Origin of the sequence: Arthrobacter alpinus, assembly GCF_001445575.1 — a bacterium.
GTDB lineage: Bacteria > Actinomycetota > Actinomycetes > Actinomycetales > Micrococcaceae > Specibacter > Specibacter alpinus_C.
Genome location: NZ_CP013200.1, coordinates 57,672 through 115,342, shown reverse-complemented (window position 1 = coordinate 115,342; position 57,671 = coordinate 57,672). Strand labels below are relative to the sequence as shown.

Here is a 57,671-nt window from a genome sequence, read left to right as displayed (position 1 = left end):
AGGTTACGTCCGTAGGAGATGACGTTGCCCCAGCTGGGAGCGGGGTCTTGAATACCGGCGCCCAAGAAGGAAAGGGAGGCTTCCAAGATGATGGCGTCGGCGACCATGACTGTTGCGAACACCAGCACGGGGGCGGCGGTGTTGCGCACAATGTGCTTGAGCATGATGTAGGTACGGCCGGCACCGATAACACGCTCGGCGCGAACATAATCCTCACCGTACTGTGAGAGCACGTTAGCGCGGACCACGCGGGCAAGCTGCGGGGTGTAAATGATGCCGATGGCCAAGATGATGGTGGGGACCGAGTTGCCAAAAGCCGTCAACAGAACCGCGGCCAGGGCGATACCGGGGAATGCCATCAAGATGTCCATGATGCGCATGATGATCTCGTTGGTGGTCTTCGAAGACGTTGCAGCGATGGCACCAAGGGTTGCGCCAACAATGATGGCCAGTGCCACGGCACCGAGGCCAATCATCAGCGAGGCCTGAGCTCCGTACATCAGACGGGACAGGATGTCACGGCCAATGCGGTCGGTACCAAACCAGTGGGCGCCGCTTGGTGCCGTCGCAGGATCGCCGGTCTCCAGAGGATCATGCGGTGCAATCCACGGAGCCAGAATGGCCACAATAACAATGAAGACCAGGAAAATCAGGGCCAGTTTGGACCCCAGAGTAAGAGCCTTGAAGCGCAGGCCAGGCGCGCTTAGCCGTTCGGCAAGTTTGCTTCGCATGACTTAGACCGTCCTGATTCGGGGGTTGATGAGCAGGTAGATAAGGTCCACCAGGATGTTCACAATCACGAACGTCACGGCGATGACCAGGACAACGCCCTGAACAAGGTTGGTGTCCGAGTTGGTGATGCCATTGAGAATCTGCTGTCCCATGCCGGGCAGGGAGAAGATCATTTCAATAACGACGGCGCCGCCGAGCAGGTAGCCAATGCGCAGACCCAGCACGGTTACGGGGGTGACAAGGGCGTTGCGCAACACGTTGCGGGAAACAACAGTGGTGTAGGGGACGCCGTTGCCGATGGCTGTACGGACGTAATCGCGGTCCAGTTCCTCAACCATGGAGGTGCGAACCACTCGGATCAGGGACGCTGACACGGGAATGGCCAGGGCCAACGCCGGTAGGGCCATGGAGCTAAGCCAGCCACCAAAGCCTTCATCAGGATCGGCCAAGCCGCCTGAGGGGAACCAAGAGTTGTCGCCGAGAGCGAACCACTGGATCAGCAAGATGCCCAACCAGAAGGACGGAGTTGCAATAGCGGCTACCGAGAACACGCGGATGACCTGGTCAACCCACTTGTCACGGTAAAGGGCCGCAAGGACACCGAAAACAAGCGAAATGATAACCGCGATGATCACGCCAACAAGGGTCAACTGCAAGGTCACGGGGAAAGCGGCGGAAATAACCTCAGTAATGGGCTTTTCCGGCGGAAGGGTCTTGCCGAAGTCGCCCGTGATGAGTCGACCTAGGTATTGAAAATACTGAATGAAGAGGGGATCGTTGAGGCCGTTGACTTGGCGGTACTGTTCCAAAGCCTCCGGAGAGGCTCCTTCACCAAGTGCGGCAACGGCACGGTCACCGGGCGCGAACTGCAACACGACGAAGACGAGCAGGGTTACACCCAAGATCATCAACGGCAGCGCTGCGAGCCTGCGTCCGAGCAGTCGCAAAAAGTTTGCCAATGTACTTTACTCCGGTTCTAATTGCAGCTTCGATTCAAGAAAACTGTGGGCTGCGTCATAGGAAATATGGTGTGAGACCTAGGGGGCCGTGGCCTAGTGGCCACAGCCCCCCGGGTGTGTCATGCAAGGTAAAACGTCAGGTGATAAAAGGTACTGAATTTACTCGGAGCGTCCAACACCAATGAAGGAAACGCCGGTGGTCGGCAGGGGCTGGAAGCCGGTCAGCTTCTTGGAGTCCCATGCGGTGGGCAGCTTACGGTGGAAGATCGGGTACAACGGCGCCTGCTCGGCGATGATGTCCACGATTTCCTTGTAGAGGCCCTTGGCGTCAGCCTCGGAAGCGGCAAGAGCTGCCGTCAGCTTGGTCTGGACTTCCTTGTACTCTGCCGAGCCGCTCCATGCGAAGCGGTTCTTGGCCCAGGTGTCACCACGGAAGAACCAGCTGAGCAAAATGTCAGCGTCGTTGCCGAAGACGGAGGGATCGCCTGGAGCTGCGACGACGTCGTAGTTCAGGCCGCCTACCTTCTCCGGTGCGTAGACAGCTGCCGAAGCCAACGGCTCCAGCGTGGTTGTTACGCCAATGGCATCCCAGTTCTTCTTGATCAGCGGGATAACATCCTTGACCCAAGCGGTGTCGGTGCTGGTCAGCGTCAGCTTCAAGCCCGAAACGCCTGCTGCGGAGAGCAGCGACTTAGCCTTCTCGGCGTCGTAGGCGTAAACCGTGGAAGCCTTGGAGTACGACGGGTGGGTGGTCTGGAAGTAGGAGGTAGCCGCTTCGCCATTACCCAACAGGGCAGTCTTGATGATGGCGTCCTTGTCCAGGGCGTAATGCAGAGCCTGGCGAACTTCCTTCTTGTCGAAGGGAGCCTTGGTCAGGTTGAACATGAGGAACATCAGACCGAAGGACTGAACGGACTCGACGTCGACCTTCGCCTTGAGCGCATCAACGTCCAAGTAGGGAACATCTTCGATGGCCTGAACGCGGCCGGACTGCATGGCCGTAACGCGGGCAGATGCATCTGAGAGCAGCAGCCAGGTCATGTCCTTGGCCAGGGCAGGCTTGGGGCCGTTGTAGTCGTCGTTGCGTGCGAAGACGATCTTGTCGTCCTTGGCTGCGGAGACGAACTTGTACGGGCCTGTGCCGATCGGCTTGGCGTCGAAGGCCTTCTGGTCTGCCGAAGCAAGAGCCTTGGGGACAATCTTGACCACGGAGATGCGGGGGCCGAAGCCGGCGAAAGCGGTGTTGAGCTTGAACTCGACAGTCTTCTCGTCAACCTTCTTGACGGAGTCGATGAAGAAGATGAACTGAGCGAACAGGGCCTTGTTGGCCGGGTCCAGAACGCGCTCGAAGGAGTAGGCAACATCGTCGGTGGTGACCGGGGTGCCGTCGTGGAACTTTGCACCGTCGCGAATGGTCACACGGTAAGTCTTGTCGTCCACCATCTTCGGGTCTTCTTTGGCGAGAGCGTTGTAGGGCTCACGCGTTGCCGGGTGAAGTTCTACAAGGCCTTCGAAGATGTGCAGGTTGGCGGCCAACGGGGTAGCGCCGGAGGAGCTCATGGGATCGAAGCCGGTGGAGAGCGAGTAAGAGATGCCAGCTTCAATGCTGAGATCCTTGTTGACCGCTCCGGTGGCCTTTTTGCTGGTATCGCTGGAGGAGCCACAAGCGGCAAGTGTGGCCGTGAACGCGGTCGCTGCACCAAGGACGCCAGCGGCCTTGAGGAATGTGCGGCGCGAAGCCGGGGTCGCAGGCAGGTTCTGAAGAGTATTGCTCATTCTGTTGACTCACCATTTCGTCTATTAGTTATCGGATGTAGGACGTCCGATGCTTATAATGAAACTGTAATAGCCATCACACGCTTTGGTCAAATGTTTTGTGATCTCATTTTGGTCTCGATGCGCCAGTAGCGGGATCTGCGCTTTTGTGGCAAGTCTTCCAGTGTGCGGCCGCGGAGTGCCGGTTTAATGGCAACATGGTCGGACATCCGATATTCTATGAGCTGTATCACGCGGTTGTGCCAATACTAAAGCGGTCTCAAATGGCAGCGTTGCCATGCATCAAGCCCGACGGCGGCAGGGGAAGCTCTCCCGAGTTTTCGCCAGCGAAGTGATAAAAGTAAGTCCCTGCAGTGTTAGTTTCTGAGGAGTTCTGTTGCCCATCTCAACTATTGTGCCAAAAGCCCGGTTCAGTGCACAGGCGCGTCTGCGCGCCCTGCAAGCGGACATCATGGAGCTCATCCTTGAGCGAGACCTGGATGCCGGCGACCCCATGCCCACAGAGAGTGAACTGTGTGAGGTGCTTGGTGTTGGCCGAAACACGCTGCGGGAATCCCTGAAGGTCCTGCAAGCCCTGGGTGTCATTGAGATCCGGCATGGATTTGGCATGTTCGTGGCTCCCAGTAATTTCGACGCCCTCGCCGATGGCCTGACCTTCCGCGGCCGGTTGTCCTTGCGCCATGAAGGGTTGGAAGCCCTGCAACTGGTTGACATTCGTCAGGCGCTGGAATCGGGTCTGATTAGTTCCGCCATCTCCCTGACTGACGCCGAGCACTTGCTGAAGATAGAAACCACCGTTGTAAAGATGGAAGGGCTGGCTGCCCGTGCCGAGCCCTTCCCGGAAGTCGATGCGGAATTCCACCGCCTACTGTTCGAACCCCTGGCCAATGACCTGCTGATGAACCTTATGGGTGTCTTTTGGAAGGTCTACCGCAAGATCCACATGGAAATTGGCACCGGCGGCTTGGACCTGGTCCATACAGCGGGCGAACACCGTGCCATTTACGATGCCGTGGTAGCTCAGGACGGACCGCGCGCCGCAGAGCTGCTCAGCCTCCATTTCGACGGTATCCGCAAGAAGATCCGGAAGTTCGTGGATCCCGAATAGTCCCCAACTGCTCCCAACTAACAGCCGCTGGCGCGTCTGTTAGTTGGGTCCCTCGCAGTTGTGGGCCCAGCCGGCTCCGCAAAAACAATCGCTGACGCGATTTGCCGGGAACTTGGCGAGCGTGGGCCCAAATTCAGATGCTCCCAACTAACAGCCGCTGGCGCGTCTGTTAGTTGGGTCCCTCGCAGTTGTGGGCCCAGCCGGCTCCGCAAAAACAATCGCTGACGCGATTTGCCGGGAACTTGGCGAGCGTGGGCCCAAATCCAGCTGCGCCGCGAAAAAACAGTGGCGGGTACATCTAGGCCATACTGTGATGCATGACTGTGCGAAAAGTTGTCCTGGGTGAGCATGAAATCATCACCACTGACACCGACAAAGGGGCCGCCCGTACTTTTCTGCTGGTCCACGGCATTGGCATGGGCATCTCCTACTTCGCCCAGCTCAGCTCCGAACTGGAATCCTACGGCCGGGTGGTTGCCATTGACCTGCCAGGCTTTGGTGACGCAGCCGAACCGGTTGAAGCGATGACCATGGCCCAGATGGGTGCCCTGCTCATCGAGTTCGTTGAGGCAGAAAATCTCGGTAGACCGGTATTGGTGGGCCATTCCATGGGTACTCAGGTAGCTGCCGAGGCGGCGGCCCAGCGCCCGGATCTGTTCCCGGAGTTGATCCTGGTAGCTCCCACGGTCAACCGCTCCGAGCGCACTATTAGGCGGCAGTCGTGGCGGATGATGCAGGATCTCTTTGGCGAGAGCCCCAGCGTCATTTCCCTTGGAGTGAAGAATTACACCAAGACCGGTCCTCGCTGGTTCGTCAAAAAGCTCCGGAACATGATGGTCCACACCATCGAGGACACCCTCCCGCAGATTCAGGCGCACACGCTGGTGATTCGGGGCAGCCGCGACCGCATCTGTCCGCGAAGCTGGGTAGAAGAAGTCACGGCACTGATCCCGGACGCCACCATGGAGGAAGTCCCCGGGCGCGGCCACGAAACAATGGTCAAGGACGGTGCCTGCGTGGCCGAATATATTGTGGCTCATGTAGGCGCTGCATGACATCCCTGAAGCGGCTGGGTTGGTGGGCGCTGGACTACATCTATGCCGGCTGGCAGCAGCTCGCATCGCTCTTCCGGTCCGCAGTCCCTGACCGCTACAGCGAGGGGAATTTGGTGCTGCCGGCGATAGTGCTCCTGCCGGGCGTGTACGAGGGCTGGCTGTTCTTGGAACCTGCTGCCTCCAGGCTGAATGCACTGGGCTTCCGCGTCTTTTCCGTCCCTGAGCTGGGATTGAACCGCCGGCCTGTGCCAGAAGCCGCAGCCTCGGTAGCCAAGTTTCTCGCCAAGCTGGGGGAGTCGCACGGTATTACCGAGTGCATTCTCTTGGCGCACAGCAAGGGTGGTCTGATTGGCAAGCGTGCCATGCTTGATGCCGTACTTTGCCCTGATATCTCGCTGAAGTACGACGCCGGAACACCAGTCCCAGCCCCACCCGCCCCAGTAGAGGTACTTGGGCTCGTGGCGGTGGCAACCCCATTTTCCGGTTCGCCCTATGCCAAGTACTTGCTGTCACGGACCTTGCGCGATTTCTCGCCCGTCGATGCCGTACTGCTGGCGTTGCAGGCGGACACCGCGCTCAACCACAAGATTGTCTCAATTTATCCGGAGTTTGACCCACACATCCCCGGTGGGAGTGCGCTGGCCGGAGCGGTCAACATTGAGCTGCCCATCGCAGGTCATTTCCGCACGCTCCACGATGAAACCCTCCTGGACGCCGTGACGCATGCGGTGCAGGGGCTCGCTGCGGAGGCCTAAATGCTTCGCCAGCGTGGTGAAACATCAGCGACCGCTGCAGGGACGGTTAAACGAGAAGAGTCCCAAGCCGAAGCTTGGGACTCTTTCATCAAGTGCGCGCGAAGGGACTCGAACCCCCAACCTCCTGATCCGTAGTCAGGTGCTCTATCCATTGAGCTACGCACGCATATTCAATTACTTTGTTGACCTTCCAGTCAACGGTAGCTCCAACCCTACTGGGTCAAGCCGGTGTTAAACGAAAGATTCCCATGCCGAAGCTTGGGAGCCTGCCGTATAAGTGCGCGCGAAGGGACTCGAACCCCCAACCTCCTGATCCGTAGTCAGGTGCTCTATCCATTGAGCTACGCACGCATATTTAGTTTCTTTGTTGGCCTTGCGACCGTGAATAACTATAACCCGACTTTGTTCCACGGCACAAATTGAGGGCGATCCAAACCTCCGTGTTCCCAGACACTGGACCGGTCTAGGTGATCTGGATCACAAATGGGTTCGATAACAAACCTGAAAAACCCCGGAAAGTCGGGAAACTTACGTGCGTCCGAAGCAATACATCCCATGTCCAATGCTCAAGACTGCCGAAAAACGAGCCATAGCATTTAGACATCACCTACCCACCCAATGAAGGGCAACACAATGGGCAACGCGCCAGTGCAGGAATCCGTTGAGCAGGCAATGACTACCCACGAGGGCCTCGCCGCCTGGGTAGCTGAGGTTGCAGCTTTGACCTTGCCGGAGAGCATCCGCTGGGTAGACGGGTCTGCGCAGGAATATGCCCTGTTGACGGACGACCTGGTGAATGAAGGTACCTTCACTCGCCTGAACCCGGAACTTTTCCCCAATTCCTTCGCAGCATTCTCGGACCCCAAAGATGTGGCCCGAGTAGAGGACCGCACCTTCATCTGCTCCGAAAAGGAGCGCGACGCCGGCTTCACCAACAACTGGATGGATCCAGCCGCCATGAAGGAGATCCTCAACGAGCGCTTCGCCGGCAGCATGCGCGGACGCACCATGTACGTCATCCCCTTCGTCATGGGACCGCTCGACGCGCAGGACCCCAAGTTCGGCGTGGAGATCACTGACTCCGCCTACGTTGTTGCCTCCATGCGCATCATGGCCACCATCGGCACCGACGTTCTCCGCAAGATCGAGGACACCAACGCCTTCTTCGTCCCGGCACTGCACTCCGTAGGAGCCCCGCTGGCTGACGGCGAAAAGGACGTTGCCTGGCCCTGCAACGATGAGAAGTGGATTGTCCACTTCCCTGAAGAGCGCTCCATCTTCTCCTTCGGCTCCGGCTACGGCGGAAACGCCTTGCTGGGCAAGAAGTGCTTTGCCCTGCGCATTGCCTCCGTCATGGCCCGGGATGAGGGATGGCTTGCAGAGCACATGCTGATCCTCAAGCTCACCAGCCCCGAGCAGAAGACCTACCATGTGGCTGCGGCGTTCCCCTCGGCCTGCGGCAAGACCAACCTGGCGCTGCTGGAACCGACCATCCCCGGATGGAAGGCCGAAACTCTGGGCGATGACATCAACTGGATGCGCTTCGGTAAGGAGGGTGAGCTGCGTGCAGTGAACCCCGAAGCTGGCTTGTTCGGCGTGGCTCCCGGTACCGGCTGGGCCACCAACCCCAACGCCATGGCCGCGATTGTCAAGGGCAACTCCATCTTCACCAATGTGGCCCTGACTGACGACGGCGGCGTGTGGTGGGAGGGCATGACCACCGAAGTGCCCGCTCACCTGACTGATTGGGAGGGTCATGACTGGACGCCGGCTGCCGGCCGCACGGCTGCGCACCCCAACTCCCGTTTCGCCACCCCGATCGACCAGGTGGACATGTTGTCCAAGGACTACTTCAACACCGAGGGTGTTGAAATCAACGCCATCCTCTTCGGTGGTCGCCGCAAGACCACCATCCCTCTCATTACCGAGGCTCGCAGCTGGACCAACGGGATCTTCATGGGCTCAACGCTTTCTTCTGAAACCACTGCTGCCGCCACGGGTGCCGTGGGCGTTGTTCGCCGCGACCCCATGGCCATGCTGCCGTTCATCGGCTACGACGCAGGAGACTACCTCAAGCACTGGATCAGCCTCTCGGCCAAGGCCAACCAGGCCCGGCTGCCCAAGATCTTCTTGGTCAACTGGTTCCGCCGCACTGAATCTGGCGGATTCGCGTGGCCCGGATTCGGCGAGAATAGCCGCGTGCTCAAGTGGGCCATCGAGCGCATCGAAGGAAAAGCCGACGCCGTAGAGACACCCATCGGATTCATTCCTACCCCGGTGCCATCGACGTCGCCGGTCTGGACGTCACAGCAGCGGACCTGGAAGACGCGCTGAAGGTGGTTCCGGCTGAATGGGATGCCGAGCTCAAGGGTATCGATGAGTGGTACGCCCGCTTCGGTGATTCCCTCCCGGCCGAGCTGTCCGAGGAGTTGCGCACCCTCAAGGAGCGCTTCGCAGCCTAGCTTTAAAGGCAACGACACCTAAGCGCTGGGGCGGCGTCACCTAACTACAGCGATGGCGCCACGGTTCCCGGAGCGGGGATGGATTTTCAAGGTCGCTCAGCGACCGAGGAAATCTTACTGCCCGCGAGGGAACTGTGGCGCCATCAGCAGTTGCGGTAAGTTAGGAGGCGGCGCCTGCGAGCCACAGGTCCGGGCCGAAGACCTCATAGTGGATTTTGGTGGACGGGATGCCCGCCTCGATGGCCTGGTTCCGAATGGCCTTCATGAACGGCAGCGGGCCGCAGACGTACATGGATGCGTTGGCTGGCAAATCCAGGCCCTCCAAGGTCATGAATCCCTTGTGGTGACCGGCGGTGGGTTCCTCCAACCAAAGCTGCAACTGTGCCCCGTCAATGGCCGCAACATCGGCCGTCATCTGGTCCCGCAGCGCCCATGCCTGAAGATTCTTCTCCGCATGCAGTACCAAAACCTCGCGGTCCAAGCCAGCCGTGGCCAGCGCACGCAGCGCCGATGCGGAGGGGGTGCAGCCGATCCCTGCCGTAGCAAAGACAACCGGGCCCTCGCCGTCGAGCGTCACATCGCCGTAAGGATTGGAAAGCTCCACCACGTCCCCTATCTGTACATCTCGGTGCAGCACGGGCGAAACCTCGCCGCCGTCGTCGCGCTTGGTGGTGAACACGCGCCGAGTGGTGGACTCCACGTCGGCGGACAGTGAGTACTGGCGGCACTGGAGAAGACCGTCAGGCAAGGCCACCTTGACGCTGACAAACTGGCCGGGGCGGGCAACGGTGACGGCGGTGTCATCGGCAGGCTCCAGCACAAAGGTCATGGAATCGGTGCCGGCCGGATTCTTCTCAACCACTGTCCATGGCATCCACATCTTGTCATTGGCCTGCAGGGCGTAAAGGCCCTTCTCAATCTTGATCAAGGCGTTGGCCATGAGCCAGTAGACCTCAGTCCAGGCCTCGGCGATTTCGGCAGTAATGACGTCTGCGAGTTCTTCGGCGATGGCCTCGAACAGGTACTTGTACACGATTTGGTACTGGTCTTCGGTGATGCCCAATGACGTGTGCTTGTGGGCGATGCGGCTGAGCAGCTGCTCGGGGATGATGTTCGGGTTGGCCACCAGAGCTGAGGCGAAGCCGGCAATGGAACCGGCCAGAGCCTTCTGCTGCTCACCGTTGTTTTGGTTTGCCCGGCTGAACAATCCGTCCAGAAGTTCCGGGTGCGCGGTGAGCATGCGGCTGTAGAAGTTCGGGGTGATGGCGCCTAAGCGTGAGCCCACCAAGGGGAGTGTGGCAACAATCAGCGGTCGCGATTTTTCCGAAAGCATCTTTACTCCTTGGGTAAAAGTCATGGTGACAATTCCAAAGTAGCATTTCAAATGCGAGTTTAAATCTACAATTTCTACCGATCGTAGAAATATGCTGATTTGGCGCGGATCACCCGGGGCGTGATGTGGTTAACATCACAGGCACGGGGCCGTCTGGTGTCTTCCGGGCGAGGCTGTAAATGCTGACATTGTCCAGGGAGGAGTAGAAGGACTCGCGGGCGTGATTCAGGGCGCCGCGCAGACCGCACTCATGAACCAAAGGGCATTCGCCCGTGTCGGTTTGGCATGCGGCAACATCGTTGTGATCATCGAGCACGCGCAGCACACGACCAACGGTGGCGTCCTTGCCGGCAGCGGAGATTCGTACGCCGCCGCTGCGGCCGCGGATGGCCTCGACTAGCCCCATTTGGCGCAATTTGAGCACGGCTTTGCTGACGTGGTTGTAGGGCGTCCCCACCATCTCAGCGAGCTCGCGGGTGGTGGGGAGCTCGGTCTCAGGGGTGGAACTTAACACCATCAAGAGCCTCAGACTGACGTCTGCGAAGGAGTTAATCCGCATGGATCATGCCCAGATCGTGGTCTCGCCAGGCTCCAGGAACGGGTTGCCGAATTCCCATCCGGTAGGTGCCTGACGGTAGGGGCGGACTGCGGAAACACTCACGCCGGTGCTGTGCTCGGCCATCACGTGGATGGCATCGGTGGCGTCGTCTGGCAAATGAATGTCACATACGACGGCGGCAGCACGGTTTTGCTCGCGCTGCTGGCTCAGTGCCTCGAACAGGTCCGCCACCATCTGGTCGGCGTCCAGCTCTTCCTCACCGGCGCCTTCTGCAGCGTTGGAGGAGACGGCCACCAAACTCAGGTCCCCGTCGTTACTCATGACCAAACCCACCGGGAGGAAGGCGCCGTGGGTTTCCAGCTGTTCACCGGCAACTCCTAGGGCGGTGCCCAGGAGCTTGTTCAGGTCATCCTGCACCAGTTGGTCGGCTTCGGACTGTTCGGGGGTGTTCGGCTCCATAGGTACTCCTGTAAAAAGTGGTGCTGGTGTTGGTGTGAAGCGGTGTTGCCGGTCCTGTGGAAGCTACTGGCGCACGAGGTCTAGGACGGCGTCGCGGATGTCCGCCATGGTCACGGCATCCACGGCTTCGGCGTTCAGACGCAGGAAAGGCTCCGTGTTGGAGGCCCGCAGGTTGAACCACCACGTGCCGTCCTTGGCCGTGAAGGTAATGCCATCGAGTTCGTCAACCGCTACATCATCACGTGTGTAGGCTGCGCGGACGCGCGCCACGGCGGCTGGGACATCGGCCAGCTGGGAGTTGATCTCGCCACTGGACACGTAGGGCTCGTATTCGCGGCCCAGATCTGACAACGGGCCATCCTGCTCGCCGAGGGCGGCCAGCACATGCATGGCGGCCAGCATCCCGGTATCGGCATTGAAGAAGTCGCGGAAGTAGTAGTGAGCGGAATGCTCGCCACCGAAAACTGCGCCTTCGGCGGCCATGGTGGCCTTGATGAAGGAGTGGCCCACGCGCGTACGGACGGGGCGGCCGCCGTCGTGCGTGATCAGTTCAGGCACCGCACGGGAGGTGATCAGGTTGTGGATCACAGTGGGATGTTCCTCGCCCAAGGCCTTCGCGCGGGCAATTTCGCGCCGAGCCACCAAGGCGGTGACGGCCGACGGCGAAAGCGGAGCCCCCAGCTCATCGATGACGAAGCAGCGGTCAGCGTCGCCGTCGAACGCCAGGCCAATGTCCGCACCATGCTTGACCACGGCTGCCTGCAGGTCCACGAGGTTGGCCGGTTCCAGCGGGTTGGCCGGGTGGTTCGGGAAGGTGCCGTCGAGCTCAAAGTAGAGCGGGATAATCTCGAAAGGCAGGCCCGGGAGCAGGGTGTCGCCCAGAACGGCGGGGGTGGTCATGCCAGCCATCCCGTTGCCGGCGTCAACCACAATTTTCAGAGGGCGCGAGTCGCTCAGGTTTACCAGCTTGCGCAGGTATTCGGAGTAGTCCTTGAGGACATCCGCTGTGCCAATGGTGCCCACAGTGCCGGGGGTGTTCGGGATGCAGTCGCTGAGGTACTGCTGGGCGAGGTCACGGATTTCCGTCAGCCCGGATTCCGAGGAAACGGGGACGGCGCCGGGCTTGGTCATCTTCATGCCGTTGTATTCGGCAGGGTTGTGGCTGGCGGTGAAAACCACGCCAGCGGCATTGAGCACCCCGGATGCGAAGTACAGCTCATCGGTGGAGATCAGGCCCAACAACTGCACATTGGCCCCGCGTCCTGCAGCACCCTCAGCAAAGGCTTGGGAGAACTCGGGGGAGGAGGGGCGCATATCGCCACCAACCAAAATATTTTGGCCTTCCAGGCCCAGCACATCGACGAAAGCAGCACCGACGGCTTTGACGGAGGCGGCGGTGATGGATTGACCCACGATCCCGCGGACGTCATACGCCTTGAAAGAGCTGGACAGGTCAACCGGCGAATTATCTTCAGTAGTCACCCGTCCATCCTACCGCTGGAGACCAAAACGGTGGAGTTATCCACAGCGTGGACTGGGGTGGGGCGTTGCGTGTTGGTGGCCGCTGGAATACTGAGGGTATGACAACACAGCCAGCCCCCGGAATGTCCGCGGCACCCGAGAGTGCCTTTTCAACCGAGAATCGGGACGCGGGCCAGACCGGGAGCCGGGGCGCGAGCCAGGCCCAGAGCCGGGACGAGAGCCAGGCCCAGAGCCGGGGCGAGACCCGGGAGCAAGCTCTGGAAGTGTTGCGCGCCCTGGTGGGCAGAGCGGACGCGGATTTTCATGACGGACAGTATGAAGCCATTGAGGCCCTGGTCGACGCCGGTCGCCGCGCCTTGGTGGTTCAGCGCACCGGCTGGGGAAAATCGGCCGTGTACTTTGTGGCGTCCCTTTTGTTGCGGGGCCGCGGGGCCGGCCCTACCCTGATCGTCTCCCCGCTCTTGGCCTTGATGCGTGATCAGGTTGCCGCTGCCGAGCGTGCCGGGGTGCGGGCCATGGCTATTAACTCCGCCAATGCCACCGAGTGGGGTGAGGTCTCTGCTGCCTTGGCGGCCGATGAGGTGGACGTGTTGCTGGTGTCCCCGGAGCGGTTGACCAACCCGTCGTTCAGGGAGAATCAGCTGCCAACGCTGATTCGCAGAACCGGGTTATTGGTAATTGACGAGGCCCACTGCATCTCTGACTGGGGCCATGACTTCCGTCCGGACTACCGCCGCATTGCGGACCTCATTGCGCAGCTGCCGGCGTCGGTGCCGGTATTGGCCACCACTGCCACGGCCAACTCCCGGGTGGTTGCCGATATTGAAGAGCAGCTGGGCAAGGGCGTGTTCACCATTCGTGGACCGCTGGCCAGGAAATCCCTGCGGTTGGGCGTGCTGCGGCTGGCTGATTCCCGTGACCGGCTCGGTTGGCTACTGACACATCTGGCCGAGCTGCCGGGCAGCGGCATCATTTACACCCTCACTGTTTCCGCCGCTGAGGACACCGCGCGGCTGTTGGCCGGGGCAGGCCACGCGGTGAAGGCTTATACGGGCCGCACCGACACCATGGAACGCGAAGCGTTGGAAGAGGCCCTGAAGAATAACCAGGTGAAGGCGCTGGTGGCCACGAGCGCTCTGGGCATGGGCTTCGACAAACCAGACTTGGGATTCGTTGTTCACTTGGGAGCGCCGTCGTCCCCGGTCGCCTACTACCAACAGGTGGGCCGTGCCGGCCGTGGGAGTGCGAACGCCGACGTGTTGCTCCTGCCCGGCAGCGAAGATGCTGACATTTGGCGCTACTTTGCCACGGCCTCCATGCCGGCCCAAGACAAGGCCATGGCGGTGCTGTCCACACTGGGCGAATCGCCCAAAGCCATGTCCACGCCCGCGCTGGAAGCCAGAGTTGATTTACGCCGGACCCCGCTGGAGCTGCTGTTGAAGGTCCTTGCCGTGGATGGCGCCGTCCGCAGGGTCTCCGGTGGCTGGGAATCCACGGGACAACCGTGGGTTTATGACGAGGAGCGGTACCGCCGCATAGCCCAGGCGCGGGTGGATGAGCAGCAGTCCATGGTGGAATACGAACGCATGTCCGGCTGCCGCATGGAGTATTTGGCAGCCGCACTCGATGACGAAACCGCAGCGCCATGCGGGCGGTGCGATAACTGTACTGGCCGTTGGTTCAGTGGCGAAGTGGTCTCCAGTGCTGCTGAGGCGGCTGGCGAGTCACTGCGTCATGCCGGGCTGCCCTTGGACCCGCGGGCCATGTGGCCCACCGGAATGGACAAGTTGGGTGTTCCCGTCAAGGGCAAACTCAAGGCCGGTGAATTGGTCTCCGGCGGACGGATACTGGCCCGGCTCAGCGATCTTGGATGGGGCAACTCCCTGCGGAGCATGTTCGCCGCCGAGGCGCCGGATGCCCCACTTGAAACGGGCATGGCCCAAGCCGTAGTGGCAGTGCTGCGCGAGTGGGGTCAGCACGGCTGGGAAGGATCGGGACGTCCGGTCGCCGTGGTTTCCATGCCCTCGCGTACCAAGCCGGTGCTGCTGCAATCATTTGCTCAGGCCATTTGTGAGATTGGCAGGCTGCCGTACCTCGGCGAGATGTCGCTGGAATTCGGTGGGCCCACTGGCCAGCGCGGCGGCAACAGTGCTTACCGTTTGGCCGGGGTGTGGGACCGTTTTGCCGTTGGTCCGGAGCTTGCTGCTGCGCTCGGCGCCCATCCGGGCCCGGTACTCCTGCTCGATGATTTGGTGGACAGCCGCTGGAGCCTCACCGTAGCCGGCCGAGCCCTGCGAAGTGCCGGAGCTGCGCAAGTTCTGCCGCTGGTCTTGGCCCAGGCCGGCTGACACCCCAACGCCGCATCACTTTCCGGCGTGTTTTCGGCAGCGCCGCATCATGTTCCGGCCAGTTTTGTGCAACGCCGCATCACTTCCTGCCCATTTTTGGCATCGCGTCTCCATCAGAGAGGGAGCGTAATGGGATTAACCCCGGAAGGTGATGCGGCGTTGGTTAAAAACGGCCGGAAGGTGATGCAGCGTTGGAGGTGTTATCCCACGGGACGTAGGCGCAGAGCCTGCATGCCGCCGTCTACAGCAATGGACGTTCCGGAAGTGGAGCCTGACAGCGGGCTGGCCAGGTAGGCCACGGCGCCGGCAACTTCATCGGCGGTGACCATGCGGCCATGCGGCTGCCGGGCGTTGAGCGCCGCGCGCTCGGCGGCGGGGTCATCGGCCTGAGAGAGCAGACGGCCAATCCAAGGGGTGTCTGCGGTGCCGGGGTTAACGGCGTTGACGCGGATGCCTTCACGGAGGTGGTCGGCGGCCATGGCCTGGGTCAGTGACAACACTGCGCCCTTGGTTGCCGAATAGAGGGCACGTGCGGGCAGGCCCGCCGTCGCCGCGATGGAGGAAATGTTCACAATGGCGGCGCTGGAGGACTGGCGCAGGTGCGGCAGTGCGGCGCGTGAAACGCGGACCATGCCCACTACGTTGATGTTCCACACGCGAGCCCATTCCTCGTCGTCGTTGTCTTCCACGGATCCGATGGCGCCGATGCCAGCGTTGTTCACAACAATGTCCACGCCGCCAAACGCCTCAACGGTGCCAGCGATGGCAGCCACCACCGAGGCGTCCTCGGAGACGTCGCAGGCAAATCCGAGCTGGCCCTCGGGGAGGTCATTCGGGTTCAGATCCAGGACGGCAATCTGTGCGCCCATGGACTGCAACTTGGCTGCAATGGCTGCGCCAATACCCGATGCGCCGCCGGTGACAACTGCTGTGAGAGTGGAAAGTTCCTGGCTCATTTATGCCTCCTGGCTGGTGGTGGCGCCGACGCGGAAGAATTCCTGACGCTGGCGACCCAGACCGTCAATTTCAACCTCGACGACGTCGCCGTCCTGGATGTAGGGGAAGCGACCCGAGAGGGCCACACCTTCGGGTGTCCCGGTCAAAATGACGTCGCCGGCCTCAAGCACCATGTACTGGCTCAGGTGGTGGATGGCAGTGGGCACATCGAAGATCAGATCTGCTGTGTTGGAATCCTGCCGGGGTTCACCATTAACCCAGCTGCGCAAACGCAGATTGTTGCCGTCAACCTCGTCGGCGGGCACAAACCACGGCCCCAGAGGGGTGGACTTGGGCAAGGACTTGCCCTTGGTCCACTGGCCAGCCGCGCCGGGAAGCTGGTATTCGCGTTCGGAAAGGTCGTTGGCAATCACGTAACCAGCCACGGCACCAGCGGCTTCTTCGAGCGATGAAAGGTAGCTGACCTCGCGGCCGATCACGACGCCCAGCTCAACTTCCCAATCGTATTTTTGGGCCAGTGGGGGAAGGGGAGCGGCGTCGTACGGGCCGGTCACGGTGTTGTTCGGTTTCAAGAAGACCACGGGAATGGTGGGCGGCTGGGCACCTGACTCGGCTGCGTGCGCGGCGTAGTTCATGCCGATGCAGATGACGTTATTGGGGCGGGCGACGGGGGAGCCGATGCGCAGTCCAGCAGCATTCGCAAGAATCGGCAGCGAGCCGTTATTCAGCGCTTTGCGCAGTGCACTCAGGCCATCGTTGGCCAGGAATGCTCCGTCGATCTCGGCTGTCAGGGAGCGTGCATCGTAGCTTTGCTCGGTTCCGTTGGAATCGGTGGCAATGACCACGGGAATTTCCTGGCCCGGATCGCCAAGGCGTGCAATCTTCATGAAATTCATATCCTCTACGTACCACCGCGATGAGTGCGGTGCCTGGTGTTGATGCGCATCCTAGGACGTTAACATCGGAACTTTGTTGCCACTTTACCCACATCTTGCCAGCATTTCAGCATTGAGTCCCATATTGACAGGCGAAACATCGGATGTTTAGCTAGAACTAACTTTTTCATCCTCTTCTAACCTCTTCTAACTTCTTTGACAGGGAGCAGCCCGTGAGCACCATCATCGCCGTGGAAACTAGTGACGTGCGTTTTCCAACCTCACGTGACTTGGATGGCTCCGACGCCATGAACCCGGATCCGGACTATTCAGCCGCCTATCTGCGAGTGGTTACTGACAGCGACGACGGCCACGAAGGCCACGGCTTTGTGTTCACCATTGGCCGCGGCAATGACGTGGAGACGGCAGCCATCAAGGCGCTGACCCCGTACTTGTTGGGTCGCAATGCCGAAGAGATCCTCGCCGACATGGGCCGGACGTGGAAGGAACTCACCCACGATTCGCAACTGCGCTGGCTGGGCCCGGAAAAGGGTGTCATGCACATGGCTATCGGTGCCGTTGTCAACGCCTTGTGGGACCTGAAGTCCAAGCGTGCCGGCCTGCCGTTATGGCAGCTGCTGGCCGCCATGAGCCCGGAAGAACTCGTTGACCTGGTTGACTTCCGCTATCTCACCGATGCCCTGACTCGGGATGAAGCGCTGGAGATCCTGAACGCAGCACTGCCCGGCCGCGCCGAGCGCACCGCGACGATGCTGGCCGAAGGCTACCCCGGCTACACCACCACCCCCGGATGGTTGGGCTACTCGGATGAGAAGCTCACTCGCCTGGCCAAGGAAGCTGTAGCCGACGGCTTCAAGCAGATCAAGCTCAAGGTGGGCGCCGATCTAGCCGATGACGTGCGCCGCCTTCGGACCGCACGCGCCGCCGTCGGGCCTGATATTAAGGTGGCTGTCGACGCCAATCAGCGCTGGGATGTCCAGGAGGCTATCGAGTGGATGAGCCATTTGGCGCCCTTCGATATTGCCTGGATTGAAGAGCCCACCAGCCCCGATGACATTTTGGGCCATGCAGCCATTGCCCGCGGCGTTGCCCCGATCCCGGTGGCCACCGGCGAGCACGTGCAGAACCGTGTGGTGTTCAAGCAGATGCTGCAGGCAGACTCCCTCCAGGTGCTGCAGATTGATGCCGCCCGCGTGGCCGGAGTCAACGAGAACGTGGCCATTTTGCTGCTGGCCGCCAAATTCGGCGTCCGCGTCTGCCCCCATGCCGGCGGCGTAGGCCTGTGCGAGGCTGTTCAGCACCTGTCCATGTTTGACTTTGTGGCCGTCTCGGGCAAAAAAGATGACCGCATGATTGAGTTCGTCGATCACCTCCACGAACACTTTGTCAACCCGATCGACGTCCACGACGGTTGCTACTGGCCGCCGCTGGCGCCCGGTGGCGGAAGCGAAATGCACGCCGCATCCGTTGCCGAATTCACGTTCCCGGACGGCGGATTCTGGGTTGCTGACGCCGCCAAGGTCGCTGCGGCCGACGCAGCCGCAGCCGCCGCGGCCGACGCAGCGAAAGCGGAATCAGCCAAGGAACTGGTCTAGACCCATGACGCCGTCGGCAGCCCCCGCCCAAGTTGTCATCGGGCATGCACCCTGGTTTACCGAGGAGCGATTCGGCATGTTTGTACACTGGGGGCTGTATTCCCTCGCGGCACGCCATGAGTGGGTCAGGTACCGGGAAAACATGAGTGCAGGGGAGTACAACAAGTACTTTGAGCACTTCGATCCGGACCTGTATGACCCTCGCGAGTGGGCTGCCGCGGCAAAGAATGCTGGCATGAAGTATGTGGTGCTGACCACCAAGCACCACGACGGTTTTGCCTTGTGGGATTCTGCTCTCACCGAGTACAAATCCACCAACACCCCGTGCGGGCAGGACCTGCTCACCCCGTACGTGGAAGCGCTGCGCGAGGCCGGGCTGAAGGTGGGTTTCTACCACTCGCTCATCGATTGGCACCACCCGGACTTCACCATTGACGGCAATCACGCTGACCGGCTCAACCCGGCGTGGCAGGAACTGAACAAGGGCCGCGACGGTGCCAGGTACCGCGCGTACCTGCACGGTCAGGTTCGCGAACTGCTCAGCAATTATGGGCAGATCGATTACTTGTTCTTTGACTTTTCCTATCCGGATCAGGCCACTGCCAACCCCGACGGCGGATCCACCTTCTGCGGTAAGGGAGCCTCTGATTGGGGCTCGGTCGAGCTGATGGAGATGATCCGCGAACTTCAGCCAGCCATCATTGTCAACGACAGGCTCGACGTGCCGGGAGACTTTGTTACACCGGAGCAGTACCAGCCGGCTGGTGTCATGGTCAGCGGTGATAAGGAAGTTCCGTGGGAGGCTTGCCAGACACTTAACGGCAGCTGGGGCTATGACCGGGACAATCTGGATTACAAGTCCGCCGATCTGCTCATCCGAATGCTCATTGACGGAGTGTCCAAGGGCGGAAATCTGCTGCTCAATGTTGGCCCCACGGCCCGCGGAGAGATTGATCCGCGGGCAGTGCAGTCGCTAGCTGGCATCGGCGAATGGATGCGCCTCCACAGCAAATCCATTTACGGGGCCGGCGCTGCAGGCCTCCCGGCTCCGCAAGACGGCCGCTTCACACGTCGCGGTAACAGACTGTACCTACATCTTTTTGCATGGCCGTTCCAGTATGTTCATCTGCCCGGATTGGCCGGAAAGGTCCGCTACGCTCAATTGCTCAACGACGCTTCAGAAATTGCCATGATGGTTCTGGACCCGGGTCAGGCCGCTGGCCATATGACCCCCGCAGGCCAAGCGCCCGGAACATTGACGTTGAAGCTGCCCGTTCAACGCCCCGGAGTCACCGTTCCCGTCATCGAACTTTTCCTCAACCCAGAACTAAACCCAGAACCCTGATCCACCCAGCCCGCAAGACCAGCGAAAGTGACTGTCGCATGAGCCAGAAAATCGCCCTCCATACCCGGTTGAAGCCCGGCAAAGAGGCTGAATATGACACCGTCCATGCCCGTATCAGCGATGATTTAGACGCCGCACTGCGCGCCGCCGGAGTCTCCAGCTGGAATATTTGGCGCAGTGGTCGGGATCTTTTCCATGTGGTGGAAGTTGCCGATTACCAGGCCATGCGCAAGGAATTAGCGCTGGACCCCGTGAACATCGCGTGGCAGGCCGTCATGGCCGAGCTGCTCGAGGTGGAAGATGACTATTCAGGCGATGACATGGGCCTGGCGAAAGTGTGGGAACTGCCGTGAATTCCAATATTCCGCCACTAGGCATGCTGGGGTTCGGTGCCGCCGGCATAGGTAACTTGTACCGAGCCATGGACGACGACGTTGCTGCCGCCGCTTTGGCGGCCGGCTGGGACGCGGGCATCCGCTACTTCGACACGGCACCGCACTACGGGTTGGGCCTGTCCGAACGCCGAGTGGGCGCTTTCCTGTCCACCAAACCGCGCGAAGATTTTGTCATTTCCACCAAGGTGGGCCGCATCCTGGAGCCCGTGGCTAACCCCACCGGAGCCAAGGACGCTGAAGGCTTCGATGTGCCTGCCGACGTAGTGCGCCGCTGGGATCCCTCGGAAGCCGGTATTCGCCGCAGCATTGAGGATTCTCTGGAACGCACCGGGCTGGCGAACATTGACATCGCCTACCTCCATGACCCCGACGTTTACGATCTTCAAGCCGGCATCAAGCAAGCACTGCCCGCTCTTGTAAGACTGCGCGAAGAAGGGCTCGTCAAGGCCATCGGCGTAGGCGCCAACTCTGCTGACGCGTTGCGCGAATGCGTACTCGGCTCGGATCTGGACATCATCATGCTGGCAGGGCGCTACTCATTGTTGGAGCAGCCGGCCGCCGCAGACCTCATGCCGCTGTGTCTGGAGCGCGGTGTCGGCGTAGCTAATGTGGGCGTCTACAACTCGGGTCTCCTGGCCCGCCCGGTGGTGCCGGACGACGCAAACTACAACTACGCCCCCGCCCCCGTCGAGATCTTGACGCGCGCAAAAGCCCTCGCTGCCTGCTGTGACGAGTTCGGCGTCGAACTTCCCGCGGCGGCACTGCAGTTCGCTGTGAGCCACCCGGCCGTCTGCACCGTGGTGGTGGGCGCCTCCAACGCCCGGCAGATCACCGAGACCGCGGCGCGCATGGCGGCGGCGATCCCTGCCGAGCTGTGGACCGCGCTGGTCTCGCGCGGGCTGTTGGACGCGGAGCTTGTCCATGCCTAGTTTGCCCACGTCCAGTATGGTTGCGCCCAACGCAACTGCGCCTCACCCGGCCGAGCCCACACTTCGGGTCGATTCCCACTTGCACCTCTGGGAACTGGCGCCGGGGCAATACTCCTGGCTCCAGCCTGAGCTTGGCGTTCTGTATGACACGTTCACGGCCGAACAAGCTCAGAGCGCACTCTTCGGCGCCGGTGTGAGTGCGGCAATCTTGGTCCAAGCCGACGACACAGCGAGCGAGAATGACGCCATGTTGGCAGCTGCGCAGGCTAACGATTGGATTATTGGTGTTGTCGGCTGGCTGCCGCTCGAGGAGCCGGCGAAGGCTGCGGCGATGTTGGAGAAGTTGCGCGAGAATCCCAAATTCTGTGGCGTCCGGACACTGCTCCATGACGATCCCAGAGCGGACGTTTTGGAGCTAGCCACCGTCCGCGAGACGGTGGCCCTCCTGTCCCGCGAAGGGATTCCCTTTGACGTGCCCAACGCCTTCCCCAGGCATCTGGGTCAGGTGTCGCAGCTGGCCAAGGACTTCCCCGAGTTAACAGTGGTTATTGACCATATGGGGAAGCCACCTCGCGCCGATGCGGCGGCCATGGCTGCTTGGGAGAAGCAGTTGCGCGCGGCGGCGGTCCTGCCCAACACGGTGGCGAAAATGTCAGGCCTGCACGCTAACGGCACTGTCTTCTGCGCCCCAGCGTTGCGCCGGGTCTGGGATGTTGCACTCGAGGCATTCGGGCCGCACCGGCTCATGTTTGGCGGGGATTGGCCTGTCAGTTTGCTCGGTGCCAGCTACGGGGAAACAGTGTCCGTGGCAGGGACCTTGATCGACTCATTGGGGCCGGCCGAGGCCCAAGCGATCTGGTCAGGAACGTGTTACCAAACGTATTATGGATAACATTTCCGTAAACATCGGATGTATTTTGAATATTGGTATCACTTTGTGTCGCAGGTAACATACCATGATGGAAGCGGATTCCCTGATGAGGCCTGTTGGCCCCAGTGAAAGGCTGAAATTACACCTTTTTGGCGATGACGCCTAGGTTCGCTCGTTGACAATAGGCTTCCCAAGAGGTTTGATGTCCGACTTATTGTTTTGAGGCTTGGAAGGGCAGCACATTGAGTAAAAAACTCCTTCGGATATCCGGAGTTAGCAAGAGCTTTCCGGGCGTCAAGGCCTTGTCGGACATGCAGCTGGACCTCGCTCACAATGAGGTCCTGGCGCTTGTGGGCGAAAACGGTGCCGGCAAGTCCACCCTCATGAAGTTGCTCTCCGGTATTTACGTCCCGGATTCCGGCGTCTTTGAAATTGATGGCGAAGAAGTCGCCATCACCGGCACCAAGCATGCTCAAGAGCTGGGTATCAGCATCATCCATCAGGAATTCAACCTGATGCAGGATCTTTCCGTAGCGCAGAATATCTACATTGGCCGCGAACCGCGGGTGGGTGGGTTGTTCCTGAGCGAACGTGCCTTGAACCGCAAGGCCCGCCTGCTCTTTGACCGAATCAACATTGATCTTGACCCTAAAGCACGCGTTGGCGACCTCACTGTAGCCAAGCAGCAGATGGTGGAAATTGCCAAGGCGCTTTCCTATAAATCACGTATCTTGATCATGGATGAGCCCACAGCAGCTCTCAATGATGCCGAAGTTGCTACTTTGCACGATCTCATCCGGACCTTCACCAACGAAGAAACGGGTGTCATCTACATTTCGCATCGCATGGATGAGCTCAAAGCCATCTCCAACCGCATCACCGTCATCCGCGACGGCGAATACATTGACACCGTAAACACAGCCGAAACCACCATGGGTGAGGTCATCAACCTCATGGTGGGCCGGGAAATCTCGGGGAACCAGCGGCCGGCGACCCATACGCCGTCGGACGAGGTGGTCCTGAAGGTCACCGGCTTGTCCACCAAGGATCTTTTGCAGGACATCAGCTTTGAACTGCATAAAGGCGAAATTCTTGGTTTTGCCGGACTCATGGGTGCCGGGCGTACCGAAGTTGCTCGTGCCATTGTTGGCGCTGACAAGATCTCCTCAGGAACCATTGAACTCAATGGCAGCCCGGTCAGCATCAGCAACCCCGCCGTTGCCGCAAGCATGGGCGTTGGTTACCTCTCCGAAGACCGCAAGCATCTGGGCTTGCTGCTGGAGCGAGACGTCAAAGACAACATTGCCCTGAGCTCCTTGAAAATGTTCAGCCGCATGGGCGTCCTCAATGACAAGGCTATGAAATCCACGGCGTCAACGTACATCGACAAACTGCGGATCAAAACTCCTTCCAGTGCGCAGGTGGCCAAGAACCTCTCCGGTGGAAACCAGCAGAAGATCGTTATTGCAAAATGGTTGGTCAAGGATTGCGACATTCTGATTTTTGACGAACCCACACGGGGGATTGACGTGGGGGCCAAGGAAGAGATCTACGCACTCTTGAACGAACTCTTGGTCCAGGGCAAGTCCATCATCATGATTTCCTCGGAACTGCCTGAAGTTCTGCGGCTCTCACACCGCATCGCGGTGATGAGCGAAGGCCGCCTGACTGGCTTCTTGAGCAATGCCGAGGCCAACCAGGAGAACATCATGGCATTGGCAACCTTGAACACTCACAGCGCCGTCCTGGCGCCCCTCCCGTCCTCCAGCGCGCAGCGCTCCACGAAGTAAGAAAGAAAAGGCACACAGATGACCTTGACAAAGGACACTGCGCAAACTGCCAAGATTGCCAGTCATAAACAATCAGAACTCAACACCCGGCTTCGGGCCAGCTTCCAGCAGTTGCTGGCTTTTGCCAGCCTCTTGGCTCTGGTGCTGTTCTTCTCGGTGGCCAGTTCCAACTTCTACCAGGCTGCCAACCTCTCCAACATTCTGCTCTCCACAGTGGTCACCGGGTTGTTGGCTTTGGGAACCACCTTCGTCATCATCACCGGTGGAATCGATCTGTCCATTGGCACGGGTATGACGCTGGCCTCCGTTATGACGGCCGTGTTCATGACACAAATGGGCATGCCCATGATTGTTGGCGTGGTTTGTGGCGTGCTGTTCGGCGCTTTGATGGGTGGCATTAACGGATTCCTGGTGGCGGTCATGAAGATCCCCTCCTTTATTGCCACGCTGGCGATGATGATGGTGGCCGCAGGCCTCGCCTTGGTCATCTCCGGCACCAAGCCGGTCTACACCAATGAGGTTGCGGGCTTCCAGAGCATCTTCGCCTTGGGTAAGTCCATCCCAGGCCTGGTCATTCCTAATGCTGTGTTTATCCTGTTTGCCGCAGCCATTGTGGCCGGACTCCTGCTCTCCAAGACCGTTTTGGGCCGCTACACCTACTCCATCGGCAGCAACGTCCAGGCCACCGCTTTGTCCGGTGTCAATGTGACCAAGTGGACCGTATTGATCTACACGGTTGCGGGGTCCTTCACCGGTCTTGCCGGTGTCATCGCTACGGCCCGCCTGAACTCGGCTCAGCCCGCAGGTGGTGCCGGGTTGGAGCTTCAGGCGATTGCCGCCGTCGTTATTGGCGGAACGTCCCTAGCCGGCGGCAAGGGCTCCATTATCGGCACGGTGATTGGTGCGCTGATCATGTCGGTGCTGACCAACGGCCTGTCCATCATGTCCATCCCGCAGGAATGGCAGCAGGTGGCTGTGGGCGTGGTGATCCTCCTCGCCGTGTACCTGGACATGATGCGCCGCAAGAAGGCCAGTAACTAAGTTTTTACCAGCAATTCCTAGCAGTTTTTCCCCTTGTCAAACGTGTTTCTTACAAAGGAGTTAGACCCCTCATGCAAAGAAGAAAATTTCTCTCCCTGGCCGCCGTCGCCGCACTGTCACTGAGCGTTGCGGCCTGTGACACGGCAGCGCAAGCTCCTGCCGGAGGGGGTGGCGGCAAGCCGTACATCGCAATTGTGTCCAAGGGATTCCAGCACCAGTTCTGGCAGTCAGTGAAGCAAGGTGCCGAGAAGGCCGCTGCGGAATTCGATGTCGAGATCTCCTTCGAGGGCCCTGACAAGGAAACCAACGTTCAGCAGCAGATGGATCAGCTGAACAACGCCATGGCGAAGAACCCGCAGGCGCTGGCTCTGGCGGCTTTGGACTCCAAGGCTGCCGAGGGTGTTCTGCAGGATGCGAAGAGCAAGAACATCCCGGTGATTGCCTTTGACTCCGGCGTCGATTCCGACATCCCCGTGGCAACTGCCTCAACCGATAACAAGGCGGCCGCGGCGGAGGCCGCAAAGCACATGGCGGAGCTGCTGGGCAAGAAGGGTGAGATTGCCATTGTGGGTCACTCCCAGACAGCCACCTCTGGCACCGATCGCCGCGACGGCTTCGTGGACTACCTGAAGGCCAACGCTCCGGACATCAAGATCGTTGACATTCAGTACGCGGATGGCGACCAGGCCAAGTCCACCGACGCAGCCAAATCCATCATGACCGCCTACCCAAATCTGGCCGGCATGTACGGCACCAACGAAGGCGCCGCAATCGGCGTCGTCAATGCAGTGAAGGAAGCAGGCAAGACCGGCAAGCTGACCATTGTTGGTTTCGACTCCGGCAAGGCTCAGATGGAGGCCATCAAGGATGGCCTCATGGCTGGTGCTGTCACGCAGAACCCCGTGGGTATTGGCTACGAGACGGTCAAGGCCGCCGTCGCCGCCATAAAGGGCGAAAAAGTCGAGAAGGTTATCGACACCGGCTTCTACTGGTATGACAAGAACAACATTGCCGACGCCGATATCGCAGCGAACCTCTACGAGTAAGAATCGCTAGAACTACCAAAGGCCCCGGCGGGCGTGGCTGCTGAATTACTTCGGCAGCCACGCCCGCCGGGGCCTTTTGCGGTTCAGAAGTTACGCCGCTGCGCTGAAAAGGGTGGTGAGGCCCAGCAGGAAGACGGCGAGGATCGGGAACAGCCACTGGGTGAGGATCTCGAACCAGCGGGCCTTCACCGTCATGGCCGGGGCGGGCTCCAGCGGGCTGACTATTAGATCTGGCTGCCCGCGCACAACATTAATGGTGCCGACCAGTGCCAGGGCCAGCATGAGGGCGGCGCTGATGAATAGAACCGGCACCGGTGAGAGCGTCAGGTAAGCGTCTGCGGCCGTCTTCGGTGTGAGTGATGCCGAGAGTATCCCGGCCGCGGCGCCAACAACAGGTACGGCTATCAATGCCCACGTGTGTCGTAAAAGATGCGTCAGATAGAGCGGCAGTGAAATGACCAGGGCGGCCAAAATGAGCATGCACACGAGCTGCCATGCGCTAATAAGCATCAGCCCTCCGTTGGGCGATGGGGTCAGGGCCGCGTTGAACGTAAGGAATGCGAGGAGACTGGTGGCGCTGAAGGCGATGGTCCCGCGCATGCCCTTGATGGCGGACCGCTGCGTTCCGCCCGCCAATTGCCCAGCGTAGTCGCGGGGTGTGCCAAAGGCCTCCACAGGGGATTGGCCGGAATCGGCAAGAAACTCCTCAACGCTTGCCAGCGCATCGCCAATAGCTGCGCCGGAGAAATCCTTCAGGCGTAGTTCCATGGCCAGCGCGTCCAGCCACTTTTTGCGGGTCCCTTTCGTCATTTCTTCCTGGCTCATTGCAAAACTCCTCGATCGGGTGCGGTGGCGAGAAATGCCGTCGTACGGGTAGTGAAGGTGTGCCATTGTTTGCGCTGGCGATCCAGCTCTGTGCGGCCTGCGGCGGTGAGCGAGAAGTATTTTCTGCCGGGACCGCTTTCGCCGGCGCGCCATTCAACCTCGACCCAGCCGGCCGTCTCGAAACGGGTCAACAGCGGGTAGAGCGTGCCGCCCTTGATGGTGCCCAGTCCTGCGTCCTCAAGAGCGGTGATGATGGCGTATCCGTAGCTGGGGCCGCCCGTCAAAGCCTCCAGTGCGCAGAGGCCCAGTGAGGCGCGGTTCCAGTCGCCCGGCCACGGTTCTTCGATTGATGAACTCATAGCTAGATAGTATGTCTAACTAGTTAGTGTGGCAAGCTTGTTAAAGAGAAATCCCGCCGGCCATGTCATCATGGCGGGCGGGCGGGCGGTTACTGCTGGGCAGGGTGGTGCAGCGCTGGATCGGGTGGTTACAGCGCCTGTCGGAGCCAGTGCTCAACACCGCTGATGTGTACTGTCAGCAGTGACTTGGCCAGATCGGCGTCGCCGCGTTCCAAGGCTTCAATGATGGCTGTGTGCTCGGCGAGCGTGCGGTCCACGGCCTTTTCCTGTGTCAGGCCGCGCCAAATGCGGGCGCGCACGGTGCTGCTGGAGAGGGCATTCAGGACGCTGGCCAGGTAGGAGTTATCGGCGGCGGCAGTGATGAGCTCATGGAACACCAGATCGTGATCAACCAGTGACTCGACGCTCGTTTCCTCGTTGATGTTCTCCATCGTGGCCCGCAAGGCTGAAATTTGCTCCGGGGTGATGCGGGTGGCAGCCATCGCGGCAGCCGCAGGTTCCAGGATGCGCCGGACGGCAAAGATGTCCAGGATTGATTTGTCCTGATGCAGGTCCACAATGAACGTCATGGCCTCGCTGAGGAGTTCGGGTTCCAAGCTGGTCACGTACGTGCCGTCACCTCGGCGTACGTCCAGGACGCGAATGATCTCTAAGGCCTTGACGGCTTCGCGGAGCGAGCTGCGGGAAAGGCCCAGTTTCTCGCTGAGTTCCTTCTCCGGGGGCAGACGATCTCCGGCCGACAGCTTCCCGGAGATGATCATGTCCTTGATCTTGGTGATTGCTTCATCAGTTACGGCCATGGTGCAAGTGTAATGGTCGGATGTTTATGATGCGGGATGCGGGATGCGAGCAGGCCTAGCAGGTGCGCCAGAACGCAAAAATGCACCCCTCGATAAATCGAGGGGTGCATTTTATGCTGCGGAGACGGGGAGATTTGAACTCCCGGTGGAGTTGTGCCCCACACTTCATTAGCAGTGAAGCCCATTCGGCCGCTCTGGCACGTCTCCAGCACTGGCTAAGGTAGAAGCCCCTAACCAGCATCCCAAACTTTACCCAGTAGAGGGCCCACAATGCAAAACGAGAGCCGGGGTAGGGGCAAAATCACTGCGCGCCGAGACGTTTTCGCATAAATTACAGCTGACCATTAAGAGCCCGCCAGAGGAATTCATGCGAGGCCGTATGCAGTCTGGCCGCCTGTTCGTTGTTTCCGGCACCGGCATGACCGCCTTCCAACGCCTCGTGGAACCAGACGGGAATTTCCATCGATTCCATCCGTGCCGCCATCTTGCGCGCCTGCACGGGCCCCACCCGGTCATCCGAAGTTGCCGTCCAAATGAACGTGGCAGGATACTTCACCCCGGCACGGAGCAGGTGGTACGGCGAAAATGTCTTGATGAATTCCCACTGCTCCGGAACATCCGGGTCGCCATACTCGGCAATCCAGGATGCACCTGCGGATAGCTTCGTGTACCGGCGCATGTCCAGCAGCGGCACCCCACAGGAAATCGCCCCGAACAATTCCGGATACTGCGTGAGCATATTGCCCACCAACAGCCCACCGTTGCTACCGCCTGCGCACCCCAGATGCGCCGGGGAGGCCACACCTCGCGCCGACAGATCGCGGGCCACGGCAGCGAAGTCCTCATAGGCGCGGTGCCGGTTTTCCTGGAGCGCGGCCGTGTGCCAGTTGGGCCCGTATTCGCCGCCGCCGCGGATGTTCGCCACCACGTAGACGCCTCCGCGCTCGAGCCAGGTGCGCCCCACCGCGCCGCTGTAAGCCGGCGTCCGCGACACCTCAAACCCGCCGTAACCACTGAGGAAGGTGGGATTGCCGCCGTCGAGCTTCAGATCTTTGGGCCCCACCTGGAAGTAGGGCACGCGGGTGCCGTCGGCGGAGGTGGCAAAGTGCTGCTCCACGCAGTAGTTCTCCGCCGTGAAGAACGACGGCGCCTCCCGGACCAGCGCCGCGGCCGCACCCGGGGTGCCGCGCGGGGTCAGGGTGCCGCGCAGCACGGTGGTGGGGGTCAGGAATCCGGACGCCACAAGCCAGTAGTCGTTGCCGGCGTCCGGATCCTCGTCGTCCACGGCAAAGGCGTCCACCGAGTGCAGTGGCGGGCAGGCGTCCAGTTCCGAGGCGGCCCAGTCCGCAGCCGGGTCCAGCACCAGGATCTTGGACGAGACATCGGAGAGCAGGTTCAGCAGCAGGAAATCGCGGGTCCGGCTCCACGACTGCAGCGACTGCGCCGCCGAGGGGGCGAATATGGTGGTCAGCGAACGGCTGCCGGCCATGAATGCGTCAAGCTCAATGGCCAGCAGGGTGCCGGCGCCGTACACACTGCCGGAAACACTCCAATCGGTGCGCGGGCGCAGGAGCAACCACTCGTGGTGGAGGGAAACGGACATGTCATCCGGGACGTCGATGTGCACCCAGTCATCGCCCACGCGCAGGTAGCTGCGGCTGTTGTAGAAATCCAAACATCGTAGGCGAGGTCCCGCTCGAATCCCGGAGTGCTGCTGTGGGAGACGCCGCCGCTGAGGTGGTCCAGCGGGACGGCGAACAACGGTTCCTTCGCGGCCAGCTGGGCCAGGGATTCGCCGCGACGAAGCACCCGTGCAGCGGCCGGATAGGAAGAAGCTGTCATGGAGCCCTCACCGGTATCGGTGCCCACATAGAGCGTGTCCGCATCCACCCAGCTCAGCCGGGTCTTGGCGGCCGGAAGCTCGAATCCGCCAGCCACAAACGTGCGCGTGGCAAGGTCGAATTCCCGGTATGCCACCGCGTCTCCGCCATCGGGCGAGAGCGCCACCATGGCATGGCGGTATTCCTTCCCGGGAGCTGGCCGTAGGAATGAGGCTCCTGCCCACAACCACTGGGCATCCTCGGTGGTGCTCAATGCATCAACATCGAGCAGCACGTCCCACTCGGGTGCATCACTGAGGTAGCTTTCCCAGCTGGTCCGTCGCCACAGCCCACGCGGGTTGGCCTCGTCGCGCCAGAAGTTGTAGTACCAATCGCCGCGCTTGGACACCATCGGGATCCTGTCCGCCGAGTCCAGTACCTGCAGCACTCGCGCCTCCAACGCCGAATATGCGGGGTTCACCAAGGCGGCGTCGGTGCTGGCATTGTGCTCACGGACCCAGGTCATGGCGTCGTCGCCGTGGATATCTTCCAACCACAGGAATTCGTCGGCGGGTTCGTGGGCAAGTGTGGGGCTCGGGGCAAGGTCAGTCATGGATCCATCCTCGTTGAAGCTGCGCGTGGTTGCGAGTTAACCATGCGCCACTCTTGGAGCTGCGCACGGTTAGCTCGCAACCATGTGCCCGTTCAGGGTTCTCCGGCTCGTCCCGGCTCGTCCCGCGGCCGCCTCTGCAGGCTCCATCAGTTAAGCTCAAGGAGTGGAATCCTTGGGCGTACAGACGGTGGCAATTGTGGGGCGGGGCCCCGCGGGACTTCCGTGGTGGAACGGCTGTTGGCGCGCCGGGCTCAAAGCGAGGGCGGAGAGCTGCACATACACCTCATTGACCCCTTCGCCCCGGGGGCTGGCCACGTCTGGCGCACGGAGCAATCGCGCCTGTACCTGATGAACACCCAGAGCTTTTTTCCAACACTGATTCCTGACCAGGGCGTGGATGCTCCGCCCGTAGCCGGTTGCACGTTCAACCAGTGGCGCGCGGCCCAGCTGGACACCCCCTGGCCCGGACTCAGCGAAGGCGATCAGCAGGAGTTGGCGGCCCTGGCTGCGAATAATTTCCCCAGCCGTGCCATCTACGGCCGGTATCTGAGCTGGTGCTTTGAGCAGCTGCGCGAAAACCTGCCAGCCGGAGTCACCCTGGTCAATCACGCCACTGAGGCGAAGCGAGTGGTGCGGGATCGCACCCAAGGCGGGTTCGACGTCGTACTCCTTGACGGTGGCACGCTGCGCGCGGATCAGGTGGTGCTGGCGCTGGGGCACGTGGAGTCGAAACTGAGTCCGGCCCAGCGCGGACTGCGCGATGACGCCCGCCAGCATGGGCTGACGTACCTGCCCCCGGCCGTGCCCAACGATGTGGATTGGGATCAGCTGCCCGCTGGCGAAACCGTCTTGGTGCGTGGCATGGGATTGAACTTTTTTGATGTGCTGGGCCAGCTGACCGAGGGCCGCGGCGGGCGTTTTGAGGACACCGGGCGTCCGGCGGGCGAGGCGCTGCGGTATGTGGCGTCAGGGCGTGAGCCGGTGATCGTTGGCGCTTCGCGGCGAGGGACGCCATACCGGGCCAAGGCCGAACTGGCCGCGTACTACCCGCAATCGATCACGCTGCGATTCCTGGGCGAGGATGCCGTGGCCGCCATTCGCGCCATGGGTGCCACAGCCGGTTTTGACCACGATATTTGGCCGCTGCTGCACCGCGATACCATCTGGGCGTACTACACCACGCTGGCCCGGACCCGCCCCGAGCTGGTCACCCCCGAGCTGTTGCCTGAGCTTGATGCCATGCTGCATACCGGGCTCGACGGCGGATCCCCGGCCTGGGAGCAGGAGCTCGCGGAGTTGCTGGGGCGGCACGTGCAGCACGGGCATGTGTTGGACTTGCCCGGGCTGGCCCGCCCTCTCGCTGGGCAAAAAGCCAGTGATGCCGGGCTCGCCGACCGTGGGGGACTCCCTAGTGCGGGCAGGCACTTTGCCACCCACGAACAGCTGGACGCCGCCGTGCTGGAGTACCTGGTGGCGGACGCTGCCGGGTCCGCGCTCGGCGAAGACGATCCGGTCAAGATGGCTATTGGTGCGCTGAATGCCGGGCGTGCCATTGTGAAATCTCTTGTGGCTGACCGCGGCATCACTCAGGCATCGTGGCTGGGGGAGTTGCGCGGCTGGTTTGAAGGCTTCGTGGAGGGGTTGGCCAGCGGTCCGCCAGCTATCCGCGTGGAACAGTTGGCCGCGCTGGTGCGGGCCGGGGTGGTTCATTTCACTGGGCCGGATCCGGTGTTCCGCGTCCAGCACGGGGTGTTCACCGCCAGCTCTCCATGGGTGGCCGATATCCCGTGGGAAGCGCGCCACCTGATCGAGGCATTGGCCCCGTCTAACAACGCGCAAAATAGTGCGTCCCCCTTGTTGCAAAACCTGTTGGCCGACGGCATTGTCCGGCCCCGCATGATGATGGCTTCCGACGGCGGACCCGTGGTCACTAGCGGTTTGGACGTCACTGCGCCGCCGTACCGTCCCGTGGATGGGATCGGTGTGCCGGTTGAGGGGCTGTATGTTTTGGGATTGCAGCTGTCCTCAACTCAATGGGGTACCGCTATCGCGGCGGAGGCCTCCGCCAAGTACCGCAGCGGTTACCGCACCGTCTTGGACGCCGACGCGATCGCCGCAGCCATCCTCGACTAAGGATTCCGGCTGGGGTTGCCTCGTTCTGTGCGCCGGGGGGTAGTTATTACCATTCGCGCGCGGTGGGCCGGCCTCCTCGGCACTCCGGGGGTAGTTACTACCATTCGCGCGCGGTAAGCCGGTGGCGAATGGTAATAACTACCCCCGTATGTCTTCTCGGCACCGCATAACGCAGCTGACCCGCAGCAAACGGCGAGAACCACAGAGAATCCTGTGAGTCTCGCCGTCCACTGCGGGTCAGTTCCTAGCGGTCGGCGCCTAGTTGCTAGTGCTTAGCTGCCTTGCGGCGGTTAGCCATGGCGACTGCAGCACCTGCTCCAAGCAGAACCAAGGCGCCCAAACCGAGCGGAAGCACGGTGGCTCCCGTGTTGGGGAGGTCACCCGAGCCGTTACCGGGGCCGTTTCCGGCACCCGCTGTTGACGGCGAGGACGGTGAGGCCCCCGGCGTCGTGCTGGTTCCAGTGGGACTCGGCGTACTTGTATCCGTCGGTGTCGGTGTGCCGGCGTCGGCCGTCACCGGGATGGTGATCGGCAGGCGGGCGTATGTTCCACCGTCGGTGGTGATGGTGAAGCGTCCGGCGTTGAGCTGTTCCGGCACCGTGAAGCTCAGCGTCGCAGCTCCGTCGGTGACGGGGAAAGTACCCAGTTCGGACGGCAGAACCGCTGCGCCGAGCACGGCGAATCCGATGCCGCCGCCGCTGCCCGAAGGTTCGTAACGGACGGCAACCTTGGTGGAGTCGGGGCTGCCCAGTGAAGTCAGATCCAGCTTGTTGAGCTTCATCGTGACCTTCTGGCCCTCCGTTACAGCAGCTGGTGCATCGACTACGTCCACGCCGCGGCGGGAGAAATCGGGTGCGATCGGGGCAGCCTTGGACTTCTCTCCGAGGTAGGTAATCCAAGCATCGCGGTCAATGAGACCGGAATCCTTGGTGTTGGTACCCTCGGTGAAGACGCGGAAGTTGTCGCCACCCGTTGCAAGGAAACTGAACGTACCTACGCGGTAGGAGCGCGCCAGATCCAAGGGTGCGCCGTTGATGACCACGGAGGTGATGTGATCGCCGAGTGCGCGGCTGGAATCGTAGGTGTAGTCCACGTTGTTGGACAGGCCCAGATTCAGGAACGGCCGGCTGGGGATAGTGCCGTCCGCGTTAGTCTGCCACTGCTGCTCCAGCAGGGTCTTGAGCTGCGCACCGGTGAGGGAGGTGGTCCATAGGTTGTTCACGAACGGCAGGACCGCATTGGCGGCGGCGTAGCTAACCACGCCATCCTCGAATCCGGTGTTCTTGTAGAGCAGGTCAGCGCGGAGGCCGCCGGGATTGACGACGCCGATCTCGGCTCCACCTGTCCGATCCGACTTGAGCGCATCCAAGAGGGCGTTGCCCACCAGGTTGCCTAGAGTGGATTCGCTGGCGCGGTCGTCACGAATGAACTTGTTCGTTGCGGCGTCGAAGGTCTGCGCCGTGGTGATGTCAGCTGCGATCTTGCCAACGGGGACGCTACCGGCAACCTTGGCATCGGCCAGAGCCTTGTCGGTGATCGTCTTGACCTCCGCCACGCGGGGGAACTTGGCCACGAGCGCGGCGTCGTCAGCGGTGGTTCGGGGCACATTGCGCTGCGTGTAGGAGACAACCTTGTTGTCGGCGTCGACCGTGAGCTTGATCTGGCCGATAAACTCGCCATAGCTTCCGGTCTGGAGCACGGGGCGGGTCTTCAAGGCCGCATCAGCGGAAATGCCAGGGATGGGTGCATCCCAGGCGTACTGCTTGTGAGTGTGCCCGGTGAAGATGGCGTTGACCGAGGCACTGGTCTTTGTCACGAGCTCCTTGAAGGCGCCGCCTGCGGCAATTTCCTGCTCGAGGGTTGCCTTTTCCGGTGTTCCGGCTCCGGCTCCCTCATGGTATTCGGCCACGATGACATCGGCCAGATTGCCGTCGGTGATCTTCTTCGCCACGCGGTTGACTGCTTCAACGGGATCACCGAAGTCCAGCATGGAGATGCCGGACGGAGTGACGAGGGTTGGGGTCTCCTGAGTGATGGCGCCGATGATGGCCACCTTCACGCCATTGACCGTGACGATCTTGTACTCATCGAGCGCCGGGGTGGTGGTGCCCTTCTTGTACACGTTGGCACCGAGGTAGTCCCAGTTGGCTGCGTCAACCACACGGCCTTCCAGATCAGCGAAGCCCTTGTCGAACTCATGATTTCCGACGGCGGACGCCTGCAGATCCAGCGCGTTCAGCACATTAATGGTGGGCAAGTCGTCTTGCGATGACGAGGCAAACACACTTGCACCGATGTTATCGCCAGCGGACAGGAACGCCGTATTGGCATCGCCTGAGGCTGCACGCAGCTGCTCCACCGTGCCGGCAAACTTCACCGTGTTGGCGTCAATGCGGCCGTGGAAATCATTGATGTTTAGAAGGTTGATTTCCTTAGTCGTTACCGGAGCAGTAGCGAGGTTCAAGCCCACCACCACGGGATCATGGTCTGAAGCAGAGAACATGGACGGGGTGTAGAAGTCCGTTGCGTTGTACTTGTAACGGCTGTAGCCCATGGCAATGGACTCAGCGGAGTTGATGTTCCAAATGTCGGCGCCTGTGATGATGTTTTCGGCAGCCGGGGAAGCAAGAACATGGTCCAGTGAGCCAACCATCCCGCCAAAGCTGTACGAGTGCTTACCCGTCTTGGGATCCTGGTCAACGTAACCGGCGGCAGTCATGACGGTGATGGGATCCTCAAAGCCATAGGCGTTGAAGTCACCCATCAGGAGGACCTTATTGGTACCTTGCGCGGTCTGCTGCTCAGTGGAGAACTTCACCAGAGCCTTAGCTTGCGCTACGCGGGCCAGGTTGGAGTTGCCCTGCCCCTGATCGGTGTCGTTTCCGATCGCTGAACCCTTGGACTTGAAGTGGTTGACTATCAGCAGCACCTTGGAAGAATCGGCGGCACCAACCAACTTGAAGGACTGGGCCAGCGGCTGCCGGGCAATGCCGGTGAAAGCGGCATCATCAAGGATGACCGATTCGCCAACGGGCACGGCGACGGCCTTCTTGTAAATGTAGGCCGTACGGATCACGTCCTCTACAGAAACGGCGGGACGCTTATCTGCAGCAGGTGAGCGGACATAGTCCCAGACTCCCGGGGCCGCTACGTTGAGGGCATCAACGAGCGTGGACAGAGCCGCGTCGCGGTCCTTGCCAAACTTTGCAGAGTTCTCAATCTCTTCCAACGAAAGCACATCTGCCGTGGAGGCGTTGATGCCAGAGACGATCTTGTCCTGTTGACGCAAGAGATTCGCGGCATCGGCGGCTCCGCGCTGGTCGCAGCCACCCTTAACGCTGATCTTGTTGCCGCTGTAGTCGGTGTAGAACTGGCAGCTGGGGTTCTTATCACCGGTCTCGGTGAAGTAGTTCTGGACGTTAAAGGACGCAACCTTGAGGTTGCCCTTGACGTCATTGGGTGCATCTGCCCGGGTGTTTCCGAAAGCGATGGGCTGCACATTTCCCGCGTTGTCTGGGGTCAGTGCTTCTAGAGGCTGGAACTTGTAGGCGCTGTTACGGTCATCGAAAATCACCGGAGCAATGAACTCGGAGACGGATCCAACGCGCATCGGCGTACCCTGGCTCAGCCAAGGCAAGGGAACAACAGAGCCGGCGGCGCTGAGGAAGTTGGTGCTGGCGCCGTCGTCGAGCTTGATGGCACGGGCAGCATTCTGCTCAACCTGTGCCTTGTATGCATCGGATCCATACGGAGCCACGGCGGTGGGCTGGACCAACGGGGCGGTCCCGGTCGCCAGGCCGACTTCGCCATAGTTGCTCAGTGAGTAGTTGTCCGTGATGGTGAATTTACCTTGGGGCGCAACGAGCATGCCCTCGAGCGTTTCGCGTGCGTCCGTGCTTGCCGGAACGCTGACGACGGCGGCCTTGACCTCTACCGCTGCGTCGTCCAGTTTGGTCATTCCACCTGCGGCGACGTCGATCTCGGTAGTGGTACTGCCGGTGGCGCCGCCAAATTCCTTGACGAGTCCCTTGACCTGGACGTAATCGCCAATGTTGACGCTACCCACGGTCGCGGGTGAATAGACGAAGATGCCATCGGAGGCCTTGTGGGTTGCCATGTCCAGATCGCCACCGGTCCCGGGGGTCTGGATAAAGTAGCCGTTGAATCCGCCGGTGGGGTAGGCGGCGGTGACCTTGCCCTTGGTGGTGGCGGTGGATCCTTCGAGGGGGCTCTTGGCGCCCTCGCCCTGGATCTCGGCGATGGTTTTGATACCGGCATCTTCGGGGGAGCGGGCGGCTCGCCTGCGCCCTGGGTGCCGGTGGGGTGGGGGTTGCACGGGTGAAGTCCAACGAGTTGTTGTCTGTGTCCGCGAAGTTGCTGCGGTTCAGGGAGTTGGTGACTGAAGCGGCCGAGGACGCGGCTGTCTCAAAAGTGTTGGAGGTGCCGAAGCCCAGAAGATCAACGACACCGGCCGTGCCAGTGAGGGAGCCCGTGGCCAAGTTTGCCGGCAGCTTGGTGGCTTGGTTAGAGAGGATGAGCGTGCCGCCACCACCAGCAAAAGCAAATCCGCTGGAATCCGCGTCGGTGGCAGGTAGTTCAAGGCCCGCGTCACCGTTGGAGTTGCCCTTGATCAGGAAGTAATCGTTGGCCTTGATGGTGCCGGACAGGGGAGTCAGTCCGGTGGGTGCCGCTAATCCTGTCCCGGAGCGGTACTGCAGTGACCAGCCGCTTAGGTTGATGTCCGCAGCGGTGGGGTTGTACAACTCCACAAACTTATTCTTGTAGGTGGCGTTAGCGCTGCCACCGTTGACATAGGCCTCGTTGATGATGACGTTCGCCGGTGCCGGGGCGGCTGCCAGAGGAGCCGCCGGTGCCGCTGCGAGAGTCGGTGAGGGATCCGCCGTCGGACTTTGCTTTGCGGCTGCTTCAGTGCTCGCAGCTGCTGTGGTTTCTGTTGGTGTGGGTCCGTCGTTGGCCAGCGCGGGCGAAATCGCCAGCGGTGCAACGGCGAGCCCTAGGGCCAAGGCGGCCCCGAGTCCTGCCTTGTAGAAGTTGTTGCTCGTCATGTCTCCAACTCTCGAATGGGTGGCACGCCGTTGTGCCTTGAGTGATGATCGCCCGTAAGCTGCTCCGAGAACGGCACAAGGCACTCCGCGGACAGAAATAAGGGAACGCTATTGAGCCAAGTGCATTGACGTGAATCATTCATGAACGGGTTGAGTCGGTCAGGTAAACTCACAGGCTCTGTTCGGTGACTTTGGAAAATGTTCCATTACGTTCGCAAGAGCCTAGTGTGACTTGCTTCACTGTTTGAATGAGTGCTTTTGGCTGGCGAGAGGGCATTCGGCGGTCGGGGGAGTGGAAGCCCACAGTGAAATTCAGGCGGCGGCCCGGTTTCGCCACGCCAGGCAGCCTCGCGGCCGGAAAGGCCAGGGGAACGCAAAAGGGAAGCAATCTCGTGATGAGATTACTTCCCTCTTTTAGCGCGGAAGGTGCGAGATTCGAACTCGCGGTACGGGGTTACCGCACACTGGTTTTCAAGACCAGCTCCATCGGCCGCTCGGACAACCTTCCTTACACTAGTAGTGTTTCATAGGCAGGGCCATGCCACCAAAATGAGTGGCGGCCCTCTTGAGGATTCGCAGGGTGAAAACGGCAATGGAGAAGGTTATGAAGGCGATTGTTACAACGGGCAACGGCGGGCCGGAGGTTCTGGCCATATCCGAGGTCCCTGCGCCGCAGCCGGGCCCGGGTGAGGTGCTTATTGACGTGATTGCCGCGGGAATCAACCGTGCTGACGTGCAGCAGCGCCGTGGTTTCTACCCGCCGCCACCCGGAGCCTCCCCCATTTTGGGCTTGGAAGTGTCGGGTCGGATCGCCGCTTTTGGGACGAACGTGACTAAGCCGTTCAGCGTTGGCCAGAAGGTTGTGGCCTTGCTCACAGGGGGCGGTTATGCGGCTCAGGTCTGTGTTCCGGCAGGTCAAGTGCTGCCGTTGCCAGAAGGAATTGATGTGATTTCCGCCGCAGGGCTACCTGAGGTTGCTGCCACGGTTCACTCGAATCTGTTCATGACGGCTCAGCTGCAGCCCGGCGAGACGGTGCTCATTCACGGCGGCGCCGGCGGCATTGGGGCTATGGCCATCCAGCTCGCCAAGGCGGCCGGTGCGCGAGTTATTGCCACGGCCGGCAGCGACGAGAAGGTCGCCATGCTCACCAGCTACCTCGGAGCCGATGCGGCCGTCAACTACCGCACCGAAGACTTCGGGGACCGAGTCAACGAATTTACCGAGGGTCAAGGCGCAAACGTGATTCTCGACGTCGTCGGCGCTAAATACCTGGCCCGCAATGTGGCCGCCTTGGCCACCTATGGCCGTTTGGTGGTTATTGGCTTGCAGGGAGGTGCGACGGCGGAACTGGACCTGGGTGCGCTGCTCACCAAACGCGCGGCCATTATTGGCACCACGCTGCGTGCCCGGCCGGTTGAGGAAAAGACAGCCATCATGGAAGGCGTGCGCGAGCACGTCTGGCCCCTGATTGCCAGCGGCGCTATCAAGCCCATGGTGGACAAGACGTTCCCGTTGGAGCAAGTCGCCGCCGCGCATGAATACTTTGATTCGGGCGCGCATGTCGGCAAGGTGCTACTGACGCTCTAGATGCCGGCCCATCCACCACCCACCGACGCTTCCTCACGTTTCGGGGTTTTTGACCCGACGCTCGAAAATTGTCAAGCTGTGTGGAGTCACTAGGCTATTTTTTGGTGTTCTTCGGGTTTGGGGAGGTTGATCCCTACGTGTTGGGCTGGGGCTGGTGTGGTGGGTCGTTGGCGGAACCTTCCTGGGTTTTGTTCGTAGTATTCCTGGTGGGTTTTTTCGCGTTTATCCCAGAGCTCTTTCCAGGACCCGTCGTGGACTTGTGCTGGTGAGAACAAGGCGATGCCGGAGTGTTTGTGATCGTTGCTGTACCAGCGCACGTAGTCGGTGAGGTAGTCCCTGGCGGCCTCGAGGCTTTCGAAGATTCGAGGGTAACCGGGCCGATATTTCATCGTGCGAAAACCTGACTCACTGAAGGGATTGTCGTTGGAGACGTAGGGACGGTTAAAAGTGAGTTCCACGCCGTGGGAATTGAGAGAGTCACGGAGCAGGTGTGACCTCATGGATGGGCCCGAGTCCGCGTGAACCACGCGCGGGGCGCCGTAGCGGGCGATGGCGGCCTCGAACATCTCGACGGCGAGGTAGTCAGCCTCGCGTTCCTCGATCCGCCAGCCGACGATCTCCCGGGAGTAGATATCCATGATGGAATACACCTTGTAAACCCTTCCCTGCCACTTGGAATAGACGTCACTGATGTCCCAAGACCAGACCTGGCAGGGACCGGTGGCCTTGAGAACCGGCTTCTGCGCGGTGCCGCGTTTACCGCCGCGTTTGGTCGGGACTGTGGGGCGCGCATTCTGGTCCTCGTACTCTGCCGCGACCCGCCACCACGTGCGGCGGGAGGCGATCATCACGCCGTTGTCCCAGGCCGTGGCGAAAGAATGATCCACGGAGTTGTTCTTCTCCCAGCCGGCCAGAATGAACTCAAGAATCCACTCCTGATGGATGGTACTGATCCGGCTTTCATAGGCCCGGTCGGCTTGATGGGTGGGGTTCTCCACGCCTGGGCGGGGATTGAACCTGTAGTGCCAGGTCCCACGCGAAACCCCGGTCAGCTTCAGAGCCGTCCGCTGGGATCTGGTGAGCTCTTTCAGCTCCAGGACGAGGGTGGTCTCAGCTGCTATGAACGCTTCTGATCGCTCGTCGGGGTTGTATCGGACTCTGGCACGTTCAACTCGTGCAAGAGCCCTATAGCTTTTCCCAGAGCCGAATTTACTCCTTCAAGCTCAGCAATGCGCTTCTGGAATTTTTCGACTTCAACACGATGGGCGGCTATCTCTTTCGCGCGTGCTTTTTCAAACGCGGAGAGCTCACTATTTGTCGGGACCATACCTCCATGTTCTCGCGGAATCAGGCCCCGGTCGATATCGCCTTCGACCACCATCGTGCGCCACCTGCGGAAGATCCAATCGGAGATGGACTTCGAGGCAAGCCACTCCTTCCGCGACCCCCGCGGCTGCAAATAGTACTCATGCACGAACTCACGGATCTCTTCACGGGTAAATCCCTTGTTATCAACGGCCACGGCCGGCTCCTTCAATCAACGGTTAATGAGTGACTCACAACCAGCCTGACGCAGAGGGGCTTCCTCACCTTTCGGGGCTTTTTGGCCGACGCTCCCTCACCTTGTGCGGGAGCGTTTCGGGTTAAACCCCAATTGCTGCGGGAGCGTATCGGGTTTAACCCCATTCGCTGCGGGAGCGTTGATAGGAGGTGCCCGCACTACCAACGCTCCTGCAGATACGTCAGCACCTTGCGATGCGCCGCTCGCCTGCCACTCGCCGCGCATTCACTACCACTCGTCGCTTGGAGAGCATGATTGACGCCACATCGGGACTGTGACCCATATCCTGTGCCTACCCTCAAAAGGCCGTAATTGAAGTTTTAGCGTAGGGAATAATATGAGTGTGCCGTCGAGCAGGGCTGATGAACCAGCCGATGTTTTAGTCCAGGACCCGGATCTGCCACCCGTAGCCGTCAACCTCGAAGAAGAGGCAGAGGCTCATAAGTGGACTCCGATCAAGATCGCCATCTGGGCAGCCATTGCGCTGTTGGGTGGCGTTGCTTGGGTCATGTTGGCAGTGGTTCGCGGTGAATCAGTCAACGCCATTTGGTTCGTTTTCGCCGCAGTGTGCACCTACTTGATTGCCTACCGTTTCTACTCCAAGGTCATCGAGAAATTTCTCGTCAAGCCCAATGACAAGCGCGCCACCCCGGCCGAATACAAGGCCGACGGCAAGGACTTCGTCCCCACCGACCGCAACGTCCTCTTCGGACACCACTTCGCCGCCATTGCCGGCGCTGGCCCCCTCGTGGGCCCCATCCTTGCAGCCCAAATGGGTTACCTGCCCGGCACTATCTGGATCATCGTCGGCGTCGTTCTTGCCGGTGCGGTCCAGGATTACTTGGTCCTCCACTTCTCCATGCGCCGCGGCGGCCGTTCCTTGGGCCAGATGGCGCGCGAAGAACTCGGCGTCATCGGCGGCACCGCTGCCCTGATCGCCACCCTGCTGATCATGATCATCATTGTTGCCATCCTGGCCCTGGTGGTTGTCAACGCACTGGGCGAATCCCCGTGGGGCGTCTTCTCGGTCTCCATGACCATCCCGATCGCCCTGTTCATGGGCGTGTACCTGCGTTTCCTGCGCCCCGGCAAGGTCATGGAAGTCTCCTTGATCGGCGTCGTACTGCTGCTCGCGGCCATTATTGGCGGCGGCATGGTCGCAGCCACCGAATGGGGCGCTGCCGCATTCCATCTGGACCGCACCACGCTCGCCTGGTGCATCATCGTCTACGGTTTCATTGCCGCCATCTTGCCCGTCTGGCTCCTGCTGGCCCCGCGCGACTATCTCTCCACATTCATGAAGATCGGCACCATCGTGATGCTGGCCGGCTCCATTGTGCTGGTCCGGCCCACCATCAACGTCCCGGCATTCAGCGAATTTGCTGGCCGCAGCGACGGCCCGGTCTTCTCCGGCACACTGTTCCCGTTCCTGTTTGTCACCATTGCCTGTGGCGCGCTGTCCGGTTTCCACGCCTTGATCGCCTCCGGCACCACGCCCAAGCTGATCGAAAAGGAACGCCAGGCCCGTTACATTGGCTACGGCGGCATGCTCATGGAGTCCTTCGTGGCCATCATGGCGCTGGTCGCGGCGCTGTCCATTGACCGCGGCATTTACTTCGCCATGAACTCCTCGGGGGCGGCCACCGGCGGCACCATCGAAGGTGCGGCGGCGTTCGTGAACTCGCTGGGCCTGACCGGTGTGCACGTTGACCCCGCAACCCTGGCCCAAACCGCGTCCGACGTTGGCGAAGAGTCCATCGTTTCGCGCACCGGCGGCGCCCCCACCCTCGCCGTGGGTCTGGCGCACATCATGCAGCAGGTGGCCGGCGGCCAAGCGATGATGAGCTTCTGGTACCACTTCGCCATCATGTTTGAGGCGCTCTTCATCCTCACCGCTGTCGACGCCGGAACTCGCGTTGCGCGCTTCATGCTGCAGGATTCCATTGGTAACTTTGTGCCGAAGTTCAAGGACACCTCTTGGCGCGCGGGCTCGTGGATCACCACGGGCATCATGGTGGCCGGTTGGGGAGCGATCCTCATCATGGGAGTCACCGATCCGCTGGGTGGCATCAACACCTTGTTCCCGCTCTTCGGAATCGCCAACCAGCTGCTGGCCGCCATTGCGCTGTCCGTCTGCCTCGTGATCGTTTCCAAGACCACGCACGTGAAGTACCTGTGGATGGTGGCGCTGCCGCTCGCTTTTGTCACCGTTGTGACAGTGGTTGCTTCCTTCCAGAAGATCTTCTCCACCGTCCCGGCCGTGGGCTACTGGGCTCAGCACAACGCGTTCAAGACGGCGCTGGCTAACGGCGAAACCAGTCACGGTACGGCCAAGACTGTTGCAGCAATGGAGGCCGTTGTTCGCAATACCTTCGTGCAGGGAACACTGTCCATCATCTTTGTGGTGCTGTCCCTGATCGTCATTGCGACGGCCATTCTGGTCACCATCCGCGCCATCAAGGCCGGTGGCGGACCCAGCATGGAAGACCCTGCCGTGGCATCGCGTATTTTCGCCCCGGCTTCGGTACTTCCCAACGCGGCCGAGAAGGTGCTTGTCAAGGAATGGGCTGAATCCGGCAAGCAAACAGCACGGTCCGGTCACTAGTCATGGACGTGTTGCGCAGCGCCGGCCGCGGCCTGATGGCGGTGAACAAGTACCTCAAGGGGGTCCTCGGCGAGGATTCTTACGACAAGTATCTTGAGCATCACCAGGCCACCGCCTGTGCCACCGCGCCCATGACGGTCAAGGAGTTCTGGCGCGATAAGACTGACCGCCAGGACGCCAATCCTGAAGGTCGCTGCTGCTAGTTTCTGCTGGCGGTGTTTCAAAGACAAGAACGACGGCGGGTGAGCTCACCCGCCGTCGTTCTTTTAGACGCGGGAAAAGCCCCCGCAGACCACGGCTGTTACAAATGTAAAGACATATCAGTGACACTGGCCGTAACAGTGATCGGGACGGAAGCTGCGGGCACATGAGAGACTGGCGTTATGAGTGAAAAGGCGCAGATCCCGGCCCCTGACAATGCGGCCGAGGACAAGGTTGTGGACGGTGTTCTGGACGGGCTGGTAGCTGCGGGGCAGGACAAGACTGCGCTGAACGAGTCGGACGAGCCTGCCGCCGTCAAGAAGCCGAGCAATGTGGCGGCGATGGTGGACCAGCCAGCGAAGGTCATGCGGATTGGCACCATGATCAAACAGCTTCTGGACGAGGTGAAGAGTGCCCCGCTCGATGACGCTGCACGTACTCGCCTCGCGGAAATTCACCAAGCGTCCATCGCCGAGCTCGAAGACGGCCTGGCTCCTGAGCTCGTGGCAGAACTGCACCGCCTGAGCCTGCCGTTTTCGGAGACAAAAGCGCCGTCGGACGCCGAGCTGCGCATTGCCCAAGCTCAGCTGGTGGGCTGGTTGGAGGGCCTGTTTCACGGCATTCAGACGGCGCTGGCGGCACAGGCCATGGCGAATCAGCAGACGGCATCCCGGATGGCGTTGCACCAACTGCCGCCCGGAACCGTCATTGCCCCGGGCGTGGTGGTGGGCCCTAACGGTGAGCCGCAGCGCGCGCCGGCGGGCTCAGATGGGCCGCGAGCAGTGTCCGGCGATGGCTCTGGCTCCATCACTGGCGGGGCCGAATCGGGCAGCCCGGGACAGTATCTATGAGCGGCATGTTCAAGGGGCTTTTTAGTGCCAGCCGGCAGGCCAAGCGCGACGATGCCGAACTCGGCAAGGGTGTGTGGCGTCGAGCCCATGACCGTTTCCGCCGTGGACTTGACCGTTTCCACCAAATGCTTGAAGGGCTAGCAGAAGCCGAAGCGCCGGAGGCGGCGATGGCTACCGAAAACTATGACGCCATGGTGCGGCTGGCAGACCGGCTAGCGGACCTGCTGCCTGTGGTGCGCGGCCTAGCCGTGGAGGCGCAGGCAGCCGGTCCCAGCGAGGGGATGGAAATCCCTACAGGAACGGGCGGATACCTCAATGACGTGCACCGGGAGCTATCCAGGGCTGGCAATGCTCTGGCGGCAACGGCAGAGTCACTGGCCTTACTGAGGCTGGGCGTGGGCACTACCCAGGCCGTGGAGCTCAAAGCGGAGCTGGTGCACCAGCGTGTAGCGCGGGCCGCAGAGTTGCTGCACAAAACGTCATCTACTGCGCAGTAGTCGGTATTGAGGCCACCGGAAATGTGAAAACACCACTGATGGCGCAGTGAGCTGCGTCACAATTAGGGGAAAAGTAAGGTTAGCGTTCCCTTTGATCGATTACGATCAACTTATCTTCGCTAATTGTTTCTACTGCCGAAAGGCTCTCATGTTGACCTGGTCCACCCTGAAGACGTTGCGAAAAAGCACTCTGACCGTCATTGCAGGCGCCTCCATTCTTGCCCTTGCGGCCTGCAGCGGCTCCACCACACCGTCGGAGAGCAATGGTGCATCCGGCGGCGCAAATGACGCCATCACCGTCTACAACGCCCAGCATGAATCACTCACACAGGCGTGGGTTGATGAGTTCACCAAGGAAACAGGCATCAAGGTCATTCTCCGCCAGGGCAGCGACCTTGAGCTGAGCAACCAGATCATCGCTGAAGGTGCCAAGTCGCCGGCCGATGTGTTCCTGACGGAAAACTCCCCAGCCATGACGCAGGTTGAAAATGCCGGCCTCTTCGCCGACACCAGCGCCAAGGTGCAGGAGCAGGTCCCGGCGGAATACCGCCCGTCCACCAACAAGTGGACCGGAATTGCCGCCCGCAGCACCGTCTTTGCCTACGACAAGACCAAGCTGACCGAGGCGCAACTGCCCAAATCCATCATGGACTTGGCCGATCCCGCCTGGAAGGGCCGCTGGGCCGCGTCACCGTCCGGCGCTGATTTCCAGGCCATTGTTTCGGCCATGCTGGAGCTCAAGGGCCAAGACGCCACGCTGTCCTGGCTGAAGTCCATGAAGGAAAACTACAAGTCCTACAAGGGCAACAGCACGGCCATGAAGGCTGTCAATGCTGGCGAGGTTGAAGGCGCCGTCATCTACCACTACTACTACTTTGGCGATCAGGCCAAGACCGGCGAGAACTCCAAGAACGTGGCCCTGCACTACTTCAAGAATGAAGATCCGGGCGCATTCGTTTCGATCTCCGGCGGTGGCGTTTTGGCCTCCAGTGCGCATCAGACCAGTGCTGCGAAGTTCCTCGAGTACGTCACTGGCAAGGCTGGTCAGACCATTCTCCAGACCGGCACCAGCTTCGAGTACCCGGTGGGCTCTGACGTTGCTGCCAACGAGAAGCTGACCCCGCTGGCCGATCTGCAAGCCCCCAAGATCGATCCTGCCAAGTTGAACTCTGCGCAGGTTACCGATCTCATGACGCAGGCAGGTCTGCTCTAACGTCAATGACTTCCAAGCAACGTACGACGTCGGCGCCTAGGTTGGGTGCCAATACTTTGGCCAAGCGCACCTTGGCTAAGAAGGCTGGGGGGCGGGGTCCACACCTCGGCCCCTGGCCCGTCGTTGTGCTGTGCCTGGTGATTGCCGCGTTCTCCGTGCTGCCGCTGGGATTCGTGGTGGTCGCTACCGCCAACACCGGGTGGGACACCGTGATTGCGATGGTGTTCCGACCCCGTGTTGGCGAACTGCTGTTCAATACGCTGTTGTTGGTGCTCATCACCGTGCCGCTGTGTGTGGTGATTGGCGTTGGCGGTGCTTGGTTGGTGGAGCGCACCAGCCTTGCTGGACATAAGGTCTGGGCCGTACTTCTGGCGGCACCTCTGGCTATCCCGGCCTTCGTCAACAGTTATGCCTGGGTCAGCGCCATTCCGTCTCTGGGTGGGATCTTTGGCGGTGTCCTCATTTCGGTGCTGTCCTATTTTCCGTTAGTGTACATTCCCGTTGCGGCCGTGCTGAGCCGCTTGGATCCGGCGTTGGAACAGTCGGCGGCATCTTTGGGTCTTGGACCTGTACGAGTATTTTTCCGTGTGGTGTTGCCGCAGCTTCGGCTCGCAACGGCCGGCGGGGCGCTGCTGGTGTCCTTGCACCTTTTGGCCGAATACGGCGCCTTCGCCATGATTGCGTTCGACACCTTCACCACCGCCATTTATGACCAGTTCCGGTCCACGTTCAACGGTGCTGCAGCGAATATGCTCGCAAGCGTCCTGGTGGTCTTTTGCCTGTTACTCTTGCTGGCCGAGTCCAGGGCCCGCGGCAGTGCCCGGTATGCGCGGGTTGGTGCTGGTGTGCAATCAAACCCCAGCCGCCTCAAACTTGGCGTCTTTCAGGGGCCCAGTCAGCTGTTCCTGATCGCGGTGTCGGCGCTGGCCCTGGGTGTTCCGCTGTGGCATGTGGGCCGCTGGCTGGTTGCCGGGGGAGCCGCCATCTGGCAGCGCTCCGATCTACTGCAAACGTTGCTGCAAACGTTGGGCTATGGCTTGGCCGGCGCCTTGCTGACAACGGTGTTGGCCTTCCCTCTGGCCTATTTGGTGGTCCGACATGCCGGGCCCGTCAGTAAGGTTCTGGAAGCCGTGAACTATATTTCCAGTTCCATGCCGGGCATTGTGGTGGCGTTGGCACTGGTGACAATCACTGTCCACAACGTGCCCGCGATTTACCAAAGTTCCTTGGTGCTGGTGGCCGCTTACGCGTTGTTGTTCATGCCGCGAGCACTCGTGAACCTGCGGGCAGGTCTGGCTCAGGTGCCGTATGAACTCGATGAGGCCGCCCAGGCGCTAGGCAAACCGCCCCTGCTGGCGTTCATGCGCGTGACATTGCGGCTCTCAGCTCCGGCGGCGGCAGGTGGTGCCGCTCTGGTGTTCCTTGGAATTGCCAATGAGCTGACAGCAACCTTGCTGCTTGCCCCCAATGGCACCCGGACCCTGGCCACGCAGTTCTGGTCGCTGAGCAGCGAAATCGACTACATGGGCGCTGCCCCCTATGCCTTGCTGATGATTCTGCTCTCGGCACCCATGACCTACCTCCTGTTCGTGCAATCCAAGAAAGCGGCCGGCCAATGACCTCTCACCCCAAACAGTCCGGCGCAGCTGCAGCCGGCGACCCCGCAGCCGACGGCGCCGCTGTAAGTACGCCTGTGCCGGTCACGGCAGGGAGCAGGACCTTTGTGCAGGCCACCAGCGATGCCCCGGCGCATTTGCAGGTCAGCGATGTGCACAAGAGTTTTGGTGGCACCGATGTGCTCAAGGGCGTGGACTTGGACGTCATGCAAGGGCGCACCACAGCCATCGTGGGGCCATCCGGCTCCGGAAAAACCACGCTACTGCGGCTCATTGCAGGTTTCTCGGCACCCGATTCTGGCCGGATCGCACTCGGTGGAAAAGAAGTGGCCGGACCGTCCCAGTGGAATCCTGCCCACAAGCGCAGCGTTGGTTACGTGGCGCAGGATGGTGCACTATTTCCGCATTTGAACGTGGGCGCCAACATCGCCTTCGGGTTGCCTTTGCGAGGTAAAGCTGCATCGCTGCGGGTGGGGGAGTTGCTGGAAATGGTCTCGATGGACCCCTCCTATGCCAAGCGCCGCCCGCACCAGCTATCCGGTGGACAGCAGCAACGTGTGGCCTTGGCGCGGGCGCTGGCCCGCCAGCCGGAACTGATGCTGTTGGATGAACCGTTCAGCGCGCTCGATGCTGGCCTGCGCGTTGCTACCCGGCGCGCGGTCTCCCAAACATTGGAACAGGCCGGGGTGACCACCATCCTCGTCACGCACGATCAAGCGGAGGCGCTCAGCTTCGCCGACCAAGTGGCCGTCATGCGCGACGGTAGGCTGGCCCAAATCGGCAGTCCCTTCGTTGTCTACACCCGCCCGGCTGACAGGGCCACGGCAGAATTTCTGGGAGACGCCGTCATTATCGAAGCATGGCTGGAAGGCTCCCTAGCGCTCTGCTCGCTCGGCGGAATCCCCGTACGCCGCCCACCCATTCAAGGCAAAGTGCATCTGATGCTCCGGCCCGAACAAATCCGTATTGCCGACGGCGGCCCCATCCGCGGGCGCGTGGTCGACACCGATTACTTTGGCCCCGAAACTACTGTCCGAATCCAATTGGACGCTATCAAGGTCGACGCCGATCACCCCCTCGATCCGCACCAGCCGGTCGGTGGCGAAATCATCACCATCAGGCATTGGAACGCGATGTTGGCCCGCCCCGGCACGGAACTGTCACTGAAGGTGGTCGGCGAAGGCGTCGTCTTCCCCTGGGACTGAGCCCCACGCCCGCCCCAAGTGCAGCCGCTGGCGCGTCTGTACTAGTGGCCCCTTGGGTGTGTGGGCCCCGCCACGCGCTCAACTATCCCGCGCCCGGCGTCGTGCCTTGAATTCAACGTAGGCCGTTACCAGCACCAACAGCGACACCAGCAAGGCAAGTGCGGCGGCGGCCGGCACCCGAGTACTGACCGGTATGAGAACCAGCGCAATTACCACTGTGGGGACGTTCCAGGCATTGGCCGCGCGGGGTGGCTGGCCATAGCGCAGGAGACCGAGACGTTCATGCCGTGGAGCAGAGCGATCCCGCCGCCAAGGGCAATGGACGCACCCAGAGGCAGCCGCTCAAACGGCTCAGGGATGGCTGTGGCGATGCTGGCGGCAATTGAGGTCACGCCAACCACCAGCACAAACGGCATGAACAGTGTGGTCTGCAAGATGCCGGCGAGGTCCCCGCGCTCATGGAGCCGCTCCAGTCCCGCGGATAGCGTGCCCACGCCGTATTGGAAGAACGCCCAGCCGAGCAGGGCCACAATCACGAACCCTAGTGACGCCGCGAGCCCGGCGCCCGGACTCCAGTCGGCCGAGGCATCCGTGACAATGCTGAACACCGATTCTCCCAGCACGATGATGACGAACAAGCCCAAGCGCTCGGCGGCGTGTTCAATGTTGATGGAGGCCATGCTGCGGTCGGCCCCGATCCGGTTGCTGTTGGCCACCATGCCCACCTCCACCGCAATGGAAACCGCCCAGAGCACCACGGCGGCCGGCAGCGGCAGGAGCGCTGCGGCGAGCCAGAGGGTGGCGGTGCCGCCGTTGTAGATCCAGATCCGCCAGGAGGGGTCGGCCGAATGTTCTCGGTGCTGGCGTAGCCACAACACAAGGAGCAGCACTCGCAGGGCGCCGTTGGCCAGCGAAAACGCCCATGCCCTGTCGCCGAAGGCTTCGGGCGCGGATGCAGCCATGAGTGCCGAGGCCGCCATGGCAGACAGCATCGCCAGGCCCAGCGCGCGGGCGGAGAGCCCGGGCAGAAGATTGATGACTGAGACAATATTGACCCATGCCCACCACGCTGGGAAGAAAAGCAACAGGTAGGTACCGAACTCTGGCCAGCCGGGATCGCCATGAATACCGTGGGCCAGCTGCCCCACGAATGCTACGAACACCAGATCGAAGAACAGCTCCATCCAGTGGACGCGACCGGGTTCACGCGCCGGAGGCCGGGGCGGGGCATTGCGTGACTGGGGAATTCCCTCCATGGGCTCATGGTAGACCCGAGATTCGGCGCTGATGGTGAAAAATGGGCGGGAGGCGAGCCCAAGCGGAGTGTATCCAGTATCGATCCGTGAGCTTTGGTCGTTTAGAGCTCCGTAAACGACCAAAGCTCACGGATCGATACATTCTGGCTTTGAATTTGCCCGTCCACGCCGCATCAACTGGGGGTTTGGAAGTCGGATTAACCAAAAAACCCCGCCGTGGCGGGGTTTTAGTGGAGCCTCCAAACAGAATCGAACTGTTGACCTTTTCATTACGAGTGAAACGCTCTACCAACTGAGCTATGGAGGCCTGTGCTGATCTGGCCCCTTGCGGGATCAAGTACCGAACACAAGAAACCAGTCTAATATGTTCGGGGCCGATGTACAAAATCGGCCCTTGCTGGCAGCTCCCTCAAACCACCCAAAATCCCCGCAAAAAGCGCAGCCATAGCCCGATTGCTAGCAGCTGGTACCCGCGACGGGCACCTTTCCGTCCACAAAGTAGTCATCCACCACAGATGTCAGGCACGCGTTGGAGCGGCCGTAGGCGGTGTGGCCTTCGCCCTTCCACGTGACCAAAACGCCGGAATCAAGCTGCTTAGCCAACGCTTCGGCCCAGGCGTACGGGGTTGCCGGATCGCCTGTGGTGCCAACCACCAAGATGGGGCCGGCGCCCTTAGCGGAAATGGTGGCCGGCTTGCCGGTTGCCTTGTAGGGCCAGAACTTGCAGCTCATGCCCGAGTAGGACAACAGGTCCGCAAAAGTGGGGGCGGCCTTGCGCAGGAGCTCAGCCTGCTGATCCATGTGTGCAAGGTCTGAGTTCATGGGGTAGTCCAGGCAATTGATCGCCGTGAACGCGGCAGAAGTGTTGGAGTTGTACTTGCCATCAGAGTCCCTGTCGGCGGAGAAGTCCGCCAACATCAGCATGCCTGAGGCGTCACCGGCAAACGCCTGCTTCAAGGCACCGGACAGGGGTGCCCATAGGTCAGTGGAATACATGCCAAATGCCAGTGCGCCGGTGAATTCCGTTCCATTCACTACGCGGCCCTCAGGGGTTTGCTGGGGGGTGTCCGTGTAGACGGCGTTCAGTTCACGGATTTGGGCCATCGCCTCATCCACTGTTCCCGACACGGGGCATTCGGAGCCCGCCAAGCAATTGGCGGCCCAGGCGCGCAACGCGTTTTCAAAGGCCACGGCTTGACCCATCGAGACTTGATCGATGTCCAGGGACGGATCCATGGCGCCGTCAAGTGAGAATTTTCCAACCCGGGCAGGGAACAGCCCGGCATAGGTGGCGCCCAGCTTGGTGCCGTAGGAGAAGCCCATGTAGTTCAGTTTCGAATCACCCACCACGGCCCGCAAAATATCCATGTCACGGGCGGAGCTGACGGTGTCCACAAAGGGCAATGACGGACCGGAGTTGGTTTTGCACAGATCCGCTTGACGTTTCGCCTCTGCCTCAATTGCCGCCAGGCCGGCGTCAGTGGTTTCGTCAAAGACCATCTGGCGAGCGGCATCCATTTGTGCGTCATCAAGGCACTTCACGGGCGCGGAACGCTGCACACCTCGTGGGTCAAAACCCACCACGTCGTAAGCTCCCCGCAACTTCTCTGAGAAATAGCTCTTGCCCCCGTCCTTGACCATATCGACGCCGGAACTGCCCGGGCCGCCGGGGTTGACCAGCATGGCACCCTGCCGTTTTCCGGTGGCTGGCAGGCGAATAACGGACAGCTTGATGGATGCCTTGTCAGGAGCAGAATAGTCGATCGGCACCTCGACATCAGAGCATTGGAAACCGCCATTACAAGACGTCCACGTCACCGCCTGAGTATAGAAATCCTTCAGGTTTTCGGGCACATCGCCCACCACCGTCGGGTCCGCGGAGCTTACGGTAGGCTGCTCGGGAGCCAGTACCGAGCACGATCCCAGCATCAGGCCCAGCGCAACCACGGCGGCGGTGAGGGGCAGACGGAGGCGGTTTCGCCGTCGTACATTCGGGGCAGTCATAAACAAATCCTTCATGGCTTAGAGCAGGCTGACTGCCATGGCTTCAAGAGCCAGCAGCGGGGCAACATTGGTGGTGGTGAGGCGGTGGCGCACGGCGTTGATCGCATCAAGGCGGACCAGGGTGGCTTCGGCGCGCGAGCCGCGGGCAAATTCGCTCAGCTCCCCGCGCAGGGTCTCGTTGACCAGATCTACCCCGGCGGGTTCGACGCCGTTGCCTCCTCTTGCGTCGAGCTGAAGTACCAGCACATCGCGGTAGAAGGAGAGCAGATCCGTCAGGGCCCGGTCAAGATGGTCCGTCACCGAGCGCTTGGCGCGCCGTTTCTGATCCTCTTCCAAGGCGCGAACTTGAGCGCGCATGGGCGGCGGAAGCGTCCCGGTCTCGGGTGCGCCCAGGTTCCGCAGCAGCGAGGCCTTCTCGACGGCGTCGCGCTCTTCATTGGAGGAGGCGGCCTCCTCCTGGGCGAGGGCCAGCAGAGATGCGGCGGCCATGACGGCCGTGGTGACATCGCGCAGATTCAGGGGCAGTCGGACAGTGGTGTTGCGGCGTTCGCGCGCACCGGGATCCTTGGCGAGACGTCGCGCAATACCAATGTGGCTTTGCGCTGCGCGGGCGGCGAGAAGCGCCAGCCCAGGCTCGATCCCGTCGCGGCGCACCAGCAGCGCGGCCACGTCCTCAACAGGTGGCAGGCGCAGAGTGAGCGTGCGGCAGCGGGATCGGATGGTGACCAGGACATCGGCAGGGCTCGGGGCGCACAAGATCCAGATAGTGCGTGGCGGCGGCTCTTCGATGGCCTTGAGGAGGACATTGGTGGTGCGCTCAGCCATGCGGTCAGCGTCGCCCACAATCATGACGCGCCAGCGGGCGGATGAGGGGCTGTCGTGCGCCTTACGGACCAGCGACCGGGCCTCATCGATGGAGATGGTGGTTTTTTCGGTGGCAATGAAGGTGACATCGGCGTTGGTTCCGCCCAGGGTGGTGTGGCAGGCCTTGCACACGCCGCATCCTCGGGCGTTGAGTTCACTTTGTTCACACACCAGCGCAGCCGCAAATGCCAGTGCCGCGTTGGAGCGGCCGGAGCCGGGTGGGCCCGTCAGGAGCCATGCGTGCGTGGGACTGCCGGACTGGGCTGCGCGCCGCAGCTGCGCCACCACAGATTCCTGACCTTGGAGGTCAACCCAGACGCTCATGCACGGTCCTGACCGGAAAGCCCAGATGATGCAGTGTGATCGGCGTGGCCGGCGTGACCAGTGTGACCGGAAAGTCCAGCCACCAGGGCAGTGACTCGAGCGGCAATGGAGCTGGCCAAGGTGCCAATGTCTCCGTCGGCAGGCAGTACTAGGTAGCGATCCGGTGTGGCCGCGGCCCGTTCTAGGAAGGCGGCGCGGATGGCAGTGTGGAAGCCATCGGGTTCGGATTCCATCCTGTCTTCTGCGGCATCTCCTGCCGTGCGGCGTTCCCGGCCGGCAGCGGGGGAGACGTCCAGCAAAACCGTTAGGTCCGGCCACAAGCTGCCGGTGGCCCAGTCGTTGAGTGTCTCGATGGCGGAGGTGCCCAAGCCCCGGCCGACACCTTGATAGGCGATGGACGAATCCGCGTACCTGTCGCTGATGACAATGTCACCGCGGGCCACTGCCGGGGCGATGACCTGGGCGGCGTGGGCTGCCCGGGCGGCGGCAAAAATGAGCGCCTCGGTTCTGGCGTCAATCTCACCCTGACCATGGTCCAAGACCAAGGAGCGTAGCTTTTCGCCTACGGGAGTTCCGCCTGGCTCACGGGTCCGCAAAACTGTGCGGCCGGCGTCGGACAGGGCCTGAGCCAACAACGCGGCCTGAGTGGATTTTCCGGCGCCGTCGCCGCCCTCAAACGCAATGAAAAGGCCGGGTGTGGGGGCAGAAAGAGCGGGGGAATCAGTCACCCCACTAGCCTACCGGCCCAAGCTGAATGATTCCTTGGGCGCGCTGGGGACTGTCCACAGGTACAGGGCCCAGATACGGGCCCTGTGCGAGCCCAAGACGGGCTCCAGTCGCGTCCCCGGCACCGCCACGAGGTGCCCGGAATTATCGCGCCAACGCGGTGGTCATACGCGTGGTGTTGGTTCGCATCATTTCGACATAGCTCTCGGCGCCCTCTCCCGGGGCACTGAGGGATTCGGAGAACAGCGGAACGATCTCCACCTTTACTTTTGCCTCCTGGGCCAAGACCTCCGCGAGCTTTTCAGGCTGGGACGTGTCAGCAAAAATGGCGGGGACGCCGGCCTCGCGAATGGTGGTGGACAGGGCGCTGAGATCGGCGGCGCTGGGTGCGGCCAACGTGGTGCCACTGGGCATGACAGCACCCATCACCGTTAGATCGAAACGGTCCGCCAAGTAGCCAAACACGTGGTGGTTAGTGAGGATTTTGCGCCGATCAGTTGGCACAGCGGCAAATTCTGCAGCCATCCAGGCATCCAGCTCGCCCACCTCGGCGCGATAGTTTGCGGCATTGCTGTGCAGCGCCTCGGGGTTAGCTATGCTCACGTGTTGGGCCACGGCCTCCTCAATCACCGTAATGGCTGTGAGGATGCGCTGCGGATCGGTCCAAAAATGCGGATCGATCGTGCCATTCGCGACTGCACTTTGATGCGACAGCGGCTCGATCGCAGCGCCCACTTCCAGGACCGGAACTCCCTGTTTTTCGGCTGAGGAGACGTGATTGAGGACCGCTTCCTCCAACCCCAGACCATTGAAAACAATCAGCTCAGCCTGCTCCATTTGGCCCGCCTGATACGCGGAAACCCCAAAAGAATGCGGGTCGGCGTTCGCCTCCATGAGAACCACGACGTCGGCCGTGTCGCCGACAATGTTGCGCGTGATATCGCCCAGAATATTCGTTGTCACCATGATGGTTGCCTTGCCGCTACCTGTGGTGTCGCTACCGGGATGGGCGGCTGAGCAGGCGGGGAGCGCACCCGCGGCGGCAATCAGGAGCGCCGCCACAGCAATCTTGGCTTTTCCGCTCATTGTCTTGCCTTCCCTGCACAGGCCCCTCACAGCCCTGTCTCCACAAGTTGCGCCGGCGTTCCAGCGGTGGTGAAGGTGCGGGCCACGCGGAGTTGGTCGCGGTAATCGAGTTCGAGGATTTCTGTTGTCCTGGGATGGCTCAGGTATGCGCGGTTGTTGTCCACCACGAGCGACGGCGTCTGGCCCGTTTTCGCGGCCGGTAGGAGCTGCTCTTGTGCTTCTACAGCGAGGGTCTCGGTATTGAAGGCGTACACCGTGCCGCTGGTGCCAACGGCCAGAGCGGGGGTGCCGTTGCCGGCTGTGGTCGAGGCAACCAGTGGCTCGGGGCTCTTGATGAACTGGATTTTCTGGGCAGCCGCGTCAAGATGCCACAACCCAGCCGTTCCCGCCAAGGACGTCAGTTCACTGGATCCAGGCCTGTGCTCAAAAGATTCGATGCGCTGGCCGGGGTTCGCGCTGGGGAAGGGAATCTTGGTGGCGGTGAGAGTACCTGCGTCGTCACTGATCATCAGTACACCGTCGCTGCAGCCGAAGAGTACGCCGTAACTGGTGATTGCATGGCCGCGCAATGACGGGCACGCAGCATTCGGGAGGGACTCCAGAGCGCCAGCGCCGTCAGAAGTATCAGCGGCTCCAACGGCGGAAACCGTGGTGGGGAGTTTATCGTTGCCCGGGGCGCCTGTCACCAGCACATGTCCCTTGTACGGGACCGCCAGTCCGGTATGCGGGGTGCCCGGAATGCTCAGCGCTACGTGGACCTCCCCTTTGTCGAGGGCTTCCCGCAGAAGGATCGAGGTGGTTCCTGTGGTGTCGTCGAAGATGGCCACCTTGTTGCCGTCCCCTATTGCGGTGCCCGCTGGCAGGGCGAATCGGTCTCTACGGTGTGCGCAGCGGAGGAGTAGAAGTGGCTGTGATCGCCATGGGCGCGGGTCCAGACCCCAGTGTCAATCAGCTTCAGGGGTGCGGTGGGTGTGGTGCGGACAAAGATGTACCTGCCGTCGTGGCTTAAGGAGGTGGCTCCCGGGACAGTGGTGCTAAATCCTTCCTCGCCGGTGAGTGGATCGATCATGGTGATGGTCCCCGAATCGGCCGACAGGTAGCTCAAACGGATTTGCGCTTCGTCTGCCTCGGTGGCGCCGGCAACGAAGCCGTGTGGAACGGCGCTGCTATCCGGTTCTGGGCAGCGTTGGGGTGTTGGCGCAGGCGGCCAACGTCACCAATGAGGTCAGGGTCAAGGCGGTGATGAGGGTTCGTCTGGTGGTGTGGAAGGTCATGCGGAGAGTGCCTTTCGGTGGAGGAGTGGCCGCGCCGCCTTGGCAGTAGCAAAGGCCCGGACGCTGGAGGCAAGAATGCTGGATGCAAAGAAGAGTGCGACGGCGGTCGCTGCGATAGTGGCGCCGGCGGCGGTCCGCGCGTGCCAAGAGATGAGGAGCCCGGCGGCGACCGCAACGCAGCCCAAAACGGCGGCGATAGCCATGATGGTTGGAATGGATTTGGCCCACGGCAGCGCGGCGGCCGGTGGGGCAATAAGCAAGCCAAAGACCAACAGTGTGCCCACCACTTGAAAAGAACTGGCCATGGCTGCGGTGACCAGGAGTAAGAGGACAGTGGTAGCCAGCCCGGGATGCATGCCCAAGGTGACAGCTTTCCGCGCGTCGAAAGTGAGAGCAGAGAAGGGGCGGTGAAAAACCGTGGCGATCACGGCCGTGCCAACCAATACGCCGCACAAGAGCCAGATATCGGACCACGTGACTGCCAGGACGTCGCCAAAAAGGATGCCTGTCAGGTCTACGGCGAAGGACCGTGAGCGCGAAATGATGATGACACCGGCCGCCAGCATGCCCACGAAGAGCAAGCCGATGGAGGTGTCGTGAGAGAGACGCCGCTGACGGGACATAGTCGAGATTCCAAACGCCATGGCTGACGCGCTGACCGCTGCCCCGATGACGGGATTGATGCCCAGCAACACAGCGATGGCGATGCCTGGGAGCATGCCGTGGGACATGGCGTCGCCGATGAAGGCCATGCCTCGCAGCACCACCCAGGTTCCGACGATGGCGCACAGCAGGGCCACCGCGAATCCACCCAGGGCGGCACGTTGGACAAAGGTAACGGTGAAGGGGTCAAGGAGCCAGTGCATTCGATCAGCCTACTATAATGAGAATCATTATCAATTAGAGGGGATGTGTCATGAGTGTTGCTAGTCTGCGGGATGTTGCTTTCGCCTATGGGAATCGCGGCGTTATTGACGGGATGAATTTGCGTCTTGAGGCCGGTACGTTGACGGCTATTCAAGGCGCTAATGGCTCAGGGAAGTCGACCTTACTGGGGTTGATCGCAGGAATTATCCGCCCGGTGAGGGGTGAAATTCTCCTCATGCCTGGGGTGCGTCCGGCGTTGGTGTTGCAGCGTAGCTCGGCACCGGAAACGCTCCCGCTCACTGTCCGGCAGGCTGTGGCGATGGGTTGTTGGGGTAACCGCGGATGGCTGAGCCGGTTAGGCGGACGGGAGCGAGCTGCGGTGGATCGCGCGCTGGCGGCCTTGGGGTTGACCGGCATTGCACGC

The 57,671-nt window shown here is 61.1% G+C and carries 46 protein-coding genes, 5 tRNA genes and 3 pseudogenes (2 of these 54 cut by a window edge); 23 read left to right on the top strand and 31 right to left on the bottom strand.

Translation table 11 applies throughout. The annotated features are described in order from the left end of the window. From AS189_RS00445 to AS189_RS00435, 3 genes are all read right to left on the bottom strand, one after another. Positions 1-731, bottom strand: partial view of a dipeptide/oligopeptide/nickel ABC transporter permease/ATP-binding protein gene (locus AS189_RS00445; RefSeq protein WP_062285469.1) — the 5' portion only. 1,309 nt of this gene lie to the left of the window's left edge; only the first 731 of its 2,040 coding nucleotides appear in the window; it begins with the start codon at positions 729-731; its stop codon lies off the left edge, out of view. A 3-nt stretch (positions 732-734) separates the two neighbouring features. Further along, positions 735-1,691: an ABC transporter permease gene (locus AS189_RS00440; protein WP_129587106.1), complete on the bottom strand. Its 957-nt coding sequence runs from the start codon at positions 1,689-1,691 to the stop codon at positions 735-737. A 159-nt stretch (positions 1,692-1,850) separates the two neighbouring features. Continuing rightward, the gene (locus tag AS189_RS00435; RefSeq protein WP_062285467.1) at positions 1,851-3,467 is read right to left on the bottom strand and encodes an ABC transporter substrate-binding protein; all 1,617 of its coding nucleotides are present in this window, start codon (positions 3,465-3,467) and stop codon (positions 1,851-1,853) included. A 376-nt stretch (positions 3,468-3,843) separates the two neighbouring features. Here AS189_RS00435 and AS189_RS00430 point away from each other — a divergent pair, with 376 nt between their 5' ends. From AS189_RS00430 to AS189_RS00420, 3 genes are all read left to right on the top strand, one after another. Continuing rightward, a complete protein-coding gene (locus tag AS189_RS00430) occupies positions 3,844-4,575 on the top strand; it encodes a FadR/GntR family transcriptional regulator (protein WP_062285465.1) in 732 nt (243 codons plus the stop codon). A gap of 317 nt (positions 4,576-4,892) precedes the next feature. Then, complete coding sequence (locus tag AS189_RS00425; RefSeq protein ID WP_062285463.1) at positions 4,893-5,630, top strand: alpha/beta fold hydrolase; 738 nt, start codon at positions 4,893-4,895, stop codon at positions 5,628-5,630. After that, the gene (locus AS189_RS00420) at positions 5,627-6,385 is read left to right on the top strand and encodes an esterase/lipase family protein (RefSeq protein ID WP_062285461.1); all 759 of its coding nucleotides are present in this window, start codon (positions 5,627-5,629) and stop codon (positions 6,383-6,385) included. The genes AS189_RS00425 and AS189_RS00420 overlap by 4 nt, the downstream gene beginning before the upstream one ends. A 93-nt stretch (positions 6,386-6,478) precedes the next feature. Here AS189_RS00420 and AS189_RS00415 read toward each other — a convergent pair. Then, positions 6,479-6,551, bottom strand: a tRNA-Arg gene (locus AS189_RS00415). Positions 6,552-6,663: 112 nt separating this feature from the next. Next, positions 6,664-6,736 (bottom strand) — tRNA-Arg (locus tag AS189_RS00410). A gap of 282 nt (positions 6,737-7,018) precedes the next feature. Between AS189_RS00410 and AS189_RS00405 the strand changes: the two are divergent. Next, positions 7,019-8,847, top strand: a pseudogene (locus AS189_RS00405) (phosphoenolpyruvate carboxykinase (GTP)). A 160-nt stretch (positions 8,848-9,007) separates the two neighbouring features. Here the strand turns inward: AS189_RS00405 and AS189_RS00400 are convergent. The 4 genes from AS189_RS00400 to AS189_RS00385 all read right to left on the bottom strand — a co-directional run bounded on the left by AS189_RS00400 (position 9,008) and on the right by AS189_RS00385 (position 12,680). Beyond that, a complete protein-coding gene (locus AS189_RS00400) occupies positions 9,008-10,180 on the bottom strand; it encodes a globin domain-containing protein (RefSeq protein WP_062285460.1) in 1,173 nt (390 codons plus the stop codon). A 109-nt stretch (positions 10,181-10,289) separates the two neighbouring features. After that, positions 10,290-10,697, bottom strand: coding sequence for an Rrf2 family transcriptional regulator (locus AS189_RS00395; protein ID WP_237759935.1), 408 nt, complete (start codon positions 10,695-10,697; stop codon positions 10,290-10,292). A gap of 45 nt (positions 10,698-10,742) precedes the next feature. Further along, entirely contained in the window at positions 10,743-11,198 is a 456-nt protein-coding gene (locus tag AS189_RS00390) for a hypothetical protein (RefSeq protein WP_062285456.1), read from the bottom strand. 63 nt (positions 11,199-11,261) lie between these two features. Then, a complete protein-coding gene (locus AS189_RS00385) occupies positions 11,262-12,680 on the bottom strand; it encodes a phosphomannomutase/phosphoglucomutase (RefSeq protein WP_062285455.1) in 1,419 nt (472 codons plus the stop codon). Between the two features lie 98 nt (positions 12,681-12,778). On the opposite strand from AS189_RS00385, the gene AS189_RS00380 reads away from it, so the two are divergent. Continuing rightward, positions 12,779-15,028, top strand: coding sequence for a RecQ family ATP-dependent DNA helicase (locus AS189_RS00380; RefSeq protein ID WP_237759934.1), 2,250 nt, complete (start codon positions 12,779-12,781; stop codon positions 15,026-15,028). 200 nt (positions 15,029-15,228) lie between these two features. On the opposite strand, the gene AS189_RS00375 is transcribed toward AS189_RS00380, so the two are convergent. Together AS189_RS00375 and AS189_RS00370 are read right to left on the bottom strand one after the other, a co-directional pair. Then, the gene (locus AS189_RS00375) at positions 15,229-15,984 is read right to left on the bottom strand and encodes an SDR family NAD(P)-dependent oxidoreductase (protein ID WP_062285453.1); all 756 of its coding nucleotides are present in this window, start codon (positions 15,982-15,984) and stop codon (positions 15,229-15,231) included. Next, positions 15,985-16,872, bottom strand: coding sequence for a fumarylacetoacetate hydrolase family protein (locus AS189_RS00370; protein ID WP_062285451.1), 888 nt, complete (start codon positions 16,870-16,872; stop codon positions 15,985-15,987). 221 nt (positions 16,873-17,093) lie between these two features. Between AS189_RS00370 and AS189_RS00365 the strand changes: the two genes are divergently transcribed. The 8 genes from AS189_RS00365 (at position 17,094) to AS189_RS00330 (ending at position 25,893) form a co-directional block, all read left to right on the top strand. Beyond that, positions 17,094-18,476, top strand: coding sequence for an L-fuconate dehydratase (locus AS189_RS00365; protein ID WP_082633910.1), 1,383 nt, complete (start codon positions 17,094-17,096; stop codon positions 18,474-18,476). A 4-nt stretch (positions 18,477-18,480) separates the two neighbouring features. Continuing rightward, positions 18,481-19,821: an alpha-L-fucosidase gene (locus tag AS189_RS00360; RefSeq protein ID WP_062285449.1), complete on the top strand. Its 1,341-nt coding sequence runs from the start codon at positions 18,481-18,483 to the stop codon at positions 19,819-19,821. Between the two features lie 38 nt (positions 19,822-19,859). Then, on the top strand, positions 19,860-20,174 hold the full coding sequence (locus tag AS189_RS00355) for an L-rhamnose mutarotase (protein WP_062285447.1): 315 nt from the start codon (positions 19,860-19,862) through the stop codon (positions 20,172-20,174). Continuing rightward, on the top strand, positions 20,171-21,145 hold the full coding sequence (locus AS189_RS00350; protein WP_337589188.1) for an aldo/keto reductase: 975 nt from the start codon (positions 20,171-20,173) through the stop codon (positions 21,143-21,145). The genes AS189_RS00355 and AS189_RS00350 overlap by 4 nt, the downstream gene beginning before the upstream one ends. Next, positions 21,138-22,037, top strand: coding sequence for an amidohydrolase family protein (locus tag AS189_RS00345; RefSeq protein WP_129587105.1), 900 nt, complete (start codon positions 21,138-21,140; stop codon positions 22,035-22,037). The genes AS189_RS00350 and AS189_RS00345 overlap by 8 nt, the downstream gene beginning before the upstream one ends. 221 nt (positions 22,038-22,258) lie before the next feature. Further along, complete coding sequence (locus tag AS189_RS00340; protein ID WP_062285443.1) at positions 22,259-23,806, top strand: sugar ABC transporter ATP-binding protein; 1,548 nt, start codon at positions 22,259-22,261, stop codon at positions 23,804-23,806. An 18-nt stretch (positions 23,807-23,824) separates the two neighbouring features. Further along, positions 23,825-24,847 carry an ABC transporter permease gene (locus AS189_RS00335; RefSeq protein WP_062285441.1) on the top strand — a complete coding sequence of 341 codons (1,023 nt, stop codon included), beginning with the start codon at positions 23,825-23,827 and terminating at the stop codon, positions 24,845-24,847. 71 nt (positions 24,848-24,918) lie between these two features. Further along, entirely contained in the window at positions 24,919-25,893 is a 975-nt protein-coding gene (locus AS189_RS00330) for an ABC transporter substrate-binding protein (protein WP_062285439.1), read from the top strand. A gap of 90 nt (positions 25,894-25,983) precedes the next feature. Here the strand turns inward: AS189_RS00330 and AS189_RS00325 are convergent, their stop codons facing one another. The 5 genes and pseudogenes from AS189_RS00325 to AS189_RS00305 form a co-directional block, all read right to left on the bottom strand. Then, complete coding sequence (locus AS189_RS00325; RefSeq protein WP_062285437.1) at positions 25,984-26,718, bottom strand: hypothetical protein; 735 nt, start codon at positions 26,716-26,718, stop codon at positions 25,984-25,986. Continuing rightward, positions 26,715-27,077, bottom strand: coding sequence for a PadR family transcriptional regulator (locus tag AS189_RS00320; RefSeq protein WP_062285435.1), 363 nt, complete (start codon positions 27,075-27,077; stop codon positions 26,715-26,717). The genes AS189_RS00325 and AS189_RS00320 overlap by 4 nt, the downstream gene beginning before the upstream one ends. Positions 27,078-27,205: 128 nt before the next feature. Next, the gene (locus AS189_RS00315; RefSeq protein WP_062285433.1) at positions 27,206-27,877 is read right to left on the bottom strand and encodes a FadR/GntR family transcriptional regulator; all 672 of its coding nucleotides are present in this window, start codon (positions 27,875-27,877) and stop codon (positions 27,206-27,208) included. 119 nt (positions 27,878-27,996) lie between these two features. Beyond that, positions 27,997-28,084, bottom strand: a tRNA-Ser gene (locus AS189_RS00310). Positions 28,085-28,208: 124 nt separating this feature from the next. After that, positions 28,209-30,310 (bottom strand): annotated as a pseudogene (locus AS189_RS00305) (prolyl oligopeptidase family serine peptidase). Between the two features lie 168 nt (positions 30,311-30,478). Between AS189_RS00305 and AS189_RS00300 the strand changes: the two are divergent. Further along, entirely contained in the window at positions 30,479-32,443 is a 1,965-nt protein-coding gene (locus AS189_RS00300; RefSeq protein ID WP_062292650.1) for an FAD/NAD(P)-binding protein, read from the top strand. Between the two features lie 265 nt (positions 32,444-32,708). Here AS189_RS00300 and AS189_RS00295 read toward each other — a convergent pair whose 3' ends face one another. From AS189_RS00295 to AS189_RS00285, 3 genes and pseudogenes are all read right to left on the bottom strand, one after another. Next, the gene (locus AS189_RS00295; RefSeq protein WP_424580938.1) at positions 32,709-36,779 is read right to left on the bottom strand and encodes an ExeM/NucH family extracellular endonuclease; all 4,071 of its coding nucleotides are present in this window, start codon (positions 36,777-36,779) and stop codon (positions 32,709-32,711) included. A gap of 241 nt (positions 36,780-37,020) precedes the next feature. Continuing rightward, a pseudogene (locus AS189_RS21190) lies at positions 37,021-37,509 on the bottom strand (lamin tail domain-containing protein); the annotation flags it as partial. Between the two features lie 420 nt (positions 37,510-37,929). Further along, positions 37,930-38,017: transfer RNA gene (locus AS189_RS00285), tRNA-Ser, on the bottom strand. Positions 38,018-38,113: 96 nt separating this feature from the next. Here AS189_RS00285 and AS189_RS00280 point away from each other — a divergent pair. Further along, the gene (locus AS189_RS00280; RefSeq protein ID WP_062285428.1) at positions 38,114-39,097 is read left to right on the top strand and encodes an NAD(P)H-quinone oxidoreductase; all 984 of its coding nucleotides are present in this window, start codon (positions 38,114-38,116) and stop codon (positions 39,095-39,097) included. A gap of 89 nt (positions 39,098-39,186) precedes the next feature. Here the strand turns inward: AS189_RS00280 and AS189_RS00275 are convergent, their stop codons facing one another. Beyond that, positions 39,187-40,095 (bottom strand): DDE-type integrase/transposase/recombinase, encoded by a 909-nt coding sequence (locus AS189_RS00275; protein WP_129587104.1) that lies wholly within the window; start codon positions 40,093-40,095, stop codon positions 39,187-39,189. Positions 40,096-40,214: 119 nt separating this feature from the next. Continuing rightward, positions 40,215-40,619: a hypothetical protein gene (locus AS189_RS00270; RefSeq protein WP_062285378.1), complete on the bottom strand. Its 405-nt coding sequence runs from the start codon at positions 40,617-40,619 to the stop codon at positions 40,215-40,217. A gap of 376 nt (positions 40,620-40,995) precedes the next feature. Here AS189_RS00270 and AS189_RS00265 point away from each other — a divergent pair, with 376 nt between their 5' ends. From AS189_RS00265 to AS189_RS00235, 7 genes are all read left to right on the top strand, one after another. Continuing rightward, positions 40,996-43,263: a carbon starvation CstA family protein gene (locus tag AS189_RS00265; protein WP_062285424.1), complete on the top strand. Its 2,268-nt coding sequence runs from the start codon at positions 40,996-40,998 to the stop codon at positions 43,261-43,263. Positions 43,264-43,265: 2 nt separating this feature from the next. Further along, a complete protein-coding gene (locus tag AS189_RS00260) occupies positions 43,266-43,466 on the top strand; it encodes a YbdD/YjiX family protein (RefSeq protein WP_062285422.1) in 201 nt (66 codons plus the stop codon). 180 nt (positions 43,467-43,646) lie between these two features. Further along, positions 43,647-44,315, top strand: coding sequence for a bacterial proteasome activator family protein (locus AS189_RS00255; protein WP_062285421.1), 669 nt, complete (start codon positions 43,647-43,649; stop codon positions 44,313-44,315). Further along, entirely contained in the window at positions 44,312-44,812 is a 501-nt protein-coding gene (locus AS189_RS00250; RefSeq protein WP_237759932.1) for a hypothetical protein, read from the top strand. Before AS189_RS00255 ends, AS189_RS00250 begins: the two co-directional genes overlap by 4 nt. A gap of 148 nt (positions 44,813-44,960) precedes the next feature. Next, on the top strand, positions 44,961-46,025 hold the full coding sequence (locus AS189_RS00245; RefSeq protein WP_062285417.1) for an iron ABC transporter substrate-binding protein: 1,065 nt from the start codon (positions 44,961-44,963) through the stop codon (positions 46,023-46,025). Between the two features lie 5 nt (positions 46,026-46,030). Beyond that, positions 46,031-47,644 (top strand): ABC transporter permease, encoded by a 1,614-nt coding sequence (locus AS189_RS00240; RefSeq protein WP_082633906.1) that lies wholly within the window; start codon positions 46,031-46,033, stop codon positions 47,642-47,644. Continuing rightward, on the top strand, positions 47,641-48,846 hold the full coding sequence (locus AS189_RS00235; RefSeq protein WP_082633904.1) for an ABC transporter ATP-binding protein: 1,206 nt from the start codon (positions 47,641-47,643) through the stop codon (positions 48,844-48,846). Before AS189_RS00240 ends, AS189_RS00235 begins: the two co-directional genes overlap by 4 nt. A gap of 78 nt (positions 48,847-48,924) precedes the next feature. Here AS189_RS00235 and AS189_RS20165 read toward each other — a convergent pair whose 3' ends face one another. The 10 genes from AS189_RS20165 to aztB all read right to left on the bottom strand — a co-directional run bounded on the left by AS189_RS20165 (position 48,925) and on the right by aztB (position 57,246). Next, positions 48,925-49,062 carry a hypothetical protein gene (locus AS189_RS20165; protein WP_160320786.1) on the bottom strand — a complete coding sequence of 46 codons (138 nt, stop codon included), beginning with the start codon at positions 49,060-49,062 and terminating at the stop codon, positions 48,925-48,927. After that, positions 49,056-50,102, bottom strand: a complete 1,047-nt coding sequence (locus AS189_RS00230; RefSeq protein ID WP_062285415.1) for a low temperature requirement protein A — start codon at positions 50,100-50,102, stop codon at positions 49,056-49,058. Before AS189_RS00230 ends, AS189_RS20165 begins: the two co-directional genes overlap by 7 nt. A gap of 231 nt (positions 50,103-50,333) precedes the next feature. Next, positions 50,334-50,409 (bottom strand) — tRNA-Thr (locus AS189_RS00225). 149 nt (positions 50,410-50,558) lie between these two features. Beyond that, a complete protein-coding gene (locus AS189_RS00220; protein ID WP_062285413.1) occupies positions 50,559-52,106 on the bottom strand; it encodes an alpha/beta hydrolase in 1,548 nt (515 codons plus the stop codon). 18 nt (positions 52,107-52,124) lie between these two features. Next, positions 52,125-53,294: a DNA polymerase III subunit delta' gene (locus AS189_RS00215; protein WP_062285411.1), complete on the bottom strand. Its 1,170-nt coding sequence runs from the start codon at positions 53,292-53,294 to the stop codon at positions 52,125-52,127. Next, on the bottom strand, positions 53,291-54,022 hold the full coding sequence (gene tmk, locus AS189_RS00210; protein WP_082633903.1) for a dTMP kinase: 732 nt from the start codon (positions 54,020-54,022) through the stop codon (positions 53,291-53,293). The genes AS189_RS00215 and tmk overlap by 4 nt, the downstream gene beginning before the upstream one ends. Before the next feature lie 142 nt (positions 54,023-54,164). Further along, positions 54,165-55,106 (bottom strand): zinc ABC transporter substrate-binding protein AztC, encoded by a 942-nt coding sequence (gene aztC / locus AS189_RS00205; protein ID WP_062285410.1) that lies wholly within the window; start codon positions 55,104-55,106, stop codon positions 54,165-54,167. Positions 55,107-55,132: 26 nt separating this feature from the next. Continuing rightward, positions 55,133-55,933, bottom strand: a complete 801-nt coding sequence (locus AS189_RS00200) for a hypothetical protein (RefSeq protein ID WP_062285409.1) — start codon at positions 55,931-55,933, stop codon at positions 55,133-55,135. 14 nt (positions 55,934-55,947) lie between these two features. Next, entirely contained in the window at positions 55,948-56,211 is a 264-nt protein-coding gene (locus tag AS189_RS00195; RefSeq protein WP_062285407.1) for a hypothetical protein, read from the bottom strand. Between the two features lie 165 nt (positions 56,212-56,376). After that, the gene (gene aztB, locus AS189_RS00190; protein WP_062285406.1) at positions 56,377-57,246 is read right to left on the bottom strand and encodes a zinc ABC transporter permease AztB; all 870 of its coding nucleotides are present in this window, start codon (positions 57,244-57,246) and stop codon (positions 56,377-56,379) included. Positions 57,247-57,296: 50 nt separating this feature from the next. On the opposite strand from aztB, the gene aztA reads away from it, so the two are divergent. Then, positions 57,297-57,671: the 5' portion of a zinc ABC transporter ATP-binding protein AztA gene (aztA, locus tag AS189_RS00185; RefSeq protein ID WP_062285404.1), read on the top strand. 303 nt of this gene lie beyond the right edge of the window; only the first 375 of its 678 coding nucleotides appear in the window; it begins with the start codon at positions 57,297-57,299; its stop codon lies beyond the right edge, outside the window.

What these genes read in the sequence shown, in the direction of transcription:
- AS189_RS00435 (WP_062285467.1), bottom strand. Translation starts at nt 3,467, where the DNA reads ATGAGCAATACTCTTCAGAACCTGCCTGCGACCCCGGCTTCGCGCCGC.
- AS189_RS00425 (WP_062285463.1), top strand. Translation starts at nt 4,893, where the DNA reads ATGACTGTGCGAAAAGTTGTCCTGGGTGAGCATGAAATCATCACCACT.
- AS189_RS00420 (WP_062285461.1), top strand. Translation starts at nt 5,627, where the DNA reads ATGACATCCCTGAAGCGGCTGGGTTGGTGGGCGCTGGACTACATCTAT.
- AS189_RS00400 (WP_062285460.1), bottom strand. Translation starts at nt 10,180, where the DNA reads ATGCTTTCGGAAAAATCGCGACCGCTGATTGTTGCCACACTCCCCTTG.
- AS189_RS00395 (WP_237759935.1), bottom strand. Translation starts at nt 10,697, where the DNA reads ATGGTGTTAAGTTCCACCCCTGAGACCGAGCTCCCCACCACCCGCGAG.
- AS189_RS00390 (WP_062285456.1), bottom strand. Translation starts at nt 11,198, where the DNA reads ATGGAGCCGAACACCCCCGAACAGTCCGAAGCCGACCAACTGGTGCAG.
- AS189_RS00380 (WP_237759934.1), top strand. Translation starts at nt 12,779, where the DNA reads ATGACAACACAGCCAGCCCCCGGAATGTCCGCGGCACCCGAGAGTGCC.
- AS189_RS00375 (WP_062285453.1), bottom strand. Translation starts at nt 15,984, where the DNA reads ATGAGCCAGGAACTTTCCACTCTCACAGCAGTTGTCACCGGCGGCGCA.
- AS189_RS00370 (WP_062285451.1), bottom strand. Translation starts at nt 16,872, where the DNA reads ATGAAGATTGCACGCCTTGGCGATCCGGGCCAGGAAATTCCCGTGGTC.
- AS189_RS00360 (WP_062285449.1), top strand. Translation starts at nt 18,481, where the DNA reads ATGACGCCGTCGGCAGCCCCCGCCCAAGTTGTCATCGGGCATGCACCC.
- AS189_RS00355 (WP_062285447.1), top strand. Translation starts at nt 19,860, where the DNA reads ATGAGCCAGAAAATCGCCCTCCATACCCGGTTGAAGCCCGGCAAAGAG.
- AS189_RS00345 (WP_129587105.1), top strand. Translation starts at nt 21,138, where the DNA reads ATGCCTAGTTTGCCCACGTCCAGTATGGTTGCGCCCAACGCAACTGCG.
- AS189_RS00335 (WP_062285441.1), top strand. Translation starts at nt 23,825, where the DNA reads ATGACCTTGACAAAGGACACTGCGCAAACTGCCAAGATTGCCAGTCAT.
- AS189_RS00330 (WP_062285439.1), top strand. Translation starts at nt 24,919, where the DNA reads ATGCAAAGAAGAAAATTTCTCTCCCTGGCCGCCGTCGCCGCACTGTCA.
- AS189_RS00325 (WP_062285437.1), bottom strand. Translation starts at nt 26,718, where the DNA reads ATGAGCCAGGAAGAAATGACGAAAGGGACCCGCAAAAAGTGGCTGGAC.
- AS189_RS00320 (WP_062285435.1), bottom strand. Translation starts at nt 27,077, where the DNA reads ATGAGTTCATCAATCGAAGAACCGTGGCCGGGCGACTGGAACCGCGCC.
- AS189_RS00315 (WP_062285433.1), bottom strand. Translation starts at nt 27,877, where the DNA reads ATGGCCGTAACTGATGAAGCAATCACCAAGATCAAGGACATGATCATC.
- AS189_RS00280 (WP_062285428.1), top strand. Translation starts at nt 38,114, where the DNA reads ATGAAGGCGATTGTTACAACGGGCAACGGCGGGCCGGAGGTTCTGGCC.
- AS189_RS00265 (WP_062285424.1), top strand. Translation starts at nt 40,996, where the DNA reads ATGAGTGTGCCGTCGAGCAGGGCTGATGAACCAGCCGATGTTTTAGTC.
- AS189_RS00260 (WP_062285422.1), top strand. Translation starts at nt 43,266, where the DNA reads ATGGACGTGTTGCGCAGCGCCGGCCGCGGCCTGATGGCGGTGAACAAG.
- AS189_RS00255 (WP_062285421.1), top strand. Translation starts at nt 43,647, where the DNA reads ATGAGTGAAAAGGCGCAGATCCCGGCCCCTGACAATGCGGCCGAGGAC.
- AS189_RS00250 (WP_237759932.1), top strand. Translation starts at nt 44,312, where the DNA reads ATGAGCGGCATGTTCAAGGGGCTTTTTAGTGCCAGCCGGCAGGCCAAG.
- AS189_RS00245 (WP_062285417.1), top strand. Translation starts at nt 44,961, where the DNA reads ATGTTGACCTGGTCCACCCTGAAGACGTTGCGAAAAAGCACTCTGACC.
- AS189_RS00240 (WP_082633906.1), top strand. Translation starts at nt 46,031, where the DNA reads ATGACTTCCAAGCAACGTACGACGTCGGCGCCTAGGTTGGGTGCCAAT.
- AS189_RS00235 (WP_082633904.1), top strand. Translation starts at nt 47,641, where the DNA reads ATGACCTCTCACCCCAAACAGTCCGGCGCAGCTGCAGCCGGCGACCCC.
- AS189_RS00230 (WP_062285415.1), bottom strand. Translation starts at nt 50,102, where the DNA reads ATGGAGGGAATTCCCCAGTCACGCAATGCCCCGCCCCGGCCTCCGGCG.
- AS189_RS00220 (WP_062285413.1), bottom strand. Translation starts at nt 52,106, where the DNA reads ATGACTGCCCCGAATGTACGACGGCGAAACCGCCTCCGTCTGCCCCTC.
- AS189_RS00215 (WP_062285411.1), bottom strand. Translation starts at nt 53,294, where the DNA reads ATGAGCGTCTGGGTTGACCTCCAAGGTCAGGAATCTGTGGTGGCGCAG.
- aztC (WP_062285410.1), bottom strand. Translation starts at nt 55,106, where the DNA reads ATGAGCGGAAAAGCCAAGATTGCTGTGGCGGCGCTCCTGATTGCCGCC.
- aztB (WP_062285406.1), bottom strand. Translation starts at nt 57,246, where the DNA reads ATGCACTGGCTCCTTGACCCCTTCACCGTTACCTTTGTCCAACGTGCC.